This is a genomic window from Streptomyces sp. NPDC029526, assembly GCF_040637405.1.
Lineage (GTDB): Bacteria > Actinomycetota > Actinomycetes > Streptomycetales > Streptomycetaceae > Streptomyces.
This window is the reverse complement of record NZ_JBEZWE010000015.1, coordinates 1-56,917: the sequence shown is the minus strand read 5'-3', so window position 1 is coordinate 56,917 and position 56,917 is coordinate 1. Positions and strand designations below refer to the sequence as shown.

The following is a 56,917-nucleotide window of genomic DNA, read 5'->3' as shown; positions in this document are numbered from 1 at the left end:
TTGGTATGGACCAATGAGAGCGGTCAAGGGTCCTGGGTACCCGCCCGCTGTCTCGCGCTCCGCCGCGCCGTGGGGCACGGTGGAGTGACTCGTGTTGCAGGTGGTGTCCGCGACGGGACGCGGAGCCGCCACGGAGAGGAGCCCTCGCATGTCGAACCACACGTACCGCGTCACCGAGATCGTCGGCACGTCGCCCGACGGTGTGGACCAGGCCGTTCGCAACGGCATCGCCCGCGCCTCGGAGACCCTGCGCAATCTGGACTGGTTCGAGGTGACCCAGGTACGCGGTCACATCGAGGAGGGGGAGATCCGCCACTGGCAGGTGGGACTGAAGGTCGGCTTCCGGCTGGAGGGCACGGACTGAACCGTCCGACCGGTGTGCCCGGCGCAGCGGACGCGGGTCGGTACGTCCGGCTCAGGGGGACGGGAGGGCCGCACCTGACTCAGGTGCGGCCCTCCCGTTCCTGGGCCGCCTTCAGATCGCCCGAGGGGGTCGCCCACCGGGCGTGCAGCACGGTGAACCCCGCCTTGCGGGCGTCCGCGCAGACCAGTTCGTCGTCGTCCACCAGGACCCGGACCTCCCGGCCGCGGGCCAGCCGGCGCAGCACGGCCAGTTTGGTGAACCGGGCGGGCCGCCGGTCGGAGTCGCCCCGCATGTGCAGCGCGCCCTCCGGGAGCCCCTGGGCGGCGAGCCACCGTGTCGTGTCACGGCGGCAGCGCTCGGGCCGCCCGGTGAGGTAGACGATCTCGCACTCCCGCGCGCTCTCGTGCACCAGCGCGATGCCCTCGGCGAGCGGCGGATCGTGCGGGGCGGCGGCGAAGAAGGCGTCCCAGTCGCGGGGCCTGCGCTCCAGGAACCGCTGGCGGTGCGCGGTGTCGGCGAGCGTGTTGTCCAGGTCGAACACGGCCAGCGGACGCCGCTTGCTGCTGTCGGTCACGCGCCCAGCCTAGAGGCTCCGCCGGCCGGGGGCGGGGCGGCGGCCCCGCGGCCGAGCAGGGCGACGATGCCGCGGCCGAGCGGGGCGGCAGGCCCGCTGGGCGACGGTCCCGGGACCGGGCCGCGTAGAGGGGCGGAACAGCGGGGCCCGGCCACGCAAGAGGCGAACCCCGGGACCAGGCCGCTCACCTGGGCAGGGCACCGGGACCGGGCCGGCCGCTCACCTAGGCAGGGCACCGGAACCCGCGTCCAGGCGGCAGACAGGGGGAGCGGGGAGCGCACAGGACGGCGGGCGGGAATGGCCGGTCGGTCCAGGCGTTGAAAGGGGTGTGACCACGATGCTCTCCCGTACCCGGTTCTCCGTCCTGGACCGCTCCCGCACCCGGGAGGGCCACACCGATGCCGAGGCGCTGCGTGACACCGTGCGGCTAGCACGGGAGGCGGAGCGGCTGGGCTTCCACCGGTTCTGGGTGTCGGAGCACCACGGGGTGCCCGGGGTCGCCGGTTCGGCGCCGACCGTGCTGGCCGCCGCCGTCGCCGCGGCCACGCGGACCATCCGAGTGGGCACCGGCGGGGTCATGCTGCCCAACCACCGGCCGCTGGTGGTGGCCGAGCAGTTCGGGGTGCTGGAGTCCCTGTACCCGGGACGGATCGACATGGGGCTGGGCCGCTCGGTCGGCTTCACCGACGGGGTGCGCCGGGCCCTGGGCCGCGACAAGGAGGACGCCGAGGACTTCGGCGCACAGATCGACGAGCTGCTGGGCTGGTTCCGGGGGACGTCGCCGACCGGAGTGCGCGCCCGGCCCGCGGAGGGCCTGGTCGTGCCGCCGTTCGTCCTGGCCATGGGGGAAGGTGCCCGGATCGCCGCGCGGGCCGGACTGCCGATGGTGATCGGCGATCTGCGGAGCCGGGACCGCATGCGCCGCGGTATCGACCGCTACCGCGCGGAGTTCGAGCCGTCGGTGTGGGCGGACGAGCCCTACGTGGTGATCTCCGGCACGGTCGCGGTGGCCGCCGACGAGGAGAGCGCGCGACGGCTCCTGGTGCCCGAGGCGTGGTCGATGGCCCATGCGCGCACCCGCGGCACCTTCCCGCCGCTGCGGCCCGCCGAACGCGTGGAGGCGACGGCGATGACGGCCAAGGAGCGCGAGCTGTACACCGCCGGCCTCGCGGGGCACATCGCCGGGACGGAGGAGCAGGTGGCGCGGGCGCTGGAGTCGGTGCTGGAGGAGACGGGCGCCCATGAGGTGCTGGTCACCACCAGCACGTACGACCGCGACGCCCTGCTGGACTCGTACCGGCGGCTCGCCGCGGTGGTCGGCGCGGCCGAGGGCGCGCACCGGTGACACCGCACCGGCGCGCGCCGTCGCCCGCCGGTCACTCCGTGCGGCGCTGCTTGTGCGGCACGTCCTCGACGCCCTCCGCCTCGATGCGCTCCTTGCGGACCTGACCCCGGACGGTCTCCTGGTCGGTCTCCTCCTCCGTGGTCAGGCGCACCCGTTCCACCGGGACCGTCTCGGTCTCCACCACCGGACGTTCCTCGTGCAGGGTGACCTCGTGCTCGGCCTCGCCGATCTCCGGTCCGGACAGCGCCTCGTCGCGGTTCTCGGCGGTGATGGGCTCCCGCTCGATGCGCACCTCCTCGCGGCGCACGGGCACGGTCTGCTCCACCTCCTCGGTGACCACGTACTTGCGCAGCCGGGCCCTGCCGGTCTCGCGCCGCTCGACACCGACGTGCATCTCCTCCTCGGAGCGCGTCATCGCGCCGTCGTCGCGGGTCCCGGCCTCACGCCCGGCGGTTCCGGCCGTACCGGCCATGCCCGCGGTACCGGCCGTGCCCGCCATGCCCGCGGTACCGGCCGTACCCGACGTCGTGGCGTCGTCCTCGGCGTGTCCCGGCTCGTCGGACAGCACGTTGTCCCAGTTGATGCCGTAGTAGTCGTACAGGCGGTGCTCCTCGGACGCGGACAGGTGTCCGCCCGCGTCGACGTCCACCTTCGGTGCCCCCTTGACCTTGTCCTTCCCGTACGGGACCTCCAGGTGGTCCTCGACCAGGGTGGCGTCGTGGATCGGGACGAACGACTCGCTGGAGCCGAACATGCCCGTCTTGACGCTCACCCACTCCGGGCGCCCGCTCATGTCGTCGAAGAACACGTGCTTGGCGTCACCGATCTTGTTGCCCTCACCGTCGTAGACGGGGTGATCCAGCAGGGTCGGGATCTCATCGCGGGTGATCATCTGATGTCACCCTCCTTTCGGACTGGGACTACTCCCTTCCGGTTCTCCGCCAAACCGTCACAGAAACAGACATAAGCTGTAAAGAGCACTTGATTTCCCGCAGTGCTCACCCCTGGCCACCGGCCACCGGCGTTCCGCCGGACCCCTGCGACCGCCCCTCCCCCGCGCGGTCCCTCCCTGATCCGCGCCGTGTCCGGCAGGGCCCGCAACCGGTCCCGGCCGAGGTGGAGCACCCGCCTCGCGCGACCGGCGGCCCGCCCGGGGGCCGGTACCGGATGCTCTCGGCCTTCGCGACCACACGGGCCGGGCGCACGGACCGGCGGGGCCGGCCGACACACGGCCCCGGCGGGACGGGCAGGGCGGCCCCGTGCGAGGAACGCAGCAGCCCGGACGCGGGGAGCCGGCGGGCAGGCCGGCGGCCCACGCGGACCGGTCCGGCCGGGAGGCCGGAGGACCGGAGCACCAGAGGACCGGAGCACCGGACCAGCCACAAAGCCGTACGGCTCGAGCACCGGACCGGCAGAGAGGGCGCGAGGCCGGAGGGCCGGCCCGGTGGAGCCGGGAGCAGCCGGACCGGTGAATTCGGACGCCGGACCGGTGGAGCCGGGAGCAGCTGGACCGGTGGATTCGGGCGCCGGACCGGCCTGCTCGAACAGCACGAGGCGGGACCGGGGATGAGCACCACGCCCGGTCCCGCCCGTCCGCCCTTGCGGCGAACGCTGGGGGCGGCCCTACCGCTTGGCCGCCTTGCGGGTGGCGCGCAGCCACTCCTTGTTCATGCCCGTGATGGAGGTGAGCGGGATGCCCTTCGGGCAGGCCGTGGCGCACTCGCCGGCCAGGGTGCAGCCGCCGAAGCCCTCCTCGTCCATCTGCGCCACCATGTCCAGGACGCGGGTCTCGCGTTCGGGGGCGCCCTGGGGCAGCACGTTGAGGTGGTTGACCTTCGCCGCGGTGAACAGCATGGCCGCGCCGTTGGGGCAGGCGGCGACGCAGGCGCCGCAGCCGATGCACTCGGCGTTCTCGAAGGCGAGGTCGGCGTCCGGCTTGGGCACCGGGGTGGCGTGCGCCTCCGGGGCCGAGCCGGTGGGCACGGTGATGTAGCCGCCGGCCTGGATGATCCGGTCGAAGGCCGACCGGTCCACCACCAGGTCCTTGATCACCGGGAAGGCGGAGGCCCGCCACGGCTCGATGTCGATGGTGTCGCCGTCCTGGAAGGACCGCATGTGCAGTTGGCAGGTGGTGGTGCGCTCGGGCCCGTGGGCGTCGCCGTTGATGACGAGCGAACAGGCGCCGCAGATGCCCTCGCGGCAGTCGTGGTCGAAGGCGACCGGGTCCTCGCCCTTGAGGATGAGTTCCTCGTTGAGGGTGTCGAGCATCTCCAGGAAGGACATGTCGGCGGAGATGCCGTCCACCTCGTACGTGGACATGGCGCCTTCGGCGTCGGCGTTCTTCTGCCGCCAGACGCGCAGGGTGAGCTTCATGCGTAGCTCCGCTGGGTGGGGTGGACGTACTCGAAGACGAGGTCTTCCTTGTGCAGGGTGGGGGCGGTGCCCGTGCCGGTGAACTCCCAGGCCGCCGCGTAGGCGAACTCGTCGTCCTTGCGCTCGGCCTCGCCGTCGGGGCTCTGCGACTCCTCGCGGAAGTGACCGCCGCAGGACTCGCTGCGGTGCAGTGCGTCGAGGCACATCAGCTCGGCGAGTTCGAGGTAGTCGACGATGCGGTTGGCCTTCTCCAGCGACTGGTTGAACTCCTCGCCGGTGCCGGGGACCCGGATGCGGCGCCAGAACTCCTCGCGGATCTGCGGGATGCGTTCGAGCGCCTTGCGCAGGCCCGTCTCGTTGCGGGCCATGCCGCAGTACTCCCACATCAGTTCGCCGAGTTCGCGGTGGAAGGAGTCCGGGGTGCGGTCGCCGTCCACGGACAGCAGCAGGTTGAGCCGGTCCTCGGTCTCGGCCAGCACCTCCTGCACAACGGGGTGGCCGGCGTCGACCTCCTCCTTGTGCGGGTTGCGGGCGAGGTAGTCGTTGATGGTGGCCGGGAGGACGAAGTAGCCGTCCGCCAGGCCCTGCATCAGCGCGGAGGCGCCGAGGCGGTTGGCGCCGTGGTCGGAGAAGTTGGCCTCGCCGATCGCGAACAGGCCCGGGACGGTGGTCTGGAGGTCGTAGTCGACCCACAGGCCGCCCATCGTGTAGTGCACGGCGGGGTAGATCCGCATCGGCACCCGGTACGGATCCTCGTCGGTGATCCGCTGGTACATGTCGAAGAGGTTGCCGTACTTGGCCTCGACGGCCTTACGGCCCATCCGCCGGATGGCGTCGGCGAAGTCCAGGTAGACGCCCTGGCCGCCGGGGCCCACGCCCCGGCCCTCGTCGCAGACGTTCTTGGCGGCGCGGGAGGCGATGTCGCGGGGGACGAGGTTGCCGAAGGAGGGGTAGATGCGTTCCAGGTAGTAGTCGCGCTCGTCCTCGGGGATCTCGTTCGGCGGGCGGGTGTCGCCCTTGGCCTTCGGCACCCAGATGCGGCCGTCGTTGCGCAGCGACTCGCTCATCAGGGTCAGCTTGGACTGGTGGTCGCCGGTGCGCGGGATGCAGGTCGGGTGGATCTGGGTGAAGCAGGGGTTGGCGAAGTACGCGCCGCGCCGGTGCGCCCGCCAGACGGCGGTCGCGTTGGAGTTCATGGCGTTGGTCGACAGGTAGAAGACGTTGCCGTAGCCGCCGGTGGCGAGGACGACGGCGTCCGCGAAGTACGTGTCGATCCTCCCGGTGATCAGGTCCCGGGCGACGATGCCGCGCGCCCGGCCGTCGACGACGATCAGGTCGAGCATCTCGGTGCGCGGGTGCATCTCGACGTTCCCGGCGGCGATCTGCCGGGACAGCGCCTGGTAGGCGCCGAGCAGCAGCTGCTGGCCCGTCTGGCCGCGGGCGTAGAAGGTGCGGGAGACCTGGACGCCGCCGAAGGAGCGGGTGTCGAGCAGCCCGCCGTACTCGCGGGCGAAGGGCACGCCCTGGGCGACGCACTGGTCGATGATCTCCACCGAGATCTGGGCCAGGCGGTGGACGTTGGACTCGCGGGAGCGGAAGTCGCCGCCCTTGACGGTGTCGTAGAACAGGCGGTGGACGGAGTCGCCGTCGTTGCGGTAGTTCTTGGCCGCGTTGATGCCGCCCTGCGCGGCGATGGAGTGGGCTCGGCGCGGGGAGTCCGTGTAGCAGAACTGGATGACACGGTAACCCTGTTCGGCGAGCGTGGCGCCGGCGGAGCCGCCCGCGAGCCCGGTGCCGACGACGATGACGGTCTGCTTGCGCCGGTTGGCGGGGTTGACCAGCTTCGCCTCGAAGCGGCGCGTGTCCCAGCGTTCGTGGACGGGTCCGGCGGGTGCCTTGGTGTCGGCGACCGGCTCACCGGTGCGGTAGTCGGCGTAGGAGGTCATGTCAGCTCACCACTCCGGTCATGACGCCCACGGGCACGGCGACGAAGCCGGCCGTGAGCAGCAGCGCGAGTACGTTGGCGGAGATCTTCAGGGCGCGGTCACGGGTCCTGCTGCCGACGCCGAGGGTCTGGGCGGCGCTCCAGAAGCCGTGCCGGATGTGCAGTCCGAGCGCGAGCATCGCGACGATGTAGATGACGTTGCCGTACCAGGTGGAGAAGGTGTCCACGACGTTCTGGTAGGGCTTGCCGGACTCGAACCCGCCGGCGTGCACGTGGCCGGTGGTCAGGTCCAGGATGTGCCAGACGATGAAGAGGCCGAGGATGACCCCGCCCCAGCGCATGGTGCGGGTGGCGTAGCTGGTGCGGGCCTTCTTGTGGACGTACTTGCTGGGGCGCGCCTTGATGTCGCGGCGGCTGAGCTGGTACGCGGAGACGGCGTGCGCGACGACCGCGAGGACCAGCACGACGCGGACCCCCCACAGCGCCCACTCGTAGTGCAGCAACGGTTCGCCCAGGGTGCGCAGCCAGTGGGCGTACTGGTTGAAGTCGTCGGTCCCGAAGAAGATCTTCAGGTTGCCGAGCATGTGCGCGACCAGGTACAGCAGCATGATCAGGCCGCTGACCGCCATCACCGTCTTCTTGCCGACGGTCGAGTCCCACACGCTGCGTGCCATGGACGGTCGTCGGTCCGTCCGCGTTGCCAGAGCCATGTCATCAGACGCTAGGGCCGAAAGGCCTCATCGGTCCAAGACATGGAACGCCTCGTTTCCATAGGGATCACCTATGGCAGGGCTAGGATGGCCGTATGCAGTTCCACCAGCTCCAGTACTTCGTGGCCGTCGCCGAGACCCGGCACTTCACCCGGGCCGCCGAGCTGGTCCACGTCGCGCAGCCGTCGCTGTCGCAGCAGATCAAGGCCCTGGAGCGGGAACTGGGCGCCGATCTGTTCCTGCGGGCGCGCGGCAACATCACGCTGACCGCCGCGGGCGAGGCGCTGCTGCCGCTGGCCCGTCGGATCCTGGCGGACGCCGACACGGCCCGGCACGAGGTGCAGGAACTGGTGCAACTGCGCAGCGGCCGGGTGCGCCTGGGCGCCACCCCGAGCCTGTGCACGGGCCTGCTTCCGGACGTGCTGCGCGCCTTCCACGACCGCTACCCGGGCATCCGGCTGCTGATCGAGGAGGGCGGATCGCACGACCTGGTCCGGGAGCTGGCCCGCGGCGCCCTCGACCTCGCCCTGGTCGTCCTGCCGCTGCCCTCCCCCTCCCCCGCCCTCACCACGGTGGAGCTGCTGCGCGAGGACCTGGTGGTCGTCTCCTCGCCGGACGCCCCCGCGCCGGGCCGGGGCGGGCGGTCGGTGCGCATCGCGGACCTGGAGGGCGAACGGCTGGTGATGTTCCGGCACGGTTACGACCTGCGGGAACTGACCGTGGCCGCGTGCCGGGCGGAGGGCTTCGAGCCGGACTTCGCGGTGGAGGGGGGCGAGATGGACGCGGTGCTGGGCTTCGCCCGGGCCGGCCTCGGGGTCGCGGTGGTGCCCCGCATGGTCGCCGCGCGCTCCGGCCAGGGCCTGCGTGTCACCCCGCTGGCCGGTCCCGGCCTGGACCGCACCATCGCCCTCGCCCACCGCAGCGACGTCGCACCCCCGCGCGCGGCCCGCGAACTCCAGCGGATGCTGCTGGAACGCTGACCGGCGCGGGCGGGACCGGCTCCCGCGGGGACGGCCGGGGTGCCCCGGCCCCGGCTCCCGCCGCCGTGCGGGAGCCGGACGACGCCGCCGCCGGGGCTCAGCCCGCCGCGTCCACCAGGGCGAGTTCGTGCAGGCGCTCGGGCGGGCCGGGGCGGGCGTAGTACCAGCCCTGGGCCGTGTCGCAGCCGAGTATGCGCAGTTGCTCGGCCTGGGCGCCGGTCTCCACGCCCTCCACGGTCACCGCGAGGTCGAGGCTGTGGGCGAGCGAGACGATCCCCTCGACGATCTTGAGGTCGACCGGGTCCGCCGGGAACTGCTGCATGCTCTGGGTGAAGGAGCGGTCCAGCTTCAGGATGCTCACCGGGAGCCGGCGCAGGTTGGCGAGGTTGGAGTAGCCGGTGCCGAAGTCGTCCAGGGCGATGTCGACGCCCATCTCCGCCAGCCGGCGCAGCGGTTTGAGCAGGTCGTCGTCGGCGCCGATGAGTGCCGACTCGGTCACCTCCAGGCACAGCGCGTCGGGTGCCACGCCGGCCCGTTCCAGGATGTCCACGGTGTCCTGCACCAGGCCGGGATGGGTGAGCTGGCAGGGCGAGAGGTTGACGTTGATGCGCAGCGGGCCGAGCGTGTCCGTGCCGCCGAGCCGTTCCTGCCAGTCGCGGGCCTGGCGCACCGACTGCTCGAGCACCCAGCGGCCCAGCGGCACGATCAGCCCGGTGTGCTCGGCGAGCGGGATGAACCGGTCCGGGGAGAGCACCCCGTGCTGCGGGTGCAGCCAGCGCACCAGCGCCTCGGCACCGCGCACGCTGCCGTCGCCGAGGTGCACCAGCGGCTGGTACTCGATGAAGAACTCGCCCCGCTCCAGCGCGGCCGGCAGGGCGGTGGTCAGCCCGTGCCGGGTGATGGCGCGGCGGTCGGCCTCCGGGTCGGCGAGCTCGAACCGGTTGCCGCCCGCCGACTTGGCCCGGTACATCGTGATGTCGGCGCTGCGCAGCACCTCCGCCGCGCTGCGCTCCCCGGCCGGACCCTCGACGATGCCGATGCTGCCGCGCACGGTGAGTTCACGGCCGTCGATGCTGATGGGGGCGAGCAGCGCGTTCATGATGCGGCCGGCGAGTTCGTCGGCGCCGCGCCGGGTGTCGGGGCCGGTGGTCAGCGCGACGAACTCGTCGCCGCCGAGCCGGGCGACCATCTCGCCGGGCGCGGTGGCGCAGGCCTGGAGCCGGTCGGCGACCTCGACGAGCATCCGGTCCCCGGCCGCGTGGCCGAGGCTGTCGTTGACGGTCTTGAAGCCGTCCAGGTCGAGGTAGCACAGGCCGAACCGCTGGCCCTCCCCGGCGCCGAGGGCCTTCTCCAGGCGTTCGAAGAAGAAGGTGCGGTTGGGCAGTCCGGTGAGCGCGTCGTGGGTGGCCTCGTAGCGGAGCCGGAGGTTGAGCAGCCGCCGCTCGGTGGTGTCCTCCATGAGGGCGAGCTGGTACTGGGGGCGGCCGTCGGCGTCGCGCAGCAGGGAGACCGTGAGATTGGTCCACAGGACCGTGCCGTCGGAGCGGTAGAAGGCCTTCTCCAGGTGGTAGTGCTCGCGTTCGCCGCGCACCAGCTCCTCGTAGAGCCGCCAGGTCTGGGGGGCGTCGTCGGCGTGTGTCCAGTCCCGGACGTTGCGGCCGCGCAGATGGTGCTCGGAGATGCCGAACATGCGCACCAGGGCGCCGTTGACCTGCAGGACGGTGCCGTCGAGGTCGGCGATGCCGATCCCTATGGCCGCGCCCTCGAAGACCGCGCGGAACCTCGCCTCGGTGGCGTGCAGCGCCTGCGCCACCACCCCCTGGGCCTCCAGCGCGGCCCGCGCGACGGCCTCCTGCTCGGCCAGGGTGCGTTCGCGCAGTGCCTGGGCGAAACCCGCCGCCATGGCGTGCTGCAGCCGGGAGCAACGGGCCCGCAGGGCCTCGCGGTCGCCGTCCCCGCCGCAGTAGAGGACCAGGTAGGCGTCCACGCAGTCCAGGCTGCGGCTCAGCGCCTCCGGGTCGGTGCAGTGGGCATGGACCAGGGCGGCGCCGACGGCCTTCCCGGCCTCCGGGTCGAAGGTCCTGGCGAGCAGCGCCTCGCTCAGCCGCCGTGCGGGGTCGATCAGTTGGCGCTCGAACTCGGGCCGGGTGGACGAGGTGGAGGTCACCGGGTAGACCGCCCGGCTCCAGATCGTCGCGAACCGCCGCAGTCTGTCCTCCGGGCCGTCGGGTTCCGCGTTCACCGCTTGCGTCCCACGCCGGCGAATCCGGAGAAGGCGAACGGATCCACGTCCTCCTCGGGTGTCTCCGGCCGCCACCGCGGCATCGGCACCAGCCCGGGTTCCACCATGTCGTACCCCTCGAAGAACCGCGCGATGTCCTCGCGCGTGCGCATGATCAGCGGGTTGCGGGTGTTGCGGTAGACGTCCACGGCCCCCTCGGCCCGCTCGGGCGGCAGCGGGATCCCCTCGTAGGAGGCGTGGGTGAGGACGAGCATGCTGCCGGGCGCGAGGGCCTCGCGCAGTTCGGCCACCGCCGTGTACGGGTCGTCCGCGTCTTCCACGAAGTGCAGTATGGCAACCAGAAGCAGGGCGACCGGCCGGTTCAGGTCGATCAGCCGCTCCACCTCGGCACTTTCCAGGATCTCGCGGGGCCCCAGCAGGTCGGCCGCGACCACGTCGGTCCGCTCGTCGCCCCGGAGCACCTCCCGGCTGTGCGCCACCGCGACCGGGTCGTGGTCGACGTACACGACGTGCGCGGCGGGTTCGGCGGCCCGGGCCACCTCGTGGACGTTGCCGAACGTGGGGATGCCGGAGCCGATGTCGAGGAACTGCGTGATGCCCTCGCCGACCGCGAAACGCACGGCTCGTCGCATGAAGGCACGATTCGCCTGCATGATCTTGGGCAGTCCCGGCATGAACTCCATGGCCTTGCGCGCCGCCTCCCGGTCGACTTCGAAGTTGTGCGACCCGCCCAGGTAGAAGTCGTACATCCGGGAAACGCTCGGCACCGTGATGTCGATGCTCCGTGGGGCCCAGGCGGGACGCTCCATGTATGTCTCCAAGGCGAAGGCGATCCGGTGTTCGAGAGCAGAGGCTACTGATCGCCCGCCAACGGAGCGACCTGAAACGGAAATTGACCGTCCGTTCCCGGTCACTGCCTCTGGCACGTGCCGAATTGATACCCCGATAGATGGTGACGAAAAGTACCCGCGGCATTCCGGAGAGTTCCGGTGTGCCGCGAAAGACGGGGAGAAGGACACCGAAATTTCCCCGAGTTCCAGTCAATCACAGCAAAACGGTCCGCCCCTCCGCGCGCGGCGGAGAGGCGGACCGGGGTCGGCGGTGCCGAAGTGGACGACACCCTGGGGAGGTTGCTACTTCTCCGGCGCGCCGACCGGCTTGCCGTCGGGACGGACGGCGTACCACGTGCCGCCCACGCCCTGACCGTTGGTGTCGCCGGGTTCCTTGTCCCCGGCGAAGGTGTAGATGGGCCAGCAGTTGATCGTCTGCTGCCGGGCGCCGTCGGGGCGGGTGAAGGTCATGTAGTTCTTCTTCTGGATGCCCTTGGTGTCGTCGATGTCGACGGGGGCCACCACGGGCCACTTGTCCAGGCAGGCGCCGGTGCAGGCCGAGACGGGCTTCGGCCAGGCCTCGTCCTTCGCGAAGCGGTAGACCGTCATCCCGTTCTTGTCGACGACGATCTCGCCCAGCTTCGGGTCCTTGCGGGTGGACAGTCCCGGCTGGTCGGCCGCCTGTGCCTTCTTGCCGTCGGGCGCCAGCGCGTACCACTTGCCGCCCACGCCCTGCCCCTTGGTGTCGCCGGCGTTGACGTCCTTGACGTAGCGGTAGGCGGGCCAGCCGGCGACGGTGAGCTGCTTGGTGCCGTCGGAGCGGGTCACCTCGCCGAGCAGCGAGGCGTCGATGCCCTTGCCGGCCGTGGCGTCGTCGGCGGGCACCGGGGGCCAGGTCGCGGCGCAGTCGCCGTCGCAGTTCGACTTGGGCGGCTTCGCGGAGTCCTGGTCGAAGCGGTAGAGGGTGAGGCCGAGGCCGTCGGTCACCACCTTGCCGAGTTCGGCGCTGTCGGCGGCGGACAGTTCGCCCGCGGTGTTCGCCGGTCCGGCGGAGGGCTGCCCGGCCCCGCCCGCCTTGTCCCCGCCGGCGCCCGCGTAGTCCCCCGCCCCCGCCGTGGCGCCCACGTTCTGGCTGCTGGAGGGCGGCGGAGCGTCCTGACCGCACGCCGTCGTCAGCGCCAGCACCGCCGCGGCGCTCGCCACCAGGGAGGCGGTCCGCCAGGAGGTCTTCATCGTCAACTCCACATCATCGCCAGGGTCGTGCAGCGCTCTGCCGTGCCGCCGCTCGACGATGGGTACGCACCGGAGCACCGGTCGTGTTCAAACCGCCCGGGACTTTTTCCGGAACTCCCGGTTCCTCGACCGGGGTGCGGTGCTCCGGAGCCGACGCCGGCGCCTCGGCCGACCGCTCACCGGCGGGAGCGCCGGTACCCCGGGCACCCGCTCCCCGAGACGGCCGCCGGCGCCCCGGGGTGACGCCCCGCACACCCGTGCGCCGTCGTGGCCGCACAGCCCGCCCGGGCTTCAATCCCGCACAGCAGGAATTAGCTCCATCGGGGCAAACGACCGGTACCCGGGCGTGTCCCCGCACCTCCGGGCTCATGATCTTCGTCGTGCAAGGACTCGTACCGACCTCCTCGGCCCTCGTGGCCCGCGTCCTGGCCGCGGCGGCGCTGGGCTGGGCCCTACTCGGCGCGCCCGGCGCGGCGTCGGCGGACGCCTGCGCGTACGCCTCGACCGGACCGGACGGCACCGAGGCGGTGGCGGTCGCCGGCAGCATGACCTGGCCCCTGCCGCCGAAGTGCTCGCCCCCCGCCCCTCCTCCGACGCCCACCCCCACACCGACACCCACACCGCCGCCACCGCCGCCTCCACCACCTCCGCCACCTCCGCCGCCGGAACCGGAGCCGACCCCTCCCCCGCCGCCGAAGCCGAGCCCGACGGTCCGGCCCGCGCCGCCGGCCCCGCCCCCGCCACCCGCGGCCCGGCCCACGCCACCTCCGGCCCGGCCGGCCCCTCCGCCGAGGCCGCGCCCCGCCCCCACGCCGGAGCCGACGGTCACGCCCACCCCGCGTCCGTCCGTGACTCCCGTGCGCTACCCGGTGCCGCGTACGGCCCCCCGTGTCGAGCGCCCCACCCGCGGCGCCACCTCGCCGCTCACCTTCGTCCTGCTCATCGCGACCCCCGCGGTGGTCGCCGTCGCCGCGCTGCGCCCGCGCTGAGCCCCGGACGCCGGACGCGCGCCACCGACCGCCGCAGGGCGGTCGGCCCGCTCACTGTCCGACACCTTCCGGGTGTTCTCCCGCGTGCTCTTTCGTGTGCTGTTTCGCCTGTTCCCCGCTGATACGCGGACTCGTTCTGGAGGCACCTCTTGCCGGAATGGCTTGTTCTCACCCTCGCGATGCTGGCCGTCTGTGCCGTGGTGGTGGCCATCACCGTCATCCGGCACCGCCGGGCCGCCGACGACGAGGACCCCACCGAGACACCCGACGTCATCGAGTACATGACCATGTGGATCGGCGTGGTGTACGCCATCGTCCTGGGTCTGGCCATCGCCGGCGTCTGGGAGGGACGCGGCGCCGCCGAGGACCACGTACGGGCGGAGGCGGTGGCCCTGCACGAGATCTCGGAGCGGGTCCGGGTCTACCCGCCCGAGACGCGCGACCGCATCCGGGACGACGTCGACGCCTACGTGTCGTACGTGGTGACCACCGAGTGGCGCACCATGGCCGAGGAGGCCCGGGTCACCGGGCGCGGCACCGAACTCCTCGACCGCATCCGCCGGGACGTCACCGACTACGAGCCGCGCACGGACTTCGAGGCCCAGGCCTACCAGCCGCTGGTCGACCAGGTGGCCGCCGCCGACCAGGCCCGCAGCGCCCGGGCGGAGTCCACCGGCGAGACGATGCCGGGCGTCGTGTGGTTCGGGCTGATCACCGGCGGGGTCGTCACCGTCGGGATGATCTTCGCGCTGCAGATCCGGCGCACCCCCCGCGAACTGGTGCTCGCCGGGATGTTCTCCGCGCTCATCGCCTTCCTGCTGTTCCTCATCTGGGACTTCGACATGCCCTACAGCCGGGGCATCACCGCCTCCGCCGACCCGTTCCTCAACCTCTTCCCGCACCTGCGGGACTGAGCCCGGACAGCCCCGGGCCCGCCGCTCCCCGGCCCGCCCGGGGAGCGGCGGGCCCGACGACGCGCGGGGGACACCGGCACCGACCGGCTGCGCCTGGCCCGCGAAGGCGGCTGCTGCCCGGACCCGTACGCGGAACTCCGCCGCCCGCGCCTCTTACGGCATCCGTGGCGTCTGCAGCGGACGCCACGCCGGGCCGGTCCCCCGCCGGGGGACCCGGATTCGCCCGCACGGCTCTCCGGAATGACCCGTTCGCGCTACTGCGATCGCGCGGGCGGGTGGGCGTTTCTAGCGTTTCGCCCATCGAGGCGCATCCCTGCCCCGCGCGGAACAGGTCCGCCGCTGCTCCTCGGGACCCGGAGGATCCACATGCACGCGATACGCGTCGCGTCCGCCGCCCTGCTGGGCGCCGGCGCCCTCGCCCTGGCCGCCGCACCGGTGGCCGTCGCAGGAGACGTCACCCCGTTCGGCTTCGGCGTCGAACCCGAGGTCGTCGACCCGGGCGACACGGTCACCGTGTACATCGACCGGGCCGGGGGTGGCTGCAAGGGCCACGCGACGGTCTCCTCGCCGGTGTTCGACACCGTCGCCCTCCCGCCGAAGAAGTCCCGGGCGAAGGCCGTGGTGGACTGGGACGCGCGGCCGGGGGCCGTGTACCAGGTGGCGTTCACCTGCGACGGCGTCACCGGCACCGCCCCGCTGACCATCGCCTCCGACCGACCGGTGCCGCTCCCCACTCCGGTGCCCGTGGAGCCCTCGCACCCCAAGGGCGTGCACGCCGGCGAGGGCGGCAGCCTCACCGGACTCGACGCGGGCCGCGTCGGACTGGGCGCCCTGGTCGTCGCCGGTGCGCTGGGCGCCGCGTACCGCCACGTCCGCCGTCCGGGACCGCAGGACGAGTCCTGAGGGGGCGTCCTCGACGGGCGGTCCTCCCGACGGACCGTCTTCCTCGTCGGGCGGTCGTCCCGACGGATGGTCGTCCCGAGCCGTCCTGACGGGCGGTCGTCGACCGGCCCGTTCGACCGTCAACCGCCGTGGCCTGAGGCCGCTGTGACGACCCTTCCCTGGCGGAACGAGCACCATGACCGCCGGCCGACGCCCCCCTCTCCCCGCTCCCCCGTCCCCCCGCTCCCCACTCGGCGGGCTCGGTGGTCTCGGTGGGCTCGGCGCACCGTCCGCCCCGCACCGGCCGCCCGGACCGCGGCCGACAGCCCTCCGCCCCGGCGCCGATGGCGTCCGGGGCGGAGGGCTGCGGTCACGTGCGAACGGGCCGTCCGAGGGGAGGGGACCTCAGAGCCGGGACTCGGATCCGGCGCTCAGATCCGCTTCTCGGCGCGACGGCGCATCCAGAACACGCCACCGGCCGCGACGGCCGCGGCGACCAGTCCGCCGCCGATGGCCATGTCGGTCGGGGTCGCACCGGTGGTGCTGGAACCGCCGAGACCGCCGCGCACACCGCCGATGACGGTGAAGGCGCCCGAGCGGGTCAGGGTCCGCCCGGAGCAGTGCACGGTGATGTCGTACGAGCCGGGCCGCGCGTCGGAGTTGACGGTGGCCGTGCCCCGGGAGGTGCCGCGGGACCCGCTGACCGGCGTGAGGTGGGTGCGCGGGAAGGCGTTGGACGTGGCGTGCCCGCCGTTGGGGCAGCCGTCGACGGTGATGGTCAGCTGGCCGCCGCGGGCGATGACGCTGGGCAGGGCGGTGATGTTGGACGGGCTGGCGACCCCGCCGCCGTCCGAGACGGCCACCGGGGCGTCGGCGACCGCGACCGGGGCACCGAGGCCGAGGACGGCGACCGCGGCTGCGGCGGCTGCCAGGGCACGTGAGTTGCGCATGTGATCCTCCGCGGAAGACGCCCCGGGTCCCGTACCCGGTGTGGATCGGCGAGAAAGCGCCTCCCGGAAGAACCCTCAGTTGCCGTGCGGGCGCCCGCATGTCGGGACTGGTCCGTCCTGGTGAGCGGGTCGCCGGGCTTCGCGCCCAAGATCGTTCATCGCCGCAGGTCACGCCCCGCGGGGCCGTCCTCGTCCGGCGGTTCCCCGGATGGCGCACCGCCGACCGCCCGGGGCACCCGTTCGGCGCCGTCCCGTCGCCGGTTGCGCCCGCGGAACCTAGCGTTTCAGCCATGCGCCGGTGACGCGGCGACGGCCGCGTCGAGAGGGGAAGAGCGAATGTCTGCTTTCGAAGCGGCCCAGGCCGAGGAGGAGGCACGGCGGAAGAAGCGCGCGCCGTGGGGCGTGATAGCGCTGGTGCTGCTCACCGGCCTGGCGCTGATCCGCAACGGGTCGGGGGAGTTCGACGTGGGTCCGCCGCAACCCGCCAGCGCGGCGGCCGCCGACACCCGGGCGCCCGTGGCCGGGGCGGCCCAGCCGCTGCCGTACGCGCTGCCGGACCGGGTGCGCATCCCCGCGATCCAGGTCGACGCGCCGATCATGGCCGTTGGGCTGGACGCGGAGGGCTGGGTGGACGCGCCGCCGGCCGAGGACCCCAACCTGGCGGGCTGGTTCACCGGCGCGGTCACCCCCGGCGAGAAGGGCACCGCGGTCGTGGTCGGCCACGTCGACAACCAGCAGGGCCCCGCCGTGTTCTACGGGCTGGGGGCTCTGAAGAAGGGCAACCAGGTCGAGATCGCCCGCCAGGACGGCAAGACGGCCGTGTTCGAGATCTACGGCATCGAGGTCTTCGCCAAGAACGACTTCCCCGGCGACCGGGTCTACGCCTCCAAGGGCGCCGCGGAACTGCGGGTCATCACCTGCGGTGGCGGTTTCTCCCAGCAGGACGGCTACGACGGGAACGTGGTCGCCTTCGCCCGCCTGACCGAGGTCCGCTGAGCGCGGGCCCGGCCGGGCGGGCAGAGGTCCTTCGGGCGGGAGGCCGTTCGGGCGGGCAGCCGTCGAGGCGGAAGGCCGTTCAGGCGGGGACTCGGCGCGGCACACCGATGTGGTAGCCGGCGTCCAGCAGGCCGGGCAGGTACTCGCGCAGTGCCCGGACGCTCTGCGAGCGGTCGCCCCCGGCGTCGTGGGAGAGCACCACGACGCCGGGGGCGGCGCCGTCCTCCACCCGGTCGACGATCGTGCGGGTGCCGGGCTCGGTCCAGTCCAGGGTGTCGACCGTCCAGGCCAGGGGTTCCATGCCGAGTTCGGCACCGAGCCGGAACGCGGTGCGGTTCCAGGCGCCGTACGGGGCCCGGAACCACCGCGGGCGTTCGCCGTACCCCTCCTCGATGACGTCGCTGGTGCGTTCCATCTCGGAACGGATGCGTCCGCGGCCGAGGCGGGTCAGCAGGGGGTGGGACCAGGTGTGGTTGCCGACGACGTGGCCCTCCTCGGCCATGCGGGCCAGCAACTCCTTGTGGTAGGAGGCCATTTCCCCGCAGACGAAGAACATGGCGCGCACGTCGTACTCGGCGAGCGTGTCCAGGATGGCGGGGGTGTAGCGGGAGTCGGGGCCGTCGTCGAAGGTCAGCACCATGGTGCGGCCGCGCCCGGAGATCCGCAGCAGCGGTTCGCTGCGCACCGGTGTCCGGCCGGGCACGGCGCGCGGGGCGCCGTGCCCGGTGAGGGGCTGGAGGCGGTACGCGGACGGCTTCAACGGGCGGGCGGCCTGCGCCCCGGGGACGGGCGGGGCGGGCGCCGGGGCCGTCGGGTTCCCGGAGAGCGCCGCGAAAAGACCCGCCGCGCCGGCCGCCCCCACTGCGGTGGCACCGGTGAGCAACGCCCGGCGCCGGGTGAGCAACTGATCCTTCTTCATGAGTCATCAGTCGCCCGGTGCGGGCCCGGCGCTCTGCCGCGACACCGGTGTGGCGGCACGATTCCACCCGAGCGGCCCAGTTTCGGGACGGGCCCCCACCCGGCCGGGTGCGCCCGGCGCCCACGCCGGGCGCACCGGGGTCCGGGGCGGGCGCACCCGGGGTCCGGGGCGGGCTGGAGTCCGGCGTCAGCGGCGGCGCACGAGGGGGAACGGGAGCGTCTCGCGGATGGTCAGTCCGGTGAGGAACATGACGAGGCGGTCGACGCCGATGCCGAGGCCGCCGGTGGGCGGCATGGCGTACTCGAGGGCGTCGAGGAAGTCCTCGTCCAGTTCCATCGCCTCGGGGTCGCCGCCCGCGGCGAGCAGGGACTGGGCGGTGAGCCGGCGGCGCTGTTCGACGGGGTCGGTGAGTTCGGAGTAGGCGGTGCCCAGCTCGGTGCCGAAGGCCACCAGGTCCCAGCGTTCGGCGAGCCTCGGGTCGGTGCGGTGCGCACGGGTGAGCGGGGAGACGTCCGTGGGGAAGTCCTTGTAGAAGGTGGGCAGTTGTGTCTTCTCCTCCACCAGCCGCTCGTACATCTCCAGGACGACGACGCCGGGTCCGTCGTCGTCGGTGTAGGGCACGCCGACGCGGTCGCAGAGGCGCAGCAGTTCGGGCAGCTCGGTGCCGGGGCCGATCTCCTCGCCGAGGGCCTCGCTGATGGCACCGTGGACGGTCTTGACCGGCCAGGTGCCGGAGATGTCGTACTCGGTGCCGTCCTTGTGGGCCACGGGTGAGCCGAAGGCGGCGGTCGCGGCGCCCTGGACGAGTTCCCGCACGAGGTCCAGCATCACGTCGTAGTCGGCGTGCGCCTGGTAGGCCTCCAGCATGGTGAACTCGGGGTTGTGCTTGTAGGAGACGCCCTCGTTGCGGAAGGTGCGGCCCATCTCGAAGACCTTCTCCATGCCGCCCACGCACAGCCGCTTCAGGTACAGCTCGGGGGCGATGCGCAGGTACAGGTCGAGGTCGTAGGCGTTGATGTGGGTGGTGAAGGGGCGGGCGTTGGCGCCGCCGTGGATCTGTTGCAGCATGGGCGTCTCGACCTCGAGGAAGCCGCGTTCCAGCAGGCCCTGGCGCAGGGCCTGCACGGCGGTGGAGCGGCGCCGGACGACGTCGCGGGCCTCGGGGCTCGCCACCAGGTCGAGGTAGCGGCGGCGGACCCGGGCCTCGGGGTCGGCGAGACCGCGCCGCTTGTCGGGCAGGGGGCGCAGGCACTTGCCGACGAGCTGCCAGGAGCTGACGAAGACGGTCGGCTCGCCGGTGTCGCTGACGCCCGCGCGGCCGGTGGCGCTGATGTGGTCGCCGATGTCGGTGTCGGCGGTGAAGCGGTCCAGGGCGGCGCCGGAACCGTCACGGGTGAGGGCGAGCTGGTGCTGTCCGGACCAGTCGCGCAGGACGACGAAGACGATGCCGCCGAAGTCGCGGACCAGCATGATCCGGCCGGTGACGGTGACGTCCTGGCCGGGCCGGACCTCGGCGAGGGTGTGGGTGCGGGCGGGGACGCCGACGGGGTAGGGGTCGATGCCCTGGGTGCGCAGCCGGTCCAGTTTCCGGTGCCGGACCCGCACCTGGTCGGGCAGGTGTGCGAGGGGGTCCTCGGGCTCGGTCCCGTCCCCTCCGTCGAGGCCGAGCGCCGCCAGGGACGGCAGGCCCTCGGTCGTGGCGGGCCGTTGCTCCTCCCGGGGGCGCCCCTTCTCGCGGAGTTCGCGCAGGGACGGGACGCGGACGAACCCCTCGGCGACGGCGGAGGCGAGACCGACCCGGGCGAGGGAGGCGGCCTCCCCGTAGCAGAGGAAGCGGGGGTACCACTCGGGGTGGTACTTGGCGTTGGAGCGGTAGAGCGCCTCCAGCTGCCACCAGCGGGAGAAGAAGAGCAGCAGGCGCCGCCACAGCCGCAGCACCGGGCCGGCCCCGATGCGGGCGCCCTCCTCGAACACCGAGCGGAAGACGGCGAAGTTGAGGGAGATCCGGCGGACGCCCACCTTGGGTGCGGCGGCGCACAGCTCGGCGATCATGAACTCGGTGACGCCGTTGGGGGCTTCGCGATCCCGGCGCATCACGTCCAGCGAGACGCCGTCCCGGCCCCACGGGACGAAGGAGAGCAGGGCGAGCAGCCTGCCGTCGGCTCCGTGGGCCTCCACCAGCAGGCAGTCGCCGTCGGCGGGGTCTCCGAGGCGGTCCAGGGCCATGGAGAAGCCGCGTTCGGTCTCGGTGTCGCGCCAGGCGTCGGCCTTCTCGACGATCTCCCGCATCTCGTCGTCGGAGAGGGCCGAGTGGCGGCGCACCCGGCATCCGGCGCCGGCGCGCCGCACCCGGTTGACGGCCTGCCGGGTGACGCGCATGTCCCGGCCGTCGAGGTCGAAGCCGGCGACGTGCAGGACCGCCTCGTCGCCGAGCTGGAGGGCGCCGAGCCCGGCCCGGACGAAGGCGCGGGCGCCCTCCTCGGAGGCGCCCATCACGGCCGGTGTCCAGGCGTGCCGGCGGGCCACCTCCAGCCAGGCGTCGATGGCGTGCGGCCACGCCTCGCGGTCGCCGACGGGGTCTCCGCTGCCGAGGCAGACGCCGGTCTCGACGCGGTAGGTGACGGCGGCCTTGCCGCTGGGCGAGAAGACGACGGCCTTGTCCCGGCGGGTGGCGAAGTAGCCGAGGGAGTCCTGGTCGCCGTAGGCGCGCAGCAGGGCGCGGATGCGGGTCTCCTCGTCACCGTGCAGGGCGGCTTCCAGGCGCTGGGAGCGGAAGAGGGTGGCGGCGGCGTTCAGCAGGGCGAGCGCGCCGAACAGGCCGAGGAGGAAGAACAGGGGGCGCGGCGGGCTGCCGTCGAAGGTGCCGGCGGGGACGAGCCCGCCGAGCACGCGGTTGGCCGCCCAGGCGAGGCTCTGGCCGCGGGGCAGACTGCCGGGGAACAGGGCCACCAGGGCCCAGCCGGCCAGGACGGCGACGACGAGTCCCGCGACCAGGACGGCCAGCGCCCGCCGTACCGCTCCGCGGCGGGAGAGGGCGTAGAACTCGCCACGGGCCACGATCAGCACGCCGAGGGCGACGGCGCAGACCGCGAAGGACGGGAGGGAGTCGGCGTACTCGCCGACCGCCATGCCGATCACGTCGGCGAGCAGCAGCAGCCCGAGGTAGACGACGACCAGCCACCAGGCGATCCTCTTGCGGGCGGCGGTCGCCGCGGCCAGCAGGAAGAGGAACACCGCGTAGGCGAGGTTGGCGCTGACCGGCACCAGGAGCAGTTCCAGCACGTCGGTCAGGGGCCGCAGGCCGGTGCGCAGGGGCGGGATCACGGCGAGCAGGACGCACAGCGCCCCGAGTGCGGCGAAGAAGACCGCGAAGACCTGGGGGACCCGGCCGGGGAACAGGCGGCCGGGGCGGCGTATCGGCGCCTGGGTGTCCCGGCCGGTACCGGTGTCCACGGTGGCACTCATGTTTCGACTGTAGGAACACCTCGGCCGCCCCGCGCGTCGAGCGGCCGGGAGCGGTGCCCCCGGACCCGGACGCCGGCTCCGGACGCCGGCCCCGGGGAGGCTGGCGCGTCCGTTAGCCTCGCACACGTGACGGAATCGCAGGCGCGACGGTACGAGCGGGGCACCGACGGTCCGAAGGTGATCGTGGTGGGCGTGGACGGTTCGGAGTCGTCGCTGCGGGCGGCGGCGTACGCCCTGGGGCTGGCCCGGCGTCAGGGGGCCGTACTGGCGGCCGTGTACGTGCGGCCCGTGATGGCGGCGGGCGCGGCGCTGGGCGCGCCGGTGGCGGACGCGACCGACGAGATCGCGCAGGAGCTGGTGGCTCAGCTCCGGGAGGCGGCCGAGCGGGTGCGGGACCTGTCCGCCCCGCGCTGGCAGTTCCACACGTTCCGCGGCGACCCGTACAACGGTCTGGTGAGGGCGGCGGACGAGCTGCGGGCGGACGCGGTGGTCGTGGGTGCCTCGGAGAAGGCGGGGCACCGGTTCGTGGGGTCGGTCGCGGTGCGGCTGGTGAAGGCGGGGCGCTGGCCGGTGACGGTGGTGCCGTAGGGCCTCGGGCGGGTGCCCGGCCGGGGCGTCGGTGGCGGGCGACCGGGCCGGCGGGACGGACGGGGCCTGACCGGCGCCGCCCTCCGGAGGCCGTCGGGGCGCCCCGGAGGGTCCGGGGTGGCCGCCGGTCAGGTGTCCGTTCCCTCGGGCTGTCCTCCCCCGGCCTCCCGTCTTCTGCTGCGCCTCCGGTGCCTCGTTCCGCTACTTCCCCATGACCAGTCCGTCCTGGGCCGCGCCCCGGCTGAGCACCACGTCGCGGATGCGGTCGCGTACGGCCTTCACCTCGGCTCCCCGCTCCAGGGCCCGGTTGAGGTTGACCACGCGTCCGGCGTCCACGTCGAACAGCTGGGGGACGAACTCGGCCCGGGTCACCTGCCAGCGCTCCCCGGGGCGGGCCGGCGGGGCGAAGGTGAAGCGGCCCAGCGTGGACTGGTTGCCGCGGGGGTCCTTGGCGCCGTCGTGGTTGACCATCTCGCCGGCGATCTGGTCGCCCATGCCGTAGATCACCCAGGTGCCGTTGACCTTCTCGTACGCCTGGGGGACGTGGGCGTGGGTGCCCAGGACGAGGTCGACGGCGGGGAGCCGGCCGGCGCGGGCGGCGGTGAGGGAGCGGGCGAGGGTCACCTGCCGGTCGTCGGGTGCCTCCTGCCATTCGGTGCCCCAGTGGACGGAGACCACGACCACGTCGGCCCCGGCGGTGCGGGCGGCGCGCGCGTCGGCGACGATCCGGTCCTCGTCGATCAGGTCGACGGCCCACGGCTGCCCCTCGGGCAGCGGGATGCCGTTGGTGTCGTAGGTGTAGGCGAGGTGGGCGACCCGGGCGGCCCCCGCGCGGTGCATCGTCACCGTGCGGGACTCCTGCTCGGTGCGGGCCGCTCCGGCGTGCCGGACGCCGGCGCGGTCGAGCGCGTCGAGGGTGCGGCGGATGCCGTCGGCGCCGTCGTCGAGCGTGTGGTTGGAGGCGGTGGAGCAGCCGTCGTAGCCGGTGGCGGCGAGGGCGCGGGCCACCTCGGGCGGGGACTTGAAGGTGGGGTAGCCCGTGTAGTCGCCGTTCTCGCCGTACACGGTCTCCATGTGACACAGCGCCAGGTCGGCGTCCGCGACCACGGAGCGGACCCCGGCGAGCATGGGGCGGAAGTCGTAGCCGGTGCCGCCCGCGTCGAAGCGGGCGCGGTCGATGACCGACATGTGCGGCAGGACGTCGCCCGAGGCGACGAGGGTGAAGCCGCGGGCCGCCGGGGCGGGGGCGGGGTGGCCGGTTCTCGACGGCCGGTGGTCCCGGGCCTGGCAGGCGGCGCCGGTGGCGAGGACGACGGTCAGGGCCAGGGCCAGCCATCGACTCCGTGTGATCATCACTTCACCCCACTGTAGTCATATTTACTGACAATCAGATACAAATCTGACCGTGGGGTCCTGTCGCTCCGACACGCTCAACAAGCCGTCCGGCGTGCCGGAACGGCCGCCTCAACCGTTCGTCGAACCGTTCGTCGACGCGATCGACCGTCCGCCGCACGCCCCTGCGCGCGCCCTGTCCCCGGACGGCGCCGTGCGTTGCCATACGGCCATGACGGCCGGAATCACACTCACGAACGGGACCACCGCCGAGCACGAGCTCGCCGCACTCCAGCGGGAGCACGGCCGGCCCCTCTTCGCGCTGCTGCTCCGGCTCTGCGACGGGGACCGGCAGCGCGCGGAGGATCTGGTCCAGGAGACACTCGTACGCGCCTGGCAGCACCCCGAGGCCCTGCGCGCGGACGACTTCGACTCGGTGCGCCCGTGGCTGCTCACCGTCGCCCGGCGGCTCGCCATCGACGCCCGGCGGGCCCGGCAGGCCCGGCCCGCCGAGGTCGGGGACGCCGTCCTGGAGAACGCGCGCGTCATCTCCGACCACGCCGAACGGGCCGCCGCCGCCCTCGACGTCCGCGAGGCTGTGAAGACTCTCACTCCCGAGCACCGTGAAGTCCTGGTGCTGGTGTACTTCCAGGGGGCGAGTGTGGCGGAAGCCGCGGCAGCCCTGGGCATCCCTCCCGGTACGGTGAAGTCCCGCGCGTACTACGCGCTGCGCGCCCTGCGCCGGGTGCTTCCGGGATACGCCGCCGACCTGCGGTGAAACCGGCGGCTGAGTCAAACCTCCGTAAAGCGCCTTGCCGACTGCCCCGGTTGAGTAATCGGCTGTCCTCATCCGTGTTCCGGACCGGGGGCCCGGCAGCGGGCGACGCGCACGTGACGGAGGAAGGCAGGAAGGGATGCTGCACAGAGGTCAAGAGAGCACGGAGGGTCCAGGAGACGGCCGACTGGTCGTCCCCATGGCCTGGTTGTACGCCGAGTACATCGCCGACGAACTGCTGCGCAGCGGCGACCTGATGCCGCCGACGTCCTTCGAGTTCCGGGCCGGCCGGGACGCGCTGGCGCTGACCGTCTTCCTGTCCGACACCGACCGCGAACTCTCCGGCATCCGGGTGATCACGCAGTTGGAGACCTGGCTCTCCCTGACCGCCTACGACCAGCCGTGGCAGGAGTGGGTGGACGAACGCCTCGCCGACCTGTCGGCCGACGCCGCGGCCACCGGGAGCGCCCCCGACCCCGACCTGGAGCTGGCCCGGGCCGCCTGGCGCTGGCTGCAGGAGACGGAACTGCTGGCGCCCGACCTCAACGCGGTCCCGGGCGGCGGCGCGGGGGGCGGGGAGGACGAGGGACCGAAGGTGTGGACGCCGGCCTGGGAGCTGGGACTTCCCCTCGGCCACCTGGCCATCCACCTCTTCTAGGGTCCGACGCGGGGCGCGCCGCGGAGGCCCTGGGGCACCCGCGGTGCCCGCGGTGCCCGCGGTGCCCGCGGCGCCCTGGTGCCCCCGTGAGCCGGTCCGCGCCGTGAACGGCGCGGCATGTGCAGGGCGCGGCACCTTGACCGGCTGGGCGCCTTGACCCGCTCGGGCCCGGGAGCGGGCCGCCACCGGGGCCGGCTCGGCACCCGGACCGGGCCGCCACCGGCACCGGCTCGGGCCCGGGAGCAGAGCCCGGCACGTGCGGCTCCACGACCGGTGCAGAGGGCCCCGGGGACGTCCCCCCGTCCCCGACGGCCTCGCCGCACAGGCATGCACGGGGCCCCTCCGCCCGGTCCGAACGGCGGGTCCCGGCGTCGGCGGAAAACCGACCAATCCGTGGGCCGGAGGGCTCCGAATCCTTTGGTTACGATTCGGTCCGTTGCTTGAGTGATTCGGCTGCCTGGTGCGTACCGGTGGGAGCAAGGAGTAACCCCACCCGCACCCAACGGCACGAGGATTCGGCATGAGGTCCCTGGAGAGGCATCGCGACGTCGGCGCCTATGCGCTCGGCGTGCTGGACGAGGCGGAGGCATTCCGCTTCGAGGACCACCTCATGGAGTGCCCCAGCTGCGCTGCCCAGGTGACCGAATTCGGCCCGGCGACGCGTCAGTTGATGCTCTACCGGCGGTCCACCCCGCGGCTGGTGCACCCCCTGGCCAAGCCGGGCCCCCGGATGCTGGACCGGCTGCTCGCCGAGGTGGCCACCCGCCATCGTGCCGGACGGCGCAGGCTGATGCTGGCGCTCGCCGCCTCGGTGGTGTTCGCGGTGTCCGCCCCGGCCGTCGCGATCGTGACCGGCGGGGGTGACGAGGGGCGCGGGAGCGTCGCCGCCACCGACACCCGGACCGGGGTGTGGGCCCAGGTCACCTCGGACGACGAGACCTGGGGCAGCAGCATCGAGGTGCAGGTCAAGGACGGTGCGGGGCCCCGCACCTGCCACCTGGTGGTGGTGGGCCGGGACGGCTCGGAGGAGACCGTCACCAACTGGCGGGTGCCCGGCCGGGACGGCCGTCCGCACACCATGGTCGCCGGTTCCGCCCTGCGGTCGGGACAGATCGACCGCTACGAGGTCCGCACCTCCGAGGGCGAGCACCTGGTCACCGTGCGACCCCACTGACCCGGCCCGCCGCCCCGCCCGCCGGCCGTCCGAGAGGGCGCACCCGGGCAGGTCACTTCAGCAGCCGGGACAGCCTGCGGTCGGCCAGCGGCTTCCCGCCGGTCTGGCAGGTGGGGCAGTACTGCAGGGACGAGTCGCTGAAGGACACCTCCCGGACGGTGTCGCCGCACACCGGGCACGCCTCCCCGGTGCGGCCGTGCACCCGCAGCCCGCTCTTCTTCTCGGCCTTCAGCCGGCCCGCCGCGATCCCCCGGGACCGCTCCACCGCGTCGGTGAGCGTCGAGCGCAGCGCCCGGTACAGCCGGGCGGTCTCCTCCTCGGTCAGTGAACCGGCCGGCTTGAACGGGGACATCCGGGCCGCGTGCAGGATCTCGTCGCTGTAGGCGTTGCCGACGCCCGAGATCAGGCTCTGGTCGCGCAGGGCGCCCTTGAGCCGGCGGCGCTCACCGGACAGCAGGCCCGCCAGGCGCGCCTCGTCGAAGTCGTCGGCCAGCGGGTCGGGGCCCAGGCGCGCGATGCCCGGTACCTGGGCCGGGTCGCTCACCACGTACACCGCGAGCCGCTTCTGCGTGCCCGCCTCGGTGAGGTCGAAACCCGCACCGGTCTCCAGGGCCACCCGCATCGCCAGCGGCCCCTTGCCGGGCCGGGGCGGGCCGCCGGGCAGCGGGTCGCGCCACTGGAGCCAGCCCGCGCGGGCCAGGTGGGTGACGACGTACGGGCCGCCGCCGGTCTCCAGGGCGAGGAACTTGCCGTACCGGTGCACGGCGGTGACCTCGCGGCCCTCGACGGCCGACGGGGGCGGGTCGTAGGTCTTCAGGACGCTGACGGCCACGGGCAGCACCCGGACGATCTCGTGGCCGACGAGGTGCTCGGCCAGGAAGTCCTTGAGCGCCTCGACCTCGGGGAGTTCCGGCATACGTCCAGGGTGCCACCCGGGGCCCGCGCGGTCAGTCCCGTTCCGTCCCGTCGGGCAGGGCGAACTCGCCCCACACGCACTTGCCGCCGCCCCGGGCCTCCACGCCCCACAGGTCGGTGAGCATCTCCACCAGGAGCAGACCGCGCCCGGACACCCCGGCCTCGCCCGCGTCCCGGCGGCGCGGCAGGGCGCTGGAGGAGTCCTCGACCTCCACCCGCAGCCGCCGCTCGCCGCCCGTCATCAGCCGGAGGGTGACGACGGCCGAGCCCTCGGTGTGCATCAGGGCGTTGGTGATCAGCTCGTCGGCGGCCAGTTCGATCTCGTCGGCGCGGTCGCGGGCGCCCCAGGCGCCGACCGCGGCCCGGATCATGCGCCGGGCCTCGGAGAGCGCCTCCGGGTCACCGGGGGCCACGTGCTGCTGGAGGCGCCCTCCGGCGCGCGGGCTGTCCAGCGGGCGGCGGCGCAGCACCAGCAGGGCCACGTCGTCGTCGCCGCGCCGTTCGTCGGCCACCTCGATGAGCCGGTCGGCGAGGTCGCGGACGTCGTCGGGGCCGGTGCCGACGAGCGCGGCCAGCGTCTCCATGCCCTCGTCGAGGTCCGTGCCGGGCTGCTCGACGAGCCCGTCGGTGCACAGCAGCAGCGTTTCGCCGGGGTCCAGCTCCATGGTGCCCACCGGGTAGTCCAGGCGGCCGAACTCGGCGGACAGGCCGAGCGGCAGCCCGCCCGGCACGGGCACCCTCCGGCAGGAACCGTCGGTGCGCCGCACCAGGGGGTCCAGGTGCCCGGCCCGGACCACCTGGAGCACGCCGGTGGACAGGTCCGCCTCGGCGTAGAGGCAGGTCGCGGAGCGGTCGGTGTCCAGTTCGTGCAGGAAGACGGAGGCGCGGGCCATCACGGTGGCGGGCGGGTGGCCCTCCGCGGCGTAGGCGCGCAGCACGATCCGCAGCTGGCCCATGACGGCCGCGGCGTGCGTGTCGTGGCCCTGGACGTCGCCGATGACGGCGCCGACCTTGCCCCCGCCGGAGGTGGTGCCGCCGGGCAGCGGGATCAGGTCGTACCAGTCGCCGCCGATGTCGCGGCCGAGGGATCCGCCGAGGGTGGCGCCGCGGTAGCGGACGGCGACGTCGGCGCCGGCCACGCTGGGGATGGTGCGGGGCAGCATGGCCTGCTGGAGCCCCTGGGCGAGGTCCATCTCCTGCTCGTAGAACATGGCCCGCTGCAGGCACTGCGCGATGCTGCTGCCGAGGGCGACCAGGATGTTGCGCTCCTCCGGCGAGAAGCCGCGCCGGTCGCTGTAGAGCAGGCCCATGGCACCGATGGGGCGGGCCTGGACGATGAGCGGCAGGTAGGCCGCCGAGGTGACGTTCAGGCCGTCGAGGTGCGGCCACAGCAGCGGGTAGCGCTCGGCGAACTCCTCGGGCGACTCGATGAAGCAGGGGCCGAGGGTGCGGACGGCCTCGCTCATCGGGTACGCCTCCTCGATCCCGGTGACCCGGGTGCCCGGCACGAAGCTGCCGACGGGCCCCTCCGCGATCAGCCGGATGCGGCCCGCCTCGACCAGGCCCATGACGAGGCTGGTCGCCCCCAGGTGGGTGAGTCCGTGGGTGTCCTTGAGGACGTCGATGACGTCCTGCACGGTGCGGGCGTGTGCGAGCGCGGCGGTGGTGAGCTGCACGACGTTGGTCTGTTCCCGGCGGGCGGTCTCCTGGGCGGTCTCCTGGCGCCGGGCCGTGCTGTCGTTGAGCTCCTGGGTGGCGTCGCGGACGATGCCGATGATGCGCTGGGGACGGCCCGTCTCGTCCCGGCGGATGTAGCCCTGGGTGTGGGTCCAGCGCAGCGAGCCGTCGCGGCGGCGGAGGCGGAAGTAGGCGCCGTAGTTCTCGCTGCCGTCCTTCAGCGCCTGCGACACGGCGGCGTCGAGCCGCTGGGCCTCCGCGGGCGGCACCCGGGCGGACAGGGTGGCGGGACGGTCGTCGTACTCCTCGGGCCGCACGTCGAAGATCTCGCGGGCCCGGGCGTCCATCTGCATCACGCCGGTGTCCAGGTCCCAGTCGAAGCTGCCCATGCGGTTGAGCGCCAGAATGGGGTCCGGGTGGTCCGGCCAGTCGTCCGGGAGTGACAGCACGCCCGCTCCCCGATCAGCCATGGGGCCACCTTGCCAGGATTCACCCGAATCTTCGACCGCTGTGCGGGGTACGCGGGGGTGCGTCGCGGACGGTCCCCCGGCCCGCCCGGTGGCGTCGGGGCGTGCCGGGACGCGGTGGGCGCCGGTGACGGCGGGTGTGCCGCGGGCCGGCACGGCCCGGGCCGCCGTTCACCCGGGCAGGTGACACCTGCGGCGCGGTGGCGGCCCGGGGCGCCGGACCCGGCGTACGACGGAGCGTCCGCGCCGCGGGGCGGGACGCCGGAGGGAGGCCGCGGCCGTGGAGTGGTTCGGCGCGCCGGAGTACTGGCTGACCCGGGAGGTCTTCCAGCGGGGGCTGGCCGCGCTGTACGTCGTCGCCTTCCTGACGGCGGCGCTGCAGTTCCGGCCGCTGCTGGGCGAGCGCGGCATGTTGCCGGTGTCCCGGTTCGTGGCGCGGGTGCCGCTGCGCCGGTCGCCGAGCTTGTTCCACCTGTATTTCTCGGACCGCTTCTTCGCCCTCGTGGCGTGGACCGGCTGCGCGGTGTCGGGGGCGCTGCTCGCGGGGCTGGGCTCCGTGGTGCCGCTGTGGGCCGCGATGCTGCTGTGGCTGGTGCCGTGGCTGCTGTACCTGTCGATCGTCAACGTGGGACAGACCTGGTACGCCTTCGGCTGGGAGTCGCTGCTGCTGGAGACCGGGTTCCTCGCCGTGTTCCTCGGCAACGACGAGGTGGCTCCGCCGGTCGTGGTGCTGTACCTGCTGTGGTGGGTGCTGTTCCGCGTGGAGTTCGGCGCGGGACTGATCAAGATGCGGGGCGACGCGTGCTGGCGGGAGCTGACGTGCCTCTACCACCACCACGAGACCCAGCCGATGCCCGGCCCGCTGAGCCGGTTCTTCCACCACCTGCCCCGGCCGCTGCACCGGGTGGAGGCGGCCGCCAACCACGTCACCCAACTGGTGGTGCCGTTCGCGTTGTTCGCCCCGCAGCCGGTCGCCTCGGCCGCCGCCGCGCTGATGATCCTGACGCAGCTGTGGCTGGTGCTGTCGGGCAATTTCGCCTGGCTGAACTGGCTCACCGTGGTGCTGGCCCTGTCCGCCCTGCGGCTGCCGTCCGACGCGCCGCGGGTGCCGGGTCCCCCGACGTGGTACGTGGTGGTCGTCCTCGCGGTGTCGGCCCTGCTGCTCCTGCTCAGCCACCGGCCGGTCCGCAACATGGTCTCCCGTCGCCAGGTGATGAACCGCTCCTTCGACCCGCTGCACCTGGTCAACACCTACGGCGCGTTCGGCAGCGTCAGCCGGGTGCGCCACGAGGTGGTCATCGAGGGCACCTCGGCACGGACCCCCCACCCGGACTCCGACTGGCAGGCGTACGAGTTCCGCGGCAAGCCGGGCGACCCTCGGCGCCGGCCGCGCCAGTTCGCCCCGTACCATCTGCGGCTCGACTGGCTGATGTGGTTCGCCGCGCTGTCCCCCGCGTACGCGGAGCCGTGGTTCGGCGCGCTGGTGCGGCGGCTGCTCGAGGGCGACCGGGACACGCTGCGGCTGCTGCGCTCCTCCCCGTTCCCGCCGGACGCACCACCCCGGTACGTCCGCGCCCGGTTGTTCCGCTACCGCTTCAGCACGCGGCGGGAGCTGCGGGAGACGGGCGCCTGGTGGCAGCGGACGTACGTCCGGGAGTTCCTGCCACCCACCCGGCTCGGGGACGTCTAGGCGGAGCCGGTTCGGATCACCGGGCGGAGCGGAGGGGACCGGCCTCGCAGCCGGCGACTCGGCGCGCGACGCCGCCGGCCACCGGCGGACCGGCCAGGCCCGAGAGCACCGTCGGAGAGCACCGCGTCGTCGCACACGGCCCGGGCGCTGTGATGGGGCGCCGCTGGTGCGTCGCTCCCCGTGTCGACGCGGGCGCCGCGTTGCACGTGGCAGCCCGGCACCTCGTCCAGGACGGACGAGAAGTCCCCCAAGGCGGCCACCGGATCCTCACGGTCCCGGGCGGCGCCCGCCCGCGGTGCGGCGTCACGCGGGCGGGCATCGGGCGAACCTGCCCGCGGGCGGCGCATGACGTGTGAAGGGGCCGGACGGCACCGGACCGGGCCCCTGCCCCGGTCACGGCGGCGGGCCGCAGGACGGCGTTGCGTACCCTGGCGGAATGCGGATGCGTCCCACCCTGAGCTGGACCCCGGACGGGGACCTGCCGCCGGCCGCCACGGACCTGGAGGCGGTCGCCGGTGCGCTGAGCGACGGCGGTGTGCTGGTGCTCAGCGGCGCGGGCCTCTCCACGGAGTCCGGCATCCCCGACTACCGGGGTGCGGGCGGCAGCCTGAGCCGGCACACCCCGATGACGTACCAGGACTTCGTCGCCGGGGCCGGGGCGCGGCGGCGGTACTGGGCCCGCAGCCACCTCGGCCGGCGCACCTTCGTCCGGGCCCGCCCCAACGCCGGGCACCGCGCCGTGGCCGCGTTCGCCCGGCACGGTCTGCTCTCGGGCGTGATCACGCAGAACGTCGACGGTCTGCACCAGGCCGCCGGCAGCGACGACGTCGTGGAACTCCACGGCAGCCTGGACCGGGTCGTCTGTCTCTCCTGCGGGGCCCTCAGCGCACGGGAGGAGCTGGCGGCGCGCCTGGAGGAGGCCAACCCCGGCTTCGACCCGGTGGCGGCCGCGATCAACCCGGACGGTGACGCCGACCTCACCGACGAACAGGTCAGGGACTTCACGGTGGTGCCGTGCACCGTCTGCGGCGGTGTCCTCAAACCGGACGTGGTGTTCTTCGGTGAGGCCGTTCCGCCCCAGCGGGTCGAGCACTGCCGTGCGCTGGTGCGCCGGGCGTCCTCCCTGCTGGTGCTCGGTTCCTCCCTGACGGTCATGTCCGGTCTCCGGTTCGTCCGCCAGGCGGAGCGGGACGGCACGCCGGTGCTGATCATCAACCGGGACCCGACCCGCGGCGACCGGCACGCCGTCACCCGGGTCGCGCTCCCCCTGGGCGCGGCCCTCACCACCGTCGCCGCGCGTCTCGGCATCCCGCTCGACGACGGGGCGGCCGGTACCTGACGCCCCGCGTGCCTCGGCCCCGCACCGCGACACCGCACGGAAGCGGGCCTGGTGACGGGACGTCACCAGGCCCGCGTTCGAGGGTGGTCAGCGTCTGCGGGGCATGCCCGCCCCGACGCCGGCCACGTGGAGGGCCAGGGCGGTCAGCCCCAGCAGCATGATGTTGACCGACGAGAACACGTCGTTGGTGCCGATGTCCGCCGCGTTGATCAGGAACGAGATGAAGAACAGTACGGCGGCCACGATGCCCAGCATGCGCGAGCTCCTCTCCTAGGGTGAACTCCCGTATGCCCGGCCGTCACGCTTGCAGTCACCTGACGGGCAGGCACATGACAGGCCCCGGCCGCCGGGCGGGGCGGGGGAGGGACCGCCGCCCCGGCGGCTCGTTCACCGGCGGCGGCGGAAAGAGACCCGTTCGACGTGATGTCCTCGCGGGCATCCCCTCCTTCTCCGAGAGTGTGCAGCACACATGTGGGACGACTCCCTTGTCCGAGTGGCCGACGGCGTTCACCTCGTCCGCGGCAGCAATACCAACTGGGTGGTCCTGAGCGAGGGCGGTTCGGCCACGCTCGTCGACTGCGGCTACCCCGGTGACCGCGCGCTGCTCCTCGCCTCCCTGTCCGAGCTGGGGCACGCCCCGGAGTCCGTGGCCGCGGTCCTCGTCACGCACGCGCACAACGACCACATCGGCAACGCCGAGTACCTGACCCGCACCTACGGCACCGTGGTGCACGCCCACGACGAGGAGATCCCGCACGCCCGGCGGGAGTTCCTGCACCAGATCGGCGTCGGCACGGTGCTGCGCAACATCTGGCGCCCCGGTGTCGCCCCGTGGGCCGTGCACAGCATCCGGGCGGGCGGGCTCAAGGACTCACGCGTCACCCTCCCCCGGCCGTTCCCCGCCTCCGCCGGGCCTCTCGACCTGCCCGGACGCCCGGTACCGCTGCACACTCCGGGACACACGGCCGGGCACTGCGCCTACGCCCTCCCGCAGGCCGGGATCGTCATCTCCGGGGACGCCCTGGTCAGCGGACACCCCACGACGCGGGCACGCGGTCCGCAGTTGCTGCCCGCCATGTTCGACCACGACCGTGAGCGTGCCCGGGCGTCCCTCGACGTCATCGGGGCGTGCGAGGGCGACACGCTGCTCCCGGGGCACGGCCCGGTCCACCGCGGCTCCGTCAGGAAGGCGGCCGAGACCGCCCGCGACCGGAAGCCGGCCCGGTTCGAGCCGCGGCGGTAGCCGGCGGCCGGCCGACCACGGGGTGCCTGCCCGGCCGTCCCGGGGGCGGGAAACAGCTGAGCGATCCGAGCGACCCCTGCCGGCCCGAGCTGATCGAACCGGCGGCGCCCCTGGCCGGCGGGCGCCCACCGACGTGCCTCCCCGCGGTCGGGCCGCACCCTCCGCCGCCGCCCGGCCGTGGGCGGCCCGGACCGACGGCCGATGTGACCTCCGTCGCACACACCTTGTTCCTCGTCCCGGAACGCCTTCCTCGGGAAAGCACGGAAAGGCGAGACACGATGACACTGGGACAGTACGAACTCCTCGGGCGCCTGGGTGCCCGGGTGCACGGCACGCGGCACGGGAACGAGCCGCCGGTGGTCCTGCTCCACGGGCTCACCTACGACCACCGGCAGTGGGACACTCTGATCGACGAGCTGACGGCAAGGGAGCCCGACCGGCTGATCGTCGCCTTCGACCTTCCCGGTCACGGCCGGTCCCCGGACGCGGAGTCCTGTCGCCCGGCCGACATCGCCCTCTCAGTGCACCGTTGCCTCGACGCGTTCGGGGCGGCAGCACCGATCGTCGTCGGGCACTCGTTCGGAGCGGTGGTGGCCACGGCCTACGCCGCCGTCCACCCGGCAGCCGGAGTGGTCGACATCGACCAGCCCCTGCTCGCGGGTGCCTTCGCCAAGCGGCTCGGAGAACTCGAACCCGTGCTGCGCGGCCCGCGGTGGCGGGACGTGTGGGACGAGCAGCTGGCGGCCATGGGCATCGACGCGCTCCCGCCCCGGGCCCGGGAACTGGTCCGGACGGCAACAACTCCCCGCCAGGACCTCCTGCTGGCGTACTGGCGGGAACTCCTCGAGGAGACCCCCGAGGAACTCGCACGCCGACGCACCTGGCAGCTGCGGGCCATCAGAGGCGCCGGCGTGGACTACACCCACGTCGCGGGCGACGAGGTACCGCCGCTCTACGCACGGTGGCTCACCGCCCTGCTGCCCACGGCGCGCATCGTCACCCTCCCCGGCAGCGGGCACTTCCCCCACCTTCTCCACCCGGCCGTGATCGCCGACCTGCTGACCGTCTGAGATCCAGCACCACCAGCGTGCCGCCGGGACGCGCATAACACCGGGCAGAGGGCGGTCCAGGAGGTTCCCGGGCCTCCCGGACCGCCCCTACCGTTTCGTGCTGCGCGGTCCCGCCCCGCTTCCTCCTCCTTCTCGCACCTCACCGGACTTCCCCCCTCACCGAAAACGAGGACAGGCCATGGCCCCCGTCAGCCCCTCTCCCCATGAACCGAGCGGCATCAGCCGCAAGAACCTGTTACGCGCGGCCGTGGCCGCCGGGGCAGCCGTCCCGCTCCTCGCCACGGGCGGCATCGCCCTGGCCCGTGACGCGGTCCGTACCCCCGGCACCGACGCACTCGCGCCGACCCCGGCGTGCGACGACGGCGACGACCCGACGCCGGACCAGATGGAGGGCCCGTACTTCAAGCCGAACTCCCCGCTGCGGACCAGCCTGGTGACGGGCGGTACGGCGGGCACGCCGCTGACGGTGAGCGGCTATGTCTTCGGCCGCAACTGCGTACCGCTGTCCGGCGTGCTCATGGACTTCTGGCAGGCGGACAACGCCGGCGCCTACGACATGACCGGTTTCGCCTTCCGCGGGCACCAGTTCACCGACTCCACGGGCGCCTTCCGGCTCACGACGATCGTGCCCGGTCTCTACCCGGGCCGCACCCGCCACCTCCATGTGAAGGCCCAGGCTCCCGGCGAGCCGGTGCTCACCACCCAGCTCTACTTTCCGGGCGAGCCCCGCAATGCCACGGACATGATCTACGATCCCGCCCTCCTCATGAACGTGCGCAGCGCGGGGAGCGGCAGGCAGGGTACCTTCGATTTCGTCCTGGACGTCGACGGCGATCCGGGCGGCGGCTCCCCGCCCCCGACCGACCCGCCGAGCGGCACCTGGGCGGCCGGCCGGACCTACACCGCCGGCAGCGTCGTGACCTACGGCTCCTTCGCCTACCGCTGCCTCCAGGCCCACACGTCCATGGCCGGCTGGGAGCCCCCGAACGTCCCCGCCCTCTGGGCCCGGACGTAGGCGCTCCGCGCGAGCGCCGCCGGCTCGGCCGAGGAGGGCCCCGGCTCTGCTGAAACGGGTCCAGGCGGACGCCGATCCGGTCGCCGCCGAGCCGGGCGCGCCCCGGCAGGGGGCGTTTCAGCGGGTCGGTCGTCTGCACTCCCCTCGCCGCGCGACCGGTGGTGCGCACGGCGGAGGCCCGGTCCTTCGAGCGGCATCCGCGCCGACCCGCGTCCGCCGCGACCAGGTCCGGTTCCGGGTCGGGGTCTGGCTCCGGCATGCGGTTCCGGCGCGCCGGTCCACGTCCGCGTCCGGCTCCAGGTCCGGCTCCGGGTCCGGCGCGCCGGTCCGCGTCCGCGTCCGGGTCCGGGTCCGGGTCCGGCGTGCGGGACGATCTCGACGCGGGGGCACCCGGCGGGGCACAGTGGCCCCGCGTACCCTCTGGTACGCCCCGTCCCCTCCGCACCCCGAGGAGCCGAAGTTGACCAGTTGGGCCGGCCGGACCGCCGTCGAGATCGCCACCGCCGTACAGGAGAAGCGGGCCACGCCGCGCGAGGTCGTCGCGGACCACCTGGCACGCATCGAGCGGCTCGACGGCCGGGTGGGCGCGTTCCGGGTGGTGCGGACGGAGGCGGCCCTGGCCGAGGCGGACGAGGTGGCCGCCCGAAATGACCTGGCGGAACTGCCGCTGGCCGGGGTGCCGGTGGCGGTCAAGGACAACCTGGCGGTGCGCGGCGAGAGCATGCGCGTCGGGTCCGCCGCCACCCCGGACACCCCGGCCCGGCAGGACCACGAGACCGTGGCGCGGCTGCGCGCGGCGGGCGCGGTGGTCGTCGGCCTGACCCATGTGCCGGAGCTGTGCGTGTTCGGCACCACGGACGGGGTGCACGGCACCTCCCGCAACCCGTGGGACCTCACCCGCAGCGCGGGCGGCTCGTCGGGGGGCAGCGCCGCCGCGGTCGCCGCCGGGATGGTGCCCGTCGCGCTCGGCAACGACGGCATGGGGTCGCTGCGGATCCCGGCCGCCAACTGCGGTCTGGTCACCGTCAAGCCGGGGCGCGGGGTGGTCCCGGCGGACATCGGCGACGGCGACTGGTTCGGCATGTCGGAGAACGGGCCGCTCGCCACGACCGTCCAGGACGCCCGGCTGATGCTGGCGGTGCTGGCGGGGACGGACGAGGTGCCCGGCGCCGGGGAGACGGCCGGGACCGGCACCCGGCGGATCGCGGTGTCCCTGCGCAGCCCGCTGGCGGGGGTCACGATCTCCCGGCCGTACGCGGCGGCCGTGCGGGAGGCGGCGGGCACGCTGATCAAGGCGGGCCACCAGGTGCGGCGCGCCGACCCGCCGTACCCGATGTCGCTCGGTACGACGGCCCTGACCCACTGGGCGGCGGGCACGGCCGTGGACGCGCGGGGCCTGGAGCGGCGGCTGCTGACCCGGCGTACCAGGGTGCACGCGGCGATCGGCCGCCGCTGTGAGCGATCCGTGCGCTCCGGCACCGGCCGGGAGCGGCTGCGCGAGCGGCTGGAGCCGTTCTTCGGCGAGTACGACGTGCTGCTCACCCCGGCCCTCGCCCGCCGCTCGCCGAAGGCGGGCCCGTGGCACGAGCGGGGCTGGCTGCGCAATGTCGCCGCCAACTCGTCCTACTCGCCGCTGACTCCGCCGTGGAACCTCACCGGCTGGCCCGCGATGTCCGTGCCGTTCGGGGCGCTGCCCTCGGGAGCGCCCTGTGCGGTGCAGCTGGTGGGCGGGCCGGGGTCCGAGGCGGTACTGCTGGACCTGGCACGGCAGTTGGAGGAGCGGCACCCCTGGCAGCGGACGGCTCCGGTGGCGGATCCCGCCGGCCGCTGACCGCCTTGCCGTGATCCGGCCCCGGCGTCTAGTCTCGCTGGTATGACTGCCGGGTCGGCCGAGAGCCGTACACAGAAGGTGCGCCCGGCCCTGGCGTGAGTCCGGGGCGGGGCCGCGACCCGCCCGTTCCTCCGTGTTGCTTCCCTGCCGCGCGACCGCGTGGCTCCACTCATGGAATCGACTCGGAGATCACTGGCCATGCCCGACACACACCCCCCGCGCCCTACCGAACTGCCCACCACCGTCGCCCACTTGAACCACACCGTGGTGTTCGCCCGCGATCCGCGGCTGTCCGCCGACTTCCTCGCGGCGGTCCTCGGACTGCGGGTGGGGGCCCGGTTCGGGCCGTTCCTGCCGCTGGACCTCGGCAACGGCGTCACGCTCGACTACCACGAGATGCTGGAGGACCGGGTCCAGCCCCAGCACTACGCGTTCCTGGTGCCGGAGGAGGCGTTCGACGCGATGATCGGGCGCCTGGAGAAGCTCGGGGTCACCTACTACGCGGACCCGCGTCACACGGAGCCGGGGCGGGTCAACGACCTCTTCGGCGGCCGGGGGGCCTACTTCGACGACCCGGACGGCCACAACATGGAGATCATGACCCGTCCGTACGTCCGGCCCTGACCCGGTCCCGGCCCGCATGGGCGTGCGTCCCGCACGCCCATGCCCCGGGGGTGACCGGACAGGGCGGCGTCAGTCGACGCTGGGCAGGATGTGGGGCTCGGCGAGGTCGTCCTCGTAGCCCGCGAGGCGGATCGGGGCCGAGCGGGCCCACACGTCGAGGCTGCACAGCTCGCCGTTCCGGCGGCGTGCCCGCTCGGGCCGTTCCTTGGGGCGCTCTTCGGTAGTCGTCTTCTCCGGTGTCACCGCGCACTCCTTATGTGTCGGTCACCCTGGGGACGTACCGCGCCGGCTCTGCCGCACCTGCGCCGCCGCCCTCCGGGCATGAGGGGAAAGCCGTTCGGACGCGGTGGCGCCGGTTGCTCGAGACAGGAGCTGGCCGTGGTGAACCGGCTTGTCCCAGACGGACCGTGGGTGTGGGTAGGACCCCGTGTGCTGTCCGTCCGGCTCAGATTAACCAAATGAGCGACCCCCCGCTCGATGGGGCTCGAAACTCGCGGTAACAATCACACGTCGGACCCGTTTCGACCCCCACCAATATGGCAGTGTTTCCGCATTCCTCCCTTTTCTTCCGTCACCCGAACGGACTACGCGGGCGCAGACGCGTGCGGGAAGGCCTTGTGGTCACGGCGGCGTTCATGTCCCGTTGGCCGGTCCGCAAGCCCGCCATGGTCTGCTGCCGTCCGGCAACGGCTGTCTCGTGGGAGGACCGGCGCATGGAACTGCGCAGCGTCGAGGAGCTGATGGACCTGCTGTACGCCTGTGACTGCGGCGGCGTGGGGGCCGACGGGCAGGCGCACGCCCTGCGGACCGCCGCACTGCTGCGTCGCGGCCGTCCCGCGGACAAGGAGCTCCAGGTCGCGGGCCTGGTGCGGCCGGTGGGCCGACTGCTGGGGCCCGGCGACCCCGCCGAGCGGGCGGCCGACGCGGTGCGCGCGCTGCTCGGCGAGCGGGTGGCGGGCCTGGTGCGCCGGCGTCCGTCCGCGGGCGCCGACGACGACGCCCTCGCCCTGCGCAGCGCGGAAGAGGAGGCCCGCACCGCCTGCTTCGACCCGGGGGTGCTGGAGGACTGGCGCACGGTGCTGGAGCTGCTGGCGGCCCGCGCGTCCCGCCTGGACGCGCCGGGCTGAGGTGCTGACGGGGCGCCAGGCACCCACACGGCCGGGACTGTCCGGGTAATCCGTCCGAACAATCCGGGCAATCCGGGCCGCCCAGGTGTCCGTCGCCGGACCGCCGGGCCCTGCAGCCGGCGGAGGCCGGTCCGCCGGACCCCCGGACGGCTGGGCCCCGGACAGCCAGGCCGCCGGGCCCCGGGCGACCGGGTCGCCGCCCGCTCACCACCTGCCGGGTGCGTAGTCCTTCAGGAAGACGCCGTACAGGTCCTCGCCGGCCTCGCCGCGCACGATGGGGTCGTAGACCCGGGCGGCACCGTCGACCAGGTCGAGCGGGGCGTGGAAGCCGGCCTCGGCGAGGCGCACCTTGTCGGGGTGCGGGCGCTCGTCGGTGATCCAGCCGGTGTCGACGGCGGTCATCAGGATGCGGTCCTGGTCGAACATCTCCTGGGCGCTGGTGCGGGTGAGCATGTTCAGCGCGGCCTTGGCCATGTTCGTGTGCGGGTGCCCGGCGCCCTTGTAGCCGCGGTCGAAGACGCCCTCCATGGCGGAGACGTTCACGATGTAGGTGCGCTTCGCCGACGAGGCCGCCATCGCCGGGCGCAGCCGGCTGATCAGGATGAACGGGGCGGTGGAGTTGCACAGTTGCACCTCCAGCAGTTCGACGGGGGTGACCTCGTCGACGGTCTGCACCCAGCTGTTGGTGTCGTGCAGGTCCGGGACCAGGCCCCCGGCGTCGATCGCGGTACCGGCGGCGATGCGGTCCAGGGACGCCGAGCCGGAGACCAGGGCGAGGCCGGTGACGTCCTGCGCGGTGAGCGCGCCGCCCCCGGCGACCGGCAGTTCCGCCACCGCGCCGGAGCCGAAGGTGCCGATCACCTCGGAGGCGGGCAGTTCACCGGCGGGCAGCGGGGCGGACTCGGCGCCGAGCAGTTCGCTGTAGGCCTGCGGGGAGCGGCGCACGGTCTGCGCGGCGTTGTTGATCAGGATGTCCAGCGGTCCGGCGGCCGCCACCGAGTCGGCGAGCGCGACGACCTGGGCGGGGTCGCGCAGGTCGATGCCGACGATCTTCAGCCGGTGGATCCACTCGTCGCTGTCCGGCTGGGCCTTGAAGCGGCGGATGGCGTCGTTGGGGAAGCGGGTGGTGATCGTCGTGTGGGCGCCGTCGCGGAGCAGCCGCAGCGCGATGTACATGCCGATCTTGGCGCGTCCGCCGGTGAGCAGGGCGCGCTTGCCGGTGAGGTCGGTGCGGGCGTCGCGCCGGGCGCGGTTCTCGGCCGCGCACTTCTGGCAGAGCTGGTGGTAGAAGTAGTCGACCTCGACGTAGCGGGTCTTGCAGACGTAGCAGGAGCGCGGGCGCTGGAGTATCCCCGCGATCTGTCCGGGCTCGACCCGGGAGGACGGCAGGATGCCCTCCGTCTCGTCGTCGATGCGCTCGGCGGAGCCGGTGGCGGTGGCCTCGGTGACCGCCTTGTCGTGGGCGGTCTTGGCGGCCCGGCGTTCCTGGCGGCGGCGCTGCTTGACCGAGCGGTAGATGTGCGAGGTGGCCCGGCGGACCAGGATCGCGTCGGGGTGGTCGACGTCGAGCCGGTCGAGTTCCTCCAGCACGGCGAGGCAGACGGCCAGCCGCTCGGGGTCGATGCCGGGCCCGTGGGCCGCCGCGTCCGTGGCCCGGGGGCCGTCCTCTGTCACCGTCATCGCCGCTGTCGTTTCCCGCTCTGCCTCGCGGCGCTCCGGTAGCGCCCGCTGTCGAACGGGGGATTTTACGGAGCGCGGCGCCGCAGACCAAACCCGCGGTGGTCAGGGATCGCAGACCGTGAGCAGTGTCTCCACCTCTTCGGACAGCGCGAGCGCCAGCAGGTCGAGGTCCTTGACGGCCTCGCCGTCGGCCACCAGCCCGTAGTGGACCCGTCCGCGGTAGGTGGAGACGGCGACCGCCAGGGAGTGCCCGGGGGCCAGCGGGGCGAGCGGGAAGACCGCGCCGAGCGGGTCGCCGCCCAGCCGCAGCCCGAAGCCGGGCAGCGGCACGCTGGTGACCAGCACGTCGAACCAGAGCCGGGCCGCCTGGCCGACCAGTGGGCCGCCGAGCCGGTGGCCGAGCGGCGGCACGTGGTCGGCGAGCAGGGCGACGGCGCCGGCGCCCCGGTGGGGACCGGCGTCCTTGTTGCGGTCCATGGCGTCGCGCACCGTGGTGAGGCGGGTGAGGGGGTCCCGTTCGCCGACCGGGAGCCGCATCAGGTAGCCGGAGAGCCGGTTGCCCTGGGGGTGGGCGGTGCGGGGCCGCCGCCGGGAGACCGGGATGAGGGCGCGGGGCGCGACGCCCTCGCTGCCGTCGCCGCGTTCGTCGAGCCAGCGCCGCAGGGCCCCCGCGACGACGGCGATCAGGACGTCGTTGACGGTGCCGCCGGCGCTCTTGCGGATCCGGTGCACGTCGTCGAGGTCGATCACGGTGCCGGCGGTGCGCCGGGTGCCGCTGGACGCGCAGACCAGGGCGGGCGAGGAGCGCATGTCGAGGGTGGAGCGGGCGACGGAGGCGCCGATGTCCAGGGCGCGTCCCGCGTCGGAGAGGGCGCCGCGCACCAGGTCCGGCATCCGGCGCACGTCCGGGAGCAGCCCGCGGGCGGGGTCCGCCGGGCGGGGCCGCGGGGTGGGCAGGTCCATCGGGTCCATCAGCGCGGCGGCGAGGGTCAGCGCACGGAGCCCGTCGGCGAGGGCGTGGTGGAACTTGAACAGCACGGCGAAGCAGTCACTGTCCCGGCCGGGCAGGACGTGGGCCTCCCAGGGGGGCCGGGAGCGTTCCAGCGGGCGTTCCATCAGGCGGCCCGCCGCCTCGTGGAAGTCGGGGGCCGGGGCGTGGAGCCGGACGTGGTCCTGCGGGTCGAAGCGCGGGTCGGGCTCCCGGCGGGCGCCGCCGAAGGCGAGCGGTCCACGCAGCGCCGCGGCGAGCCGTTCCCCCCGCCCGGCCCAGGGGCTCCGGAGCGCCGTCAGGGGGCCGCCTCCGGGGCCGGCCCGCCACACGTCGCGGATCCGCATCCGCAGTCCGGGGACGGCGGATGCGCGGGACGCGAGCAGGTCGGCCGCGTGGGCGCCGGCGGCGGGCGATCCGGCCGGGAACACCCCGAGCGCGGCGAGGTGCATCGGGTGGTCGGCGGACTCGATGTTCCAGAACGCCAGGTCGAGAGGAGCGAGCAGGTCTGCGGTCACGGGCTGGCCTCGCAGCGACGACGGGATGGATCAGCAGTCAATCGCCCCCGGCCGATTACGGTCAAGTACGATCCGGCTACGTACAGTTAACATCAGATGACTTGGCCCGTCCCCCGGACCGGGGCCGCCCGCCCCCCGCACCGGAGTGGTGCGGGGGACGGGCCGGGCGGGGCCGGCGCGGTCACCGGGGCGGCCGGAGGCCCTTCTGGGGCCGTCCGGTGCGGCGACCGGCCTCACCCGTACGGGCGCGGGCCGCCCGTGGCGCGGTCAGCTCCCGGCACCCTCCGCTGCCGGGCAGCCGGCGGGCGCGGCCCGGGAGGCGTCCCGGATCAGCGCCTCGTGCCCGGCCCGGACCCGGGGCACGTCCGGCTTCAGCACCCGGCGGTCGTAGGTGAGCAGACCGTTCAACTCGCCCTCGACGTCGGTGATCTGGGTGTACACGGCGCCGTTGCTGCCCCGGCACGCCAGCGCCCGCACCTCGTCCAGCTTGGTGAGGTAGTCGTCGGTGTACGTCGAGGGGTCGACGTCGACGTACGACATCTGCACCGACCAGGCGTGTCCGGGCACCGCGAGGCCGAGGCCGCCGTACTCGCCGGTGACCAGGGCGCGCCTGCCGTCCGGGCGGGGCGGCAGCGCCGGGCTCGGGTAGCCGTGCTCGTCCATGATGTCGCCGGCGTCGCCGTCGGCCCCCAGGTTGAGCCCGGACTGGTTGTTGACCAGCCGCGAGGGGTCCCAGCTCTTGGCGAGGCCGGCGATGCGCCCGACGTCGTACTGGCCCCAGCCCTCGTTGAAGGTGACCCACATGACGACCGACGGGCTGCTGATGTGCTCGTCGATCATCTCCTTCAGCTCGCGTTCGTAGCGGGCGCGGGACTCGGCGTCCGGGTTCACCCCCGCCGTCATGGACGGCATGTCCTGCCAGACCAGCAGTCCGAGCCGGTCGGCCCAGTGGAACCAGCGGTCCGGTTCGACCTTGATGTGCTTGCGCACCGAGTTGAAGCCGAGCCGCTTGTGCGCCTTCAGGTCGTAGGCGAGGGCCTCGTCGGTGGGGGCCGTGTGCAGGCCGTCGGGCCAGAAGCCCTGGTCCAGGGTGGCCATCAGGAACAGCGGCTCGCCGTTGAGCAGGGTGCGCGGCACGCCGTTCACCTTCTCCACGGAGATCGAGCGCATCCCGAAGTAGCTCTCGACGCGGTCCTTGCCGACGGTCACCTTCAGGTCGTACAGGAACGGGTCGTCGGGCGACCACAGACGCGGGTCGCGGATGCTCAGGCTCAGCGGCTCGCCGGTGCGGCCGCGTGCCGTGGCGACCTTGCGCCGTCCGTCGTAGGCCGTCGCGGTGACCGGCAGGCCGTCGCGGACGCCCCGCGCCTCGACGGTGAGCCGCTCGCCCGGCACGTCGGGGATCAGGCGGAGCGAGTCGACGTGGTCACGGGCGACCGGTTCCATCCACACGGTCTGCCAGATGCCCGAGCTGGGGGTGTACCAGATGCCGCTGGGGTCCAGGCGCTGCTTGCCGAGCGGCGGGTTCTCCCCGTCCGCCGCGTCCGTCGGGTCGTACACGCCGACGATCAGCTCCTGGGTGCGGCCGGGCTTCAGCGCGTCGGTGACGTCGGCGCTGAACTTGTCGTAGCCGCCCTCGTGTTCGGTGACCTTGGTGCCGTTGACGTACACCTCGGCCCGCCAGTCGACGGCGCCGAAGTTCAGCCGCAGCCGCTGCGAGGAGCCGATGCGCCAGTCGCGGGGCACGGTGAAGGTGCGCCGGTACCACATGCGGTCCTCGTGCCGCTGGACGCCGGAGAGCTGGGACTCCACCGGGTACGGGACGAGGATGCGCTCCTTCAGGTTCTTGCCCACGGGCGGCCGCTCACCCTCCTGGGCGGCGGCGAACTGCCAGCGCCCGTTGAGGTTGCGCCACTTGTCCCGGGTGAGCTGCGGGCGCGGGTACTCGGGCAGGGCGTTGTCCGGGCCCACCTCGTCGGCCCACCGGGTGCGCAGTTCGTGGGTGGAGCGGTTGGGTCCGCTGCTGAGGAAGGCGTCCACCGGGTCGCCGGCGGTGGTGGCCAGTCCGCCCTTCCCGTCGTAGCGGATGTCGGCGGCGCCGCGGGCGGTGCCGGTCTTGTTGCCGACCACCGGCTCCTTCAGCGTGACGAGCAGGGACCTGGGGTCGGCCGGGTCCGGTCGGGCCGATGCCAGCGGCCACTGCGCGCCGCCGATGACGGCCTGCAGGTGCTCGGTGAAGGCGGCCGGGGGCTCGGCGAGCGGGCGCGGGAAGTCCAGCTTGAGGGTGCGCCCGGAGGCCAGGACGGTGGCGGCGAGGGCCCCGTCGTAGTCGAAGCCGTCGGGCAGGCGGAAAGCCGACTGCGGTACGGGCTTCTTGGTGCCGCCGGGTTCGGTCCAGCGCAGGTGCAGGTTGGAGCCGCCGTAGTGCTCGAAGTACTCGACCTTGATGTCGTGGGCGGTGCCCGCGGTCAGCTCGATCGGCTCGGCGGTCTGTTCGCGGTCCCAGTCGTCGACCCAGTGGTCGATGGCGAGGCGGCCGTCGATCCAGAGGCGGAAGCCGTTGTCGCCGATGAGGGAGAAGGTGTGCGGGCCGCTCCGCTCCGGGACGATCTTGCCCGTCCAGCGGACGCTGACGTCGTCGGAGCGGCCGGTGGTGAGGTCGAGGCGCGGTTCGAGGTTGTCGAAGTCCAGCTGCGGGTCGAAGGCGGTGGCCTTGAGCTCGTGGAAGTCGAAGGCCCCGGGCGCGGAGTGCGTGTAGTACTCGCCCTTCAGGCCGTGGATCTCGACCGGGTCGTCCGCGGCGGCGGGGGCCCCGGTGGCGGGCCCGGCGGCGGGCGGTCCCGCCGCGGGCAGTGTCGCCGCGGTCAGTCCGGCGACGCCCAGCGCGGTGGCCAGGAGTAACGCGAATCGGTCCTTGAGTCGTCTGGTGCGCACGGATCCTCCGTGGGTGAGGAAGTGACGGCTCGGTGCGGTGTGCGGGTGCTGCCAAACGGTGCTGTGCGGTCGTGACGCCGCGCGGTGCCGAGCCGGTGCCGGTGCCGAGCCGGTGCCGGTGCCGATCCGGTGCCGGCTCGCGCGCGGATCTCGTGTTCCTTTGTGTTCGGTTGAACACCTGAACAACGTTGTCATGAACAGTAGTCGCCATAACAGCACGGATTCCGCCATCCGTCCAGGGACATGACGGGACATGACAAGAGCCCCGGCCGTCACCTCCGGCCGAGGCCCCTCACCCCTCTCCCGCGCCGCCTACGGCATCGGGACCCGCTGCCCCTTGCCGAGCGCGATCACGCCGCCCTTGGACACCGTGTACAGCTCCGCGTCCCGCTCGGGGTTGACCCCGATGGTCGCGCCCGGCGGCACCTCGACGTTCTTGTCCAGGACCGCGCCCCGCACCACGGCACCACGCCCGACGTGCACGTTGTCGTGCAGCACCGAGCCCTGCACCACGGCCCCCGGATCGACCAGGACGCCCGGGGAGAGCACCGACCGGGTGACCTGGCCCCGGATCAGGCAGCCCGCGCTGATGATCGACTCGCTCGCCATGCCACCGGCGTTGAAGCGGGCCGGCGAGAGCTGCCCCGAGGTGGTGTAGATCGGCCACTGCCGGTTGTACAGGTTGAACGCCGGACGCTCGGCGATGAGGTCCATGTGCGCCTCGTAGTAGGCGTCCAGCGTGCCGACGTCCCGCCAGTACCCCTGGTCGCGGCTGGTCTCGCCCGGAACGTGGTTGTCGCTGAAGTCGTACAGGTGGGCCTCGCCGCGGTCGGTGAGCTGGGGCAGGATCGAGCCGCCCATGTCGTGCACCGAGTCCTCGTCCTCGGCGTCCCGCTGGAGGGCCTCGACGAGCGTCTTGGTGGTGAAGAGGTAGTTGCCCATCGAGGCGAACACGCACTCGGGGTCGTCGGGCAGCCCCGGCGGGTCCGCGGGCTTCTCCAGGAAGCCCTGCACCGTCTGCCCGTCGGACCCCGGCGTGATCACCCCGAAGGCCGCCGACTCCGAGCGCGGCACCCGGATGCCGGCCACCGTCACCCCGGCACCGCTGTCGATGTGCTGGGCGAGCATCTGGCGCGGATCCATCCGGTACACGTGGTCGGCGCCGAACACGGCCACGTAGTCGGGCTGTTCGTCGTGGATCAGGTTCAGCGACTGCAGGATGGCGTCCGCACTGCCCAGGTACCAGCGCGGACCCAGGCGCTGCTGGGCGGGTACGGGCGTCACGTAGTTGCCGAGCAGGCTGGACATCCGCCACGTGGTGGTGACGTGCCGGTCCAGCGAGTGCGACTTGTACTGCGTGAGCACGCAGATGCGCAGGATGTCCCCGTTGACCAGGTTGGACAGCACGAAGTCGACGAGGCGGTACGTGCCGCCGAAGGTGACCGCCGGTTTGGCGCGGTCCGCCGTGAGGGGCATCAGGCGCTTGCCCTCGCCGCCCGCCAGCACGATTCCCAGAACCGAAGGACCACCACGCCGCATGGCCGCTCCCCTCACGCCGGAATTTTCCCATGACTGCCCCGGACGGGCGGGACTAAGCCTGTTCGAGGATCTCCTCGTAGAGCCGGACCGTACGGCGGGCCACCGCGTCCCACCCGAACTCCCCGACCGCGCGCTCCCGGCCGGCCTCGCCCATCCGCCGTGCGGCGGCCGGGTCGCCGAGGACCGTGTCGAGGGCCCGGGCGAGGCCCGCCTCGAAGTCGTCGTCCACATCGACGAGTACCCCGGTCGAGCCGTCCGCCACGACCTCGGGGATGCCGCCGACGCGGGAGGCCACCACCGGGGTGCCGCAGGCCATCGCCTCCAGGTTGACGATGCCCAGCGGCTCGTAGACGGAGGGGCAGACGAACACGGTCGCGTGCGTGAGCAGCTGGATCACCTCCGGGCGCGGCAGCATCCGCGGGATCCAGTGCACGCCCGCACGGACCCCGCGCAGCTCCTCGTACAGCTCCCGGAACTCGCGGTCGATCTCCGGGGTGTCCGGGGCGCCCGCGCACAGCACCACCTGTGCGTCCGGGTCGATGCCGCGCACCGCCCGCAGCAGGTGGGGCACGCCCTTCTGGCGGGTGATCCGGCCGACGAACAGCACGTAGGGGCGGGAGCGGTCCAGTCCGATCCGGTCCAGGGCGTCCGTTCCCGGATCGGGGCGGTACAGGGCGGTGTCGATGCCGTTGTGCACGATGTGCACCCGAGCCGGATCGAGGGCCGGGTAGCAGCTCAGGATGTCCTCGCGCATGGCGCCCGACACGGCGACGACCGCGTCGGCGGCCTCCAGGGCGGTGCGTTCGGCCCAGCTCGACAGGGCGTAGCCGCCGCCGAGCTGTTCGGCCTTCCAGGGCCGCAACGGCTCCAGGGAGTGCGCGGTCGCCACGTGCGGGATGCCGTGGAGCAGCTTGGCGAGATGACCGCCGAGGTTGGCGTACCAGGTGTGGGAGTGGACGAGGTCGCGTCCTTCGAGCGCGGCGGCCATGGCCAGGTCCACGGAGAAGGTGCGCAGCGCGTCGTTGGCGCCGTCCAGCACGGGCCAGGGCCGGTGCCGCGTCACACCCTCCGCGCGGCCCTCGCCCCAGCAGTGCACCTCCAGGTCCACCAGGGACCTCAGCTCCCCGGCCAGGAACTCCACGTGCACGCCCGCGCCGCCGTACACGTCCGGGGGGTACTCCCGGGTCAGCAGTCCCACTCGCACCCGCGAACCCCCTGTCTGAGCGGACGTTGTTCCCATCGTCGCCCAGATGGGGCGCGTGGGGAAGGGGAGAACGGGGGTGGGGGGTCGGGGTCGGGGTCCGTCGGGGGTCGGGGTCAGGGTCCGTCGGGGGTCGAGGTCAGGGTCCGTCGGGGGTCCAGTGGGGCGTGACGGGGGTACGCGGTGGGGACGCGTGGTGGGGATGGTCGGGCGGTCGTCGGGGGCGGGGTCCGAGGCGGAGCTGGGGGTGGGGTCGGTAGGCCGGGGCCGGAGGTGGGGGTCGGGCAGGTCGGGGGCGGATCAGGGGGCCTCCCCAGGGGCTGCCGGTGCCGGGGGCGGGCTTTTCCCGGCGCCGGGGTGCCGTGCCTGTAGGGGGTTTCCCTCGGGCGGACCCCACCCAGGGGATGACGGGGCCGTTCTCCTACTCCATCGGCAGTAGGACGGATTGAGTGCTCAGGAACGACGACGGGAACAGCCGGAAACGGCATCGTGTTCTCCATGACAGCCGACCGTCCGCCGCGCCGGGCACCGCGCCCCGTTTCCCCGCAGAGGAGCAGCCGATGAGCGCCCTCGCGTTGTCCGTGCTCCTGTCGTTCGTGTCCGCGGTCGCCTACGCGGGCGGGGCGATCGTGCAGGAGCAGGTCGCGGTGTCCTCCCCCGGCAGGCAGTACGCGCCGCTGCGGCGGCCCGCCTGGTGGGCGGCGGTCTCGCTGAACGGTCTCGGCGCTCTCCTCCACGTCGTGGCGCTGGCCTACGGCCCCCTGAGCCTGGTGCAGCCGCTGGGCGCACTCACCATCGTCTTCGCGCTGCCCATGGCCGCGCTGTTCGTGGGGCGCCGGGCGGGTGCGACGGCCTGGCGCGGTGCGCTGATGGCCTCGGTCGGCCTGGCGGGCCTGCTGGCCCTGGTCGGCACGGCCGGCACCCAGTCCCTCTCCACGCCCCAGCGGGCGGTGGCCGCGGTGGTCACCGGCGGCGCGATCGTCGCCCTGATGGTCGCGGCGCGTGCCGTGCACCGTCATCCGGCGGTGCGGAGCATCCTCCTCGCCACCGCCGCCGGTGTCGCGTTCGGCATGTCGTCGGTGTTCACCAAGACCGTCGCGGTCGACTGGACCGACGGCGTGGCCGCGGCCGACACGCCGTCCCTCGCGGTGATCGGCGTACTCGCCACGGCCGGCATGCTGCTCTCCCAGGCCTCCTACCGGGGCGCCGGGCTCGCCGCCCCGCTGGCCACCCTGACCGTGGTCAACCCGGTGGTGGCGGCCGCCGTAGGCATCACGATGTTCGGCGAGACCTTCCGCTACGGCTCCACGGGCACGGTGCTCGCCCTGGGCTCCGGGGTGGTCGCGGCCGGCGGGCTGATCCTGCTGACGACCGAGCGTCTCGCCCGCGAGCAGCGGGACGGCGCTGAGCCGGCGGGGGCATCGGCCCGGGGAGTTCGGGGCACGGCGGGGGCGCCCTCCGTCGCCGACTCCATCGCGGGCTCCGTGGAGCGCTCCGTCGAGAACGCTGCCTGGTCCCGGGCCGGTTCGTCGTCCGCCGGGACGTCGGATCCCGGGTTCCTGGTCCCGGAACGGTTCCGGGTGCCCGAGCAGGTGCCGTGGGCGGCTCCCGCGTTCTCGTGGGCGGCTGTCGGGAACGGGGGCGAGGTGCTCGTCGGGGACGGCGGGGAGATCGTCACGGGCGCGGGTGACGGGGCCGGTTCCGCGTCCGAGTCCGACTCCGAGTACGTCCCTGTGTCCGGGCTCCGGGTGCCGGTCGTGGCGGCGTCCTCGTCGTCCGTCTTCGCCGCCGCGGTTCCGGCCCTGGCGTGCACGGCGCCGGTCCTCTCAGGGGCGGCGGCCTCGGAGGCGACGACGCGTACGCCGGGGCCCGCCCGTACAGCGGCGACACACCCGGGGTCGGAGACGGTGCCGGCCGCGCTGCGGCGCGCGCCGGCTCCTGGACCCTGGCCGGGGCCGACGGATGCGCCGTTGATGACGTCCGCGCCCTTCCGGGACGGGCCCTACCTGTCGGTGCCCGTGCTGAACGGGCACCGCGCCCCCGTCACCTCCTGACGCCCGTCACCTCCTGACGCCGCGCACGCGTGACGCCCGGGCCTCGCGCACGGGTCACGTCCGCGTGTCGCACATCTGTCCGGTCGGCGCGCCGCGCACGCGGCGCATCCGTGCGCCGGACACGCCTCACATCCTGACGCCGCCCGCCCGAAGGTAGGCGACGGGGTCGATGTCCGACCCGAAGCCCGGCCCGGTCCGTACCTCGAAGTGCAGATGCGGGCCGGAACTGTTCCCGGTGTTCCCGGAGCGTCCGATGCGCTGTCCGGCGGCGACCGACTGGCCGTTGCGGACGGAGATCGCGGACAGGTGGGCGTACTGGCTGTAGCGGCCGTCGGCGTGCCGGACGACGACCTGGTAGCCGAAGGAGCCCTCCCACCCCGCGCTGACCACCCGGCCGCTCGCGACGGACTTCACCGACGTGCCGGTGGGCACGGGGAAGTCGACACCGGTGTGGTAGCCCTTCGACCAGGAGGACCCTGCCTTGTGGTACGGCGTGCCGAGGGGGGCGGCGACCGGGGCCACCAGGCTCCCGCCGGGCGCCGCGGCCCGGTCGGCCCGCTCCCCGGTGCGCGGCGCGGAGGGCTTCTTCTCCGCCGTCTTCTTCTCCGAAGGGGACGGCTTCGGGGAGGGCGTGGACTTCTGCTGCCCGCCCGACGCCTTGCCCCCCTTCTGCGCCTTCTCCGGGGCGGAGGGCTTCGTCCGCTCCCGCGTCGCCGGCGCCCGGTCGGACCGCTTGCCCGTGCCGTCCGGCAGCGCGAGCCGCTGACCGGGCAGGATCAGGTCCGGATCGGCGCCGATGGCCGAGCGGTTGGCGTCGTACAGCGCCTGCCAACCGCCCCGCAGCTGCTCGCCGGACGCGATACCGGAGAGCGTGTCGCCGCGGACCACGGTGTACATCTCGGCGCGTCCGGCGCGGGACTGCGGCGTCTTCTGCGGCTTGACGTCCTCGACGGTGGTCCGGTCGGCCTTGGTCCTCCCGGCGGAGCCGCGCGCGTCCTTGCCGGCGCTGCCGTTGCCGCCACCGCTGTCGCGACCGTCACCGCGTCGGGCGTCGTCGCGGTCGGCCCGGTCGGCAGACGGTCTGATCTCCGGCTCGGGTCCGCCCCGGGTGAGACCGGCCCGCTTCGAGCACACCGGCCAGGCGCCGGGGCCCTGTCCGTCGAGCACCTTCTCGGCGATGGCGATCTGCTGGTCCTTGGTGGCCAGATCCGCACGGGGCGCGTACCGCGTGCCGCCGTACTCCTCCCACGTGGACTGGCTGAACTGCAGGCCGCCGTAATACCCGTTGCCGGTGTTGATGTCCCAGTCGTCGGTCGACTCGCAGGCGGCGACCCGGTCCCAGGTCTCCACGTCGGCCGCCTCGGCGACCCCGGCGCCCATCAAGGGGAGGGCCATCCCGGCGCCGCCCGCCGTGACGGTGAGTGAGGCACGGTTGATTCTGTTCGGCTGATACCGGCGGTGCCGGCCGCGCACGGCCATGGAGCCCCCTCGACATTGCGTCAGAAGGGGCAAAAGTAAGCGCTCCCCGGCGCGTGGGACAAGACGGCTATCGGCCGCCCGGAGGCGCCGAATGGCCGGGATTGTTCGGCGTGTTGCGCCCCTGTCGAGGCTTCGTGCGACCCCTCCGCGGGGCGCGCCAGGCGCACGATCCGGGCGCACGATGCGGGCGCACAGTGCGGGCCTACGGTGCAGGCCCACGGTGCGGGCACGTGATCGGGGCGCACGATCTGGGCGTGTGCTCGCGTACACGTACCAGGAGTCGCGCCGCCGCAGGAGGCGGACGGGCTTCGACGGGCGCCGGTGCACGCGGGTCCGGAAGCACCGCGGGTCCCGAGGCACCGCCGAGTCCGAGGCACCGCCGGGGGCGGACGGCTGGGACGCGGAAGGAGCGGAAAGAGCGGAAGGAGCGGACGGGACGGCAGACAGGCGGGGCGCGGTGCTCGCGCGTCGGGGCGGCGGCTCACATCGCGGACGGACCTGCGTGTCCACTGAGTGTCGTGGGACTTTCGTCCGTATGAGGCGGCGTGCGTGTCGTGACGACCCGCACGTGCGGCTGGAAGAGCGGCACGTCAGGATGGTCGCGGCAGGACTGGCGGGCACCGACCGGCAGCGCCGCCGCCCCGGCAGCACCGTTACCAAGGTCATGAGGAGCCAACTCAATGAGCAGTTCAGCGCAGATCGGCGTGACGGGCCTCGCGGTCATGGGCCGCAACCTCGCCCGTAACTTCGCCCGCAACGGCTACACGGTCGCGGTGCACAACCGGACGGCGGCGCGGACGCACGCGCTCGTGGAGGAGTTCGGGAGCGAGGGCGACTTCGTGGCGGCCGAGACGGCCAAGGAGTTCGTGGCCGCGCTGGAACGACCGCGCCGACTGGTCGTCATGGTCAAGGCCGGGGAGCCGACGGACGCGGTGATCGAGGAGTTCGCGCCGCTCCTGGAGCCCGGCGACATGATCATCGACGGCGGCAACGCACACTTCGCCGACACCCGCCGCCGGGAGAAGGCACTGCGCGAACAGGGCATCCACTTCGTCGGGATGGGCGTCTCCGGTGGTGAGGAGGGCGCTCTGAACGGGCCGAGCATCATGCCGGGCGGCCCGAAGGAGTCGTACGACTCGCTGGGCCCGATGCTGGAGAAGATCTCCGCCAAGGCGGCCGACGGCGCGCCGTGCGTGACGCACGTGGGCCCGGACGGGGCCGGGCACTTCGTGAAGATGGTGCACAACGGCATCGAGTACGCCGACATGCAGCTGATCGGTGAGGCCTACCAACTGCTGCGCGACGTGGCCGGCTACTCCCCCGCCCGGATCGCGGAGATCTTCCGCACCTGGAACACCGGCCGGCTGGACTCGTACCTCATCGAGATCACCGCCGAGGTCCTGTCGCACGTGGACGCGGCGACGGGCAAGCCGTTCGTCGACGTGGTCGTGGACCAGGCGGAGCAGAAGGGCACGGGCCGTTGGACCGTGCAGATCGCCCTGGACCTCGGGGTCCCGGTGTCGGGGATCGCGGAGGCCGTGTTCGCCCGTTCCCTGTCCGGACACGGGGCGCTGCGCGAGGCGTCCCGCGGGCTGGCCGGCCCCACGGCGTCGCCGCTGGGTGAGGCGGAGGCCGCCGCGTTCGCCGACCGGGTCGAGCAGGCGCTGTACGCGTCGAAGATCGTGTCGTACACCCAGGGCTTCCACGAGATCGCCGCGGGCAGCGAGGAGTACGGCTGGGACATCGACCTGGGCGCGGTCTCCGCGATCTGGCGCGGCGGCTGCATCATCCGCGCCGCGTTCCTGGACCGCATCCGGGCCGCCTACGACGCCCGCGCCGACCTGCCGAGCCTGCTCTCCGACGAGACGTTCGCGCGGGAGATCGCCGAGGCGCAGGACGACTGGCGCGAGGTGCTGATCGCGGCCACCCGCCAGGGCGTGCCCACCCCGGGCTTCGCCGCGGCGCTCGCCTACTACGACGCCCTGCGCGCCGAGCGCCTGCCGGCCGCCCTGACCCAGGGCCAGCGCGACTACTTCGGCGCGCACACCTACCGGCGCACCGACCGCGACGGCTCGTTCCACACGCTGTGGGGCGGCGACCGGTCCGAGGTGTCGGCGTAGCCGGTCGGGACGCCGGCGCGGGACCCCCGCGATGTGCGGGTGACGTGGCAGCACGTGGCAGGCGCGGGCGGTGACGCCGAGAGGTCGTGACTTCGGTGACGCCGAGAGGTGCGTGACTTCGGAGGTCATGAATTCGGGAGGTCATGACCTCCCGAGCTGCTGAGGTGCGGGGCGGTGGACGGGTGGTCGGCACCCGTCCACCGCCCCGCGCCGTTACCGCCGGCGGTCCCGTTCGACCGGTCAGCTCAGCGGCGGCCCGGGCTCCGGGTCGGGCACCGGTTCCGGCCCCGGCGGAATGGGCGAGGGGGACGGCCCGGGCGGAGGGCCCGGCCGGGGCGGAGTCGGCCCCGGGGCCGGGGGGCCGGGTGGTGGGGGCGTCGGCCCCGGGGCCGGCGGCGTCGGTCGGGGCGCGGGGTCCGGTCCGGGCGTCGGAGCGGGAGCGGGGTCCGGTCCGGGCGTCGGAGCGGGAGCGGGGTCCGGACCCGGAGGAGGCTCGGGCGGCGGAACGGGAGCGGGGTTCGGCTGCGGCTGGGAAGGGTCCGGCCCCGGGGTGGGTCCCGGCGGGACGGGGTCCGGATGCGGCTCGGTCATGACGGTGGTCCTCCGGCCAGTCGGTCGACGTCGGCTCTGGACTATCCCGCGCCTACCCGACGCCCGCCTCCCCAGTCACCCGGCCGCAGGACAGCGGACGCGGCGGGCGCCCTGCCGGGCCGGGTCGGGTCGGCGACGAGGGACATCCGGCACCGTCCGCCCCTCGGCCCCCGTCGCCCCCGCCCCACGTCGGCCCTCGGCACAGGCACGGACGCCTACGTTCCCGGTACTCCGACCGCTGCGGCACCGGCCGCGAGGCCCGTCCCGGGACTGGACAGCACCGGCACGTCGGTGAGGCTCCGCGCGGCGGCCGGCGCCATGGACGCCTGGGCGAGCACGAGCACGTCGGCCCCACCTGCGCCCTCCGCCTCCGTTGCGTCGGCGATCCGTCGCAGATACTCCTCGGTGTCCCCCGCCTCGAAGCGCTCCCAGGCTCCGGCGACCAGCACCGGCCGCACCTGCGCAAGGCGGGCGGCCCGTCGGGCCTCTTCCTCGATGAGCGCCACCGTCGGCCGCAGGGTGCTCTCCAGCGCGGCGAGCACGACGATGCGCGGCCCCGTCGCCACTGCCTGCCGGGCCATCGGGCGGTCGATGCGCAGCACCGGCACCCCGACCGGGCCCGACGCCGCCTCCGCGACATCCCCCAGGGTGGAACACGTGCACAGCACCGCCCGCGCCCCACCCTCCACGGCCTCCCGCACCCGTGCCCGTACGGCATCGGTGACGGTCTCCGGCCCGGCGGCACGGGCCCGCTCCAGCAGGTCGGCCGCGACGAGGTGCCGCAGCTCCAGCCCCGGGTGCGCGCGATCGCGCAGTGCGTCGAAGACGGGGACGTGCACGGGCGAGGTGTGCAGCAGGGCGAGCACCGGGGGCCGACCGTGGCTCACGCCATACCGGGGCGGTCGGACAGCCCCTTCCTCGCCGCCGCCATGAGGTCGGCGTCGGCGGGCGGGGCCTCGTCCGGGTGACGCTGCGCCCACTTGTCGACATAGGGACACAGCGGCGCGACCGCACTGCCCTCCCGGCCCGCGATGGCGTAGAACTCACGGGTCAGCGAGCCCGCGATGCCCTTCCCCTCGTGCGCGGGCTCGACGACGGTGTGCACCGGCACCAGGGCCCGTCGTGGCTCGTCGAGCACGAAGTACTCGATCCGGCCCACGACCTCCCCGCCCGCCACCGCTTCCAGCCGACCCGCCTCGCGGTCGTCGCGGATGTCGATGTCGCTCATGGACGCACCCCTCTCCTGCCTCGGTCTGCACGCCTCCGACAGCATGCCTCGTGCGGGCGGCGCAGCCCTTCAGGACGTGACGGCCTGCGGGCTGCGCTCCTGGTCCGACCCGGGGACCGGCTCGGACGGGTCGGCGCCCAGTGCCACGACACGGTTGTCACGGTCCACGTGCACGACCCTCGGCTCCAGTACCCGCGCCTCGGCGTCGGTCACCTGGGCGTAGCTGATGATGATCACCAGGTCCCCGGGGTGCACGAGGTGTGCCGCCGCCCCGTTGATCCCGACTACCCCGGACCCCCGCTCCCCCTCGATGACGTACGTCTCGAGCCGGGACCCGTTGGCGATGTCCACGATGTGCACGAGCTCCCCGGGCAGCAGATCGGCGGCGTCGAGCAGATCGGCGTCGATCGTCACGGATCCCACGTAGTGCAGGTCGGCCTGGGTGACGGTGGCACGATGGATCTTGGACTTGAACATTGTACGCAACATCGGGGCACTCCCACAAATAGGCTCCCTGCCTGCGTTTTTGCAGGTCAAGGGCTGTTTCGACAGCCTACAACGAGTCGCATGTTCGGGCAGCTGTCCCCAGGTTTTTCAGGACTCATGCTGACCACTTGCTGACTTTCCTGACGCATCGTCAGGAAAGCGGAGGAAGGTCTCGCGCGCCCTCCCGTCCCCCACCGTGACGACGGCACAAGCCTACGCAGCGCCCTCGCAGAGGCATCCGTGATGACCGTCACTCGAGCGGCCGGGAGGGCCGTGATCGGGAGCCGGCCACGCACCGCCGTGAGTCGACTGACCGAAGCGTCTCCATACCGCCCAGCAGGTGCAGGCAGTCAAAATCCATGAAAGATCCTGAGTACCGGATGGCGCGGCAACATAGCAGCGGATCGCCGGTTAGCCAAACCGGCGATTCTCATGACCATGGAATTAGCTCGACCGGTGGCTCTTGGCGGTGGCACAGGTCGGGTGAAGGACGTTCGAGATTCGGCCAGAGCAGAGCGAGCCGATGCCTCGATCATGCTTAGGTCAGCTTTGAGGAGCCATCTTGCCCGTGGAACCGCAGTCGCACCCTGACGAGCCGCGCAGCCATATTGACTCGTCCCGCCGGCGCCGTGACGTCGAACCAGTCCTCATGGACACTGCCGAGGTCGCTGCGATGCTCAACATGTCGACAAGCTGGGTCTACAGGGAGGCATCGAAACTGGGCTTGAAAGGCTACAAGCTCGGTCGAGGAAGGAACGCGAAGGTCCTTGAACCGTTCCGGGTTCGATCGAGACTCTAGGTTATGACTGTGACCTGGGGCTTCGTGGTTGCCCGGTAGTAGTTGGTCTCGTATTCGGCGGGTG

The 56,917-nt window shown here is 73.4% G+C and carries 46 protein-coding genes; 21 read left to right on the top strand and 25 right to left on the bottom strand.

All coding sequences use genetic code 11. The features are described 5' to 3' along the window. The first annotated feature begins 148 nt into the window (after positions 1-148). The gene (locus AB0F01_RS25085; protein ID WP_362099908.1) at positions 149-364 is read left to right on the top strand and encodes a dodecin; all 216 of its coding nucleotides are present in this window, start codon (positions 149-151) and stop codon (positions 362-364) included. A gap of 79 nt (positions 365-443) precedes the next feature. Here the strand turns inward: AB0F01_RS25085 and AB0F01_RS25080 are convergent, their stop codons facing one another. Beyond that, positions 444-938, bottom strand: coding sequence for a hypothetical protein (locus AB0F01_RS25080; RefSeq protein WP_362099905.1), 495 nt, complete (start codon positions 936-938; stop codon positions 444-446). Positions 939-1,266: 328 nt separating this feature from the next. Here AB0F01_RS25080 and AB0F01_RS25075 point away from each other — a divergent pair, with 328 nt between their 5' ends. After that, positions 1,267-2,283 (top strand): LLM class flavin-dependent oxidoreductase, encoded by a 1,017-nt coding sequence (locus tag AB0F01_RS25075; protein ID WP_362099903.1) that lies wholly within the window; start codon positions 1,267-1,269, stop codon positions 2,281-2,283. A gap of 31 nt (positions 2,284-2,314) precedes the next feature. Here the strand turns inward: AB0F01_RS25075 and AB0F01_RS25070 are convergent, their stop codons facing one another. The 4 genes from AB0F01_RS25070 to AB0F01_RS25055 form a co-directional block, all read right to left on the bottom strand. After that, the gene (locus tag AB0F01_RS25070; protein WP_362099901.1) at positions 2,315-3,175 is read right to left on the bottom strand and encodes a DUF2382 domain-containing protein; all 861 of its coding nucleotides are present in this window, start codon (positions 3,173-3,175) and stop codon (positions 2,315-2,317) included. Between the two features lie 731 nt (positions 3,176-3,906). Further along, complete coding sequence (locus tag AB0F01_RS25065; RefSeq protein ID WP_362099898.1) at positions 3,907-4,656, bottom strand: succinate dehydrogenase/fumarate reductase iron-sulfur subunit; 750 nt, start codon at positions 4,654-4,656, stop codon at positions 3,907-3,909. After that, positions 4,653-6,602, bottom strand: a complete 1,950-nt coding sequence (locus tag AB0F01_RS25060) for a fumarate reductase/succinate dehydrogenase flavoprotein subunit (protein ID WP_362099895.1) — start codon at positions 6,600-6,602, stop codon at positions 4,653-4,655. The genes AB0F01_RS25065 and AB0F01_RS25060 overlap by 4 nt, the downstream gene beginning before the upstream one ends. A gap of 1 nt (position 6,603) precedes the next feature. Beyond that, positions 6,604-7,275, bottom strand: a complete 672-nt coding sequence (locus AB0F01_RS25055) for a succinate dehydrogenase (protein ID WP_362099892.1) — start codon at positions 7,273-7,275, stop codon at positions 6,604-6,606. Between the two features lie 131 nt (positions 7,276-7,406). On the opposite strand from AB0F01_RS25055, the gene AB0F01_RS25050 reads away from it, so the two are divergent. Further along, a complete protein-coding gene (locus AB0F01_RS25050) occupies positions 7,407-8,291 on the top strand; it encodes a LysR substrate-binding domain-containing protein (RefSeq protein ID WP_362099890.1) in 885 nt (294 codons plus the stop codon). A 97-nt stretch (positions 8,292-8,388) separates the two neighbouring features. Here the strand turns inward: AB0F01_RS25050 and AB0F01_RS25045 are convergent, their stop codons facing one another. From AB0F01_RS25045 to AB0F01_RS25035, 3 genes are all read right to left on the bottom strand, one after another. Beyond that, positions 8,389-10,533 (bottom strand): EAL domain-containing protein, encoded by a 2,145-nt coding sequence (locus tag AB0F01_RS25045; RefSeq protein ID WP_362099887.1) that lies wholly within the window; start codon positions 10,531-10,533, stop codon positions 8,389-8,391. Continuing rightward, positions 10,530-11,342 carry an SAM-dependent methyltransferase gene (locus AB0F01_RS25040; protein ID WP_362099884.1) on the bottom strand — a complete coding sequence of 271 codons (813 nt, stop codon included), beginning with the start codon at positions 11,340-11,342 and terminating at the stop codon, positions 10,530-10,532. Before AB0F01_RS25040 ends, AB0F01_RS25045 begins: the two co-directional genes overlap by 4 nt. Before the next feature lie 324 nt (positions 11,343-11,666). Next, positions 11,667-12,596: an SCO0930 family lipoprotein gene (locus AB0F01_RS25035; RefSeq protein WP_362100101.1), complete on the bottom strand. Its 930-nt coding sequence runs from the start codon at positions 12,594-12,596 to the stop codon at positions 11,667-11,669. Positions 12,597-13,444: 848 nt separating this feature from the next. Between AB0F01_RS25035 and AB0F01_RS25030 the strand changes: the two genes are divergently transcribed. The 3 genes from AB0F01_RS25030 (at position 13,445) to AB0F01_RS25020 (ending at position 15,402) form a co-directional block, all read left to right on the top strand. After that, on the top strand, positions 13,445-13,585 hold the full coding sequence (locus AB0F01_RS25030; RefSeq protein ID WP_362099881.1) for a hypothetical protein: 141 nt from the start codon (positions 13,445-13,447) through the stop codon (positions 13,583-13,585). Between the two features lie 149 nt (positions 13,586-13,734). Then, a complete protein-coding gene (locus AB0F01_RS25025; RefSeq protein WP_362099878.1) occupies positions 13,735-14,499 on the top strand; it encodes a hypothetical protein in 765 nt (254 codons plus the stop codon). A 366-nt stretch (positions 14,500-14,865) separates the two neighbouring features. Then, complete coding sequence (locus AB0F01_RS25020) at positions 14,866-15,402, top strand: hypothetical protein (protein ID WP_362099875.1); 537 nt, start codon at positions 14,866-14,868, stop codon at positions 15,400-15,402. 410 nt (positions 15,403-15,812) lie between these two features. On the opposite strand, the gene AB0F01_RS25015 is transcribed toward AB0F01_RS25020, so the two are convergent. Continuing rightward, positions 15,813-16,331, bottom strand: a complete 519-nt coding sequence (locus tag AB0F01_RS25015; RefSeq protein WP_362099872.1) for a hypothetical protein — start codon at positions 16,329-16,331, stop codon at positions 15,813-15,815. 336 nt (positions 16,332-16,667) lie between these two features. Here AB0F01_RS25015 and AB0F01_RS25010 point away from each other — a divergent pair, with 336 nt between their 5' ends. After that, complete coding sequence (locus tag AB0F01_RS25010; protein ID WP_362099870.1) at positions 16,668-17,327, top strand: class F sortase; 660 nt, start codon at positions 16,668-16,670, stop codon at positions 17,325-17,327. A gap of 79 nt (positions 17,328-17,406) precedes the next feature. On the opposite strand, the gene AB0F01_RS25005 is transcribed toward AB0F01_RS25010, so the two are convergent. Together AB0F01_RS25005 and lysX are read right to left on the bottom strand one after the other, a co-directional pair. Next, a complete protein-coding gene (locus AB0F01_RS25005) occupies positions 17,407-18,246 on the bottom strand; it encodes a polysaccharide deacetylase family protein (protein WP_362099868.1) in 840 nt (279 codons plus the stop codon). Between the two features lie 186 nt (positions 18,247-18,432). Continuing rightward, positions 18,433-21,711 (bottom strand): bifunctional lysylphosphatidylglycerol synthetase/lysine--tRNA ligase LysX, encoded by a 3,279-nt coding sequence (gene lysX / locus AB0F01_RS25000; protein ID WP_362099865.1) that lies wholly within the window; start codon positions 21,709-21,711, stop codon positions 18,433-18,435. A 126-nt stretch (positions 21,712-21,837) separates the two neighbouring features. Here lysX and AB0F01_RS24995 point away from each other — a divergent pair, with 126 nt between their 5' ends. Next, complete coding sequence (locus AB0F01_RS24995; protein WP_362099862.1) at positions 21,838-22,299, top strand: universal stress protein; 462 nt, start codon at positions 21,838-21,840, stop codon at positions 22,297-22,299. A gap of 201 nt (positions 22,300-22,500) precedes the next feature. Here AB0F01_RS24995 and AB0F01_RS24990 read toward each other — a convergent pair whose 3' ends face one another. Then, positions 22,501-23,652: a CapA family protein gene (locus AB0F01_RS24990; protein WP_362099859.1), complete on the bottom strand. Its 1,152-nt coding sequence runs from the start codon at positions 23,650-23,652 to the stop codon at positions 22,501-22,503. A gap of 211 nt (positions 23,653-23,863) precedes the next feature. On the opposite strand from AB0F01_RS24990, the gene AB0F01_RS24985 reads away from it, so the two are divergent. The 3 genes from AB0F01_RS24985 (at position 23,864) to AB0F01_RS24975 (ending at position 26,238) form a co-directional block, all read left to right on the top strand. Further along, positions 23,864-24,409 (top strand): sigma-70 family RNA polymerase sigma factor, encoded by a 546-nt coding sequence (locus AB0F01_RS24985; protein ID WP_362099857.1) that lies wholly within the window; start codon positions 23,864-23,866, stop codon positions 24,407-24,409. A 136-nt stretch (positions 24,410-24,545) separates the two neighbouring features. Continuing rightward, positions 24,546-25,064, top strand: a complete 519-nt coding sequence (locus tag AB0F01_RS24980) for a hypothetical protein (protein ID WP_362099854.1) — start codon at positions 24,546-24,548, stop codon at positions 25,062-25,064. Between the two features lie 520 nt (positions 25,065-25,584). Next, the gene (locus AB0F01_RS24975) at positions 25,585-26,238 is read left to right on the top strand and encodes a zf-HC2 domain-containing protein (protein ID WP_362099851.1); all 654 of its coding nucleotides are present in this window, start codon (positions 25,585-25,587) and stop codon (positions 26,236-26,238) included. A gap of 52 nt (positions 26,239-26,290) precedes the next feature. Here AB0F01_RS24975 and AB0F01_RS24970 read toward each other — a convergent pair whose 3' ends face one another. Beyond that, complete coding sequence (locus AB0F01_RS24970; RefSeq protein ID WP_362099848.1) at positions 26,291-27,154, bottom strand: DNA-formamidopyrimidine glycosylase family protein; 864 nt, start codon at positions 27,152-27,154, stop codon at positions 26,291-26,293. A gap of 31 nt (positions 27,155-27,185) precedes the next feature. Continuing rightward, positions 27,186-29,300 carry a SpoIIE family protein phosphatase gene (locus tag AB0F01_RS24965; RefSeq protein WP_362099845.1) on the bottom strand — a complete coding sequence of 705 codons (2,115 nt, stop codon included), beginning with the start codon at positions 29,298-29,300 and terminating at the stop codon, positions 27,186-27,188. Positions 29,301-29,577: 277 nt separating this feature from the next. Here AB0F01_RS24965 and AB0F01_RS24960 point away from each other — a divergent pair, with 277 nt between their 5' ends. Both AB0F01_RS24960 and AB0F01_RS24955 read left to right on the top strand, forming a co-directional pair. Further along, on the top strand, positions 29,578-30,987 hold the full coding sequence (locus AB0F01_RS24960) for a lipase maturation factor family protein (RefSeq protein ID WP_362099842.1): 1,410 nt from the start codon (positions 29,578-29,580) through the stop codon (positions 30,985-30,987). Between the two features lie 436 nt (positions 30,988-31,423). After that, a complete protein-coding gene (locus AB0F01_RS24955) occupies positions 31,424-32,326 on the top strand; it encodes an NAD-dependent protein deacetylase (protein ID WP_362099839.1) in 903 nt (300 codons plus the stop codon). A gap of 87 nt (positions 32,327-32,413) precedes the next feature. Here AB0F01_RS24955 and AB0F01_RS24950 read toward each other — a convergent pair whose 3' ends face one another. Next, complete coding sequence (locus AB0F01_RS24950) at positions 32,414-32,581, bottom strand: hypothetical protein (protein WP_192231460.1); 168 nt, start codon at positions 32,579-32,581, stop codon at positions 32,414-32,416. Positions 32,582-32,795: 214 nt separating this feature from the next. Here AB0F01_RS24950 and AB0F01_RS24945 point away from each other — a divergent pair, with 214 nt between their 5' ends. The 5 genes from AB0F01_RS24945 to AB0F01_RS24925 all read left to right on the top strand — a co-directional run bounded on the left by AB0F01_RS24945 (position 32,796) and on the right by AB0F01_RS24925 (position 38,109). Then, complete coding sequence (locus AB0F01_RS24945) at positions 32,796-33,569, top strand: MBL fold metallo-hydrolase (RefSeq protein ID WP_362099837.1); 774 nt, start codon at positions 32,796-32,798, stop codon at positions 33,567-33,569. Positions 33,570-33,847: 278 nt separating this feature from the next. Beyond that, the gene (locus AB0F01_RS24940; RefSeq protein ID WP_362099835.1) at positions 33,848-34,639 is read left to right on the top strand and encodes an alpha/beta hydrolase; all 792 of its coding nucleotides are present in this window, start codon (positions 33,848-33,850) and stop codon (positions 34,637-34,639) included. 178 nt (positions 34,640-34,817) lie between these two features. Then, positions 34,818-35,654, top strand: coding sequence for a carbohydrate-binding protein (locus AB0F01_RS24935; protein WP_362099832.1), 837 nt, complete (start codon positions 34,818-34,820; stop codon positions 35,652-35,654). 460 nt (positions 35,655-36,114) lie between these two features. Beyond that, entirely contained in the window at positions 36,115-37,485 is a 1,371-nt protein-coding gene (locus AB0F01_RS24930; protein ID WP_362099830.1) for an amidase, read from the top strand. Between the two features lie 198 nt (positions 37,486-37,683). Next, complete coding sequence (locus AB0F01_RS24925; RefSeq protein WP_362099827.1) at positions 37,684-38,109, top strand: VOC family protein; 426 nt, start codon at positions 37,684-37,686, stop codon at positions 38,107-38,109. Positions 38,110-38,178: 69 nt separating this feature from the next. Here the strand turns inward: AB0F01_RS24925 and AB0F01_RS24920 are convergent, their stop codons facing one another. Beyond that, positions 38,179-38,352 (bottom strand): hypothetical protein, encoded by a 174-nt coding sequence (locus tag AB0F01_RS24920; protein WP_192232920.1) that lies wholly within the window; start codon positions 38,350-38,352, stop codon positions 38,179-38,181. Between the two features lie 470 nt (positions 38,353-38,822). Here AB0F01_RS24920 and AB0F01_RS24915 point away from each other — a divergent pair, with 470 nt between their 5' ends. Next, on the top strand, positions 38,823-39,236 hold the full coding sequence (locus tag AB0F01_RS24915; RefSeq protein WP_362099824.1) for a hypothetical protein: 414 nt from the start codon (positions 38,823-38,825) through the stop codon (positions 39,234-39,236). Positions 39,237-39,440: 204 nt separating this feature from the next. Here AB0F01_RS24915 and AB0F01_RS24910 read toward each other — a convergent pair whose 3' ends face one another. The 5 genes from AB0F01_RS24910 to glgA all read right to left on the bottom strand — a co-directional run bounded on the left by AB0F01_RS24910 (position 39,441) and on the right by glgA (position 48,099). Then, a complete protein-coding gene (locus tag AB0F01_RS24910; protein WP_362099821.1) occupies positions 39,441-40,916 on the bottom strand; it encodes an SDR family NAD(P)-dependent oxidoreductase in 1,476 nt (491 codons plus the stop codon). Positions 40,917-41,018: 102 nt separating this feature from the next. Next, positions 41,019-42,422, bottom strand: a complete 1,404-nt coding sequence (locus AB0F01_RS24905; RefSeq protein WP_362099818.1) for a wax ester/triacylglycerol synthase family O-acyltransferase — start codon at positions 42,420-42,422, stop codon at positions 41,019-41,021. A 267-nt stretch (positions 42,423-42,689) separates the two neighbouring features. Continuing rightward, on the bottom strand, positions 42,690-45,356 hold the full coding sequence (locus AB0F01_RS24900) for a PA14 domain-containing protein (RefSeq protein WP_362099815.1): 2,667 nt from the start codon (positions 45,354-45,356) through the stop codon (positions 42,690-42,692). A gap of 312 nt (positions 45,357-45,668) precedes the next feature. Continuing rightward, on the bottom strand, positions 45,669-46,895 hold the full coding sequence (gene glgC, locus AB0F01_RS24895; protein WP_362099812.1) for a glucose-1-phosphate adenylyltransferase: 1,227 nt from the start codon (positions 46,893-46,895) through the stop codon (positions 45,669-45,671). Positions 46,896-46,947: 52 nt separating this feature from the next. Next, the gene (glgA, locus tag AB0F01_RS24890; protein ID WP_362099810.1) at positions 46,948-48,099 is read right to left on the bottom strand and encodes a glycogen synthase; all 1,152 of its coding nucleotides are present in this window, start codon (positions 48,097-48,099) and stop codon (positions 46,948-46,950) included. 557 nt (positions 48,100-48,656) lie between these two features. Here glgA and AB0F01_RS24885 point away from each other — a divergent pair. Further along, positions 48,657-50,150, top strand: a complete 1,494-nt coding sequence (locus tag AB0F01_RS24885) for a DMT family transporter (RefSeq protein ID WP_362099807.1) — start codon at positions 48,657-48,659, stop codon at positions 50,148-50,150. Positions 50,151-50,276: 126 nt separating this feature from the next. Here the strand turns inward: AB0F01_RS24885 and AB0F01_RS24880 are convergent, their stop codons facing one another. Then, positions 50,277-51,629, bottom strand: a complete 1,353-nt coding sequence (locus AB0F01_RS24880; protein WP_362099804.1) for a transglycosylase family protein — start codon at positions 51,627-51,629, stop codon at positions 50,277-50,279. A 680-nt stretch (positions 51,630-52,309) separates the two neighbouring features. On the opposite strand from AB0F01_RS24880, the gene gndA reads away from it, so the two are divergent. Continuing rightward, positions 52,310-53,749 carry an NADP-dependent phosphogluconate dehydrogenase gene (gene gndA, locus AB0F01_RS24875; protein WP_362099801.1) on the top strand — a complete coding sequence of 480 codons (1,440 nt, stop codon included), beginning with the start codon at positions 52,310-52,312 and terminating at the stop codon, positions 53,747-53,749. Between the two features lie 806 nt (positions 53,750-54,555). Here gndA and AB0F01_RS24870 read toward each other — a convergent pair. From AB0F01_RS24870 to panD, 3 genes are all read right to left on the bottom strand, one after another. Beyond that, complete coding sequence (locus tag AB0F01_RS24870) at positions 54,556-55,206, bottom strand: aspartate/glutamate racemase family protein (RefSeq protein WP_362100098.1); 651 nt, start codon at positions 55,204-55,206, stop codon at positions 54,556-54,558. A gap of 17 nt (positions 55,207-55,223) precedes the next feature. Then, on the bottom strand, positions 55,224-55,568 hold the full coding sequence (locus tag AB0F01_RS24865) for a GNAT family N-acetyltransferase (protein ID WP_362099798.1): 345 nt from the start codon (positions 55,566-55,568) through the stop codon (positions 55,224-55,226). Positions 55,569-55,637: 69 nt separating this feature from the next. After that, positions 55,638-56,057: an aspartate 1-decarboxylase gene (gene panD / locus AB0F01_RS24860; RefSeq protein ID WP_362099795.1), complete on the bottom strand. Its 420-nt coding sequence runs from the start codon at positions 56,055-56,057 to the stop codon at positions 55,638-55,640. Between the last annotated feature and the right edge of the window lie 860 nt (positions 56,058-56,917).

Bases quoted from the DNA above. Each gene is read 5' to 3' on its own strand.
- AB0F01_RS25085 (WP_362099908.1), top strand. From the start codon at position 149: ATGTCGAACCACACGTACCGCGTCACCGAGATCGTCGGCACGTCGCCC.
- AB0F01_RS25070 (WP_362099901.1), bottom strand. From the start codon at position 3,175: ATGATCACCCGCGATGAGATCCCGACCCTGCTGGATCACCCCGTCTAC.
- AB0F01_RS25065 (WP_362099898.1), bottom strand. From the start codon at position 4,656: ATGAAGCTCACCCTGCGCGTCTGGCGGCAGAAGAACGCCGACGCCGAA.
- AB0F01_RS25060 (WP_362099895.1), bottom strand. From the start codon at position 6,602: ATGACCTCCTACGCCGACTACCGCACCGGTGAGCCGGTCGCCGACACC.
- AB0F01_RS25055 (WP_362099892.1), bottom strand. From the start codon at position 7,275: ATGGCACGCAGCGTGTGGGACTCGACCGTCGGCAAGAAGACGGTGATG.
- AB0F01_RS25050 (WP_362099890.1), top strand. From the start codon at position 7,407: ATGCAGTTCCACCAGCTCCAGTACTTCGTGGCCGTCGCCGAGACCCGG.
- AB0F01_RS25040 (WP_362099884.1), bottom strand. From the start codon at position 11,342: ATGGAGCGTCCCGCCTGGGCCCCACGGAGCATCGACATCACGGTGCCG.
- AB0F01_RS25035 (WP_362100101.1), bottom strand. From the start codon at position 12,596: ATGAAGACCTCCTGGCGGACCGCCTCCCTGGTGGCGAGCGCCGCGGCG.
- AB0F01_RS25020 (WP_362099875.1), top strand. From the start codon at position 14,866: ATGCACGCGATACGCGTCGCGTCCGCCGCCCTGCTGGGCGCCGGCGCC.
- AB0F01_RS25015 (WP_362099872.1), bottom strand. From the start codon at position 16,331: ATGCGCAACTCACGTGCCCTGGCAGCCGCCGCAGCCGCGGTCGCCGTC.
- AB0F01_RS25010 (WP_362099870.1), top strand. From the start codon at position 16,668: ATGTCTGCTTTCGAAGCGGCCCAGGCCGAGGAGGAGGCACGGCGGAAG.
- AB0F01_RS25005 (WP_362099868.1), bottom strand. From the start codon at position 18,246: ATGAAGAAGGATCAGTTGCTCACCCGGCGCCGGGCGTTGCTCACCGGT.
- lysX (WP_362099865.1), bottom strand. From the start codon at position 21,711: ATGAGTGCCACCGTGGACACCGGTACCGGCCGGGACACCCAGGCGCCG.
- AB0F01_RS24990 (WP_362099859.1), bottom strand. From the start codon at position 23,652: ATGATCACACGGAGTCGATGGCTGGCCCTGGCCCTGACCGTCGTCCTC.
- AB0F01_RS24985 (WP_362099857.1), top strand. From the start codon at position 23,864: ATGACGGCCGGAATCACACTCACGAACGGGACCACCGCCGAGCACGAG.
- AB0F01_RS24980 (WP_362099854.1), top strand. From the start codon at position 24,546: ATGCTGCACAGAGGTCAAGAGAGCACGGAGGGTCCAGGAGACGGCCGA.
- AB0F01_RS24975 (WP_362099851.1), top strand. From the start codon at position 25,585: ATGAGGTCCCTGGAGAGGCATCGCGACGTCGGCGCCTATGCGCTCGGC.
- AB0F01_RS24970 (WP_362099848.1), bottom strand. From the start codon at position 27,154: ATGCCGGAACTCCCCGAGGTCGAGGCGCTCAAGGACTTCCTGGCCGAG.
- AB0F01_RS24965 (WP_362099845.1), bottom strand. From the start codon at position 29,300: ATGGCTGATCGGGGAGCGGGCGTGCTGTCACTCCCGGACGACTGGCCG.
- AB0F01_RS24955 (WP_362099839.1), top strand. From the start codon at position 31,424: ATGCGGATGCGTCCCACCCTGAGCTGGACCCCGGACGGGGACCTGCCG.
- AB0F01_RS24950 (WP_192231460.1), bottom strand. From the start codon at position 32,581: ATGCTGGGCATCGTGGCCGCCGTACTGTTCTTCATCTCGTTCCTGATC.
- AB0F01_RS24945 (WP_362099837.1), top strand. From the start codon at position 32,796: ATGTGGGACGACTCCCTTGTCCGAGTGGCCGACGGCGTTCACCTCGTC.
- AB0F01_RS24940 (WP_362099835.1), top strand. From the start codon at position 33,848: ATGACACTGGGACAGTACGAACTCCTCGGGCGCCTGGGTGCCCGGGTG.
- AB0F01_RS24935 (WP_362099832.1), top strand. From the start codon at position 34,818: ATGGCCCCCGTCAGCCCCTCTCCCCATGAACCGAGCGGCATCAGCCGC.
- AB0F01_RS24925 (WP_362099827.1), top strand. From the start codon at position 37,684: ATGCCCGACACACACCCCCCGCGCCCTACCGAACTGCCCACCACCGTC.
- AB0F01_RS24915 (WP_362099824.1), top strand. From the start codon at position 38,823: ATGGAACTGCGCAGCGTCGAGGAGCTGATGGACCTGCTGTACGCCTGT.
- AB0F01_RS24910 (WP_362099821.1), bottom strand. From the start codon at position 40,916: ATGACGGTGACAGAGGACGGCCCCCGGGCCACGGACGCGGCGGCCCAC.
- glgC (WP_362099812.1), bottom strand. From the start codon at position 46,895: ATGCGGCGTGGTGGTCCTTCGGTTCTGGGAATCGTGCTGGCGGGCGGC.
- AB0F01_RS24885 (WP_362099807.1), top strand. From the start codon at position 48,657: ATGAGCGCCCTCGCGTTGTCCGTGCTCCTGTCGTTCGTGTCCGCGGTC.
- AB0F01_RS24880 (WP_362099804.1), bottom strand. From the start codon at position 51,629: ATGGCCGTGCGCGGCCGGCACCGCCGGTATCAGCCGAACAGAATCAAC.
- gndA (WP_362099801.1), top strand. From the start codon at position 52,310: ATGAGCAGTTCAGCGCAGATCGGCGTGACGGGCCTCGCGGTCATGGGC.
- AB0F01_RS24865 (WP_362099798.1), bottom strand. From the start codon at position 55,568: ATGAGCGACATCGACATCCGCGACGACCGCGAGGCGGGTCGGCTGGAA.
- panD (WP_362099795.1), bottom strand. From the start codon at position 56,057: ATGTTGCGTACAATGTTCAAGTCCAAGATCCATCGTGCCACCGTCACC.